This window comes from Amycolatopsis sp. NPDC006125, assembly GCF_040614195.1.
GTDB classification, from domain to species: domain Bacteria; phylum Actinomycetota; class Actinomycetes; order Mycobacteriales; family Pseudonocardiaceae; genus Amycolatopsis_E; species Amycolatopsis_E tucumanensis.
Window position 1 is genome coordinate 1 of sequence record NZ_JBEXTZ010000004.1, and the last position, 54,773, is coordinate 54,773.

57 protein-coding genes (1 of these 57 running past the window's edge) are annotated in these 54,773 nt (G+C 71.7%); 25 read left to right on the forward strand and 32 right to left on the reverse strand.

From position 1 onward, the window contains the following. A partial coding sequence (locus ABZ193_RS03240) for a cation:proton antiporter (protein ID WP_354708699.1) occupies positions 1 to 1,304 on the forward strand: 1,304 nt, incomplete at its 5' end. Between the two features lie 9 nt (positions 1,305 to 1,313). Here ABZ193_RS03240 and ABZ193_RS03245 read toward each other — a convergent pair. The 4 genes from ABZ193_RS03245 to ABZ193_RS03260 are packed head-to-tail and all read right to left on the reverse strand — an operon-like array spanning position 1,314 to position 5,770. Beyond that, positions 1,314 to 3,404 (reverse strand): xanthine dehydrogenase family protein molybdopterin-binding subunit, encoded by a 2,091-nt coding sequence (locus tag ABZ193_RS03245; protein ID WP_354708700.1) that lies wholly within the window; start codon positions 3,402 to 3,404, stop codon positions 1,314 to 1,316. Continuing rightward, entirely contained in the window at positions 3,401 to 4,345 is a 945-nt protein-coding gene (locus ABZ193_RS03250) for an FAD binding domain-containing protein (protein ID WP_237335530.1), read from the reverse strand. The genes ABZ193_RS03245 and ABZ193_RS03250 overlap by 4 nt, the downstream gene beginning before the upstream one ends. Continuing rightward, on the reverse strand, positions 4,342 to 4,818 hold the full coding sequence (locus ABZ193_RS03255) for a (2Fe-2S)-binding protein (protein ID WP_020423312.1): 477 nt from the start codon (positions 4,816 to 4,818) through the stop codon (positions 4,342 to 4,344). Before ABZ193_RS03255 ends, ABZ193_RS03250 begins: the two co-directional genes overlap by 4 nt. A 40-nt stretch (positions 4,819 to 4,858) precedes the next feature. Beyond that, positions 4,859 to 5,770, reverse strand: a complete 912-nt coding sequence (locus tag ABZ193_RS03260) for an LLM class F420-dependent oxidoreductase (RefSeq protein WP_354708702.1) — start codon at positions 5,768 to 5,770, stop codon at positions 4,859 to 4,861. Positions 5,771 to 5,865: 95 nt separating this feature from the next. Between ABZ193_RS03260 and ABZ193_RS03265 the strand changes: the two genes are divergently transcribed. Next, entirely contained in the window at positions 5,866 to 6,360 is a 495-nt protein-coding gene (locus tag ABZ193_RS03265) for an OsmC family protein (protein WP_027936667.1), read from the forward strand. Positions 6,361 to 6,417: 57 nt separating this feature from the next. Here ABZ193_RS03265 and ABZ193_RS03270 read toward each other — a convergent pair whose 3' ends face one another. Then, entirely contained in the window at positions 6,418 to 7,704 is a 1,287-nt protein-coding gene (locus ABZ193_RS03270; RefSeq protein WP_020423309.1) for an adenylosuccinate synthase, read from the reverse strand. Positions 7,705 to 7,878: 174 nt separating this feature from the next. On the opposite strand from ABZ193_RS03270, the gene ABZ193_RS03275 reads away from it, so the two are divergent. Next, positions 7,879 to 8,427 carry a hypothetical protein gene (locus ABZ193_RS03275; RefSeq protein WP_308191137.1) on the forward strand — a complete coding sequence of 183 codons (549 nt, stop codon included), beginning with the start codon at positions 7,879 to 7,881 and terminating at the stop codon, positions 8,425 to 8,427. Between the two features lie 96 nt (positions 8,428 to 8,523). Then, the gene (locus tag ABZ193_RS03280; RefSeq protein ID WP_027936665.1) at positions 8,524 to 9,156 is read left to right on the forward strand and encodes an HNH endonuclease family protein; all 633 of its coding nucleotides are present in this window, start codon (positions 8,524 to 8,526) and stop codon (positions 9,154 to 9,156) included. Positions 9,157 to 10,173: 1,017 nt separating this feature from the next. Here the strand turns inward: ABZ193_RS03280 and ABZ193_RS03285 are convergent. Both ABZ193_RS03285 and ABZ193_RS03290 read right to left on the reverse strand, forming a co-directional pair. After that, entirely contained in the window at positions 10,174 to 12,012 is a 1,839-nt protein-coding gene (locus ABZ193_RS03285) for an FAD/NAD(P)-binding protein (protein ID WP_354708703.1), read from the reverse strand. Between the two features lie 58 nt (positions 12,013 to 12,070). Then, entirely contained in the window at positions 12,071 to 12,652 is a 582-nt protein-coding gene (locus tag ABZ193_RS03290; protein WP_027935932.1) for a TetR/AcrR family transcriptional regulator, read from the reverse strand. Between the two features lie 135 nt (positions 12,653 to 12,787). On the opposite strand from ABZ193_RS03290, the gene ABZ193_RS03295 reads away from it, so the two are divergent. Next, on the forward strand, positions 12,788 to 14,005 hold the full coding sequence (locus tag ABZ193_RS03295; protein WP_237335534.1) for a lipase family protein: 1,218 nt from the start codon (positions 12,788 to 12,790) through the stop codon (positions 14,003 to 14,005). A gap of 11 nt (positions 14,006 to 14,016) precedes the next feature. On the opposite strand, the gene ABZ193_RS03300 is transcribed toward ABZ193_RS03295, so the two are convergent. Beyond that, the gene (locus ABZ193_RS03300; RefSeq protein ID WP_020418429.1) at positions 14,017 to 14,424 is read right to left on the reverse strand and encodes a DUF3151 domain-containing protein; all 408 of its coding nucleotides are present in this window, start codon (positions 14,422 to 14,424) and stop codon (positions 14,017 to 14,019) included. Positions 14,425 to 14,646: 222 nt separating this feature from the next. Between ABZ193_RS03300 and ABZ193_RS03305 the strand changes: the two genes are divergently transcribed. Further along, positions 14,647 to 15,825, forward strand: a complete 1,179-nt coding sequence (locus ABZ193_RS03305; RefSeq protein ID WP_354708705.1) for a hypothetical protein — start codon at positions 14,647 to 14,649, stop codon at positions 15,823 to 15,825. Here the strand turns inward: ABZ193_RS03305 and fbaA are convergent. Then, positions 15,818 to 16,849: a class II fructose-bisphosphate aldolase gene (gene fbaA, locus ABZ193_RS03310; RefSeq protein WP_020418427.1), complete on the reverse strand. Its 1,032-nt coding sequence runs from the start codon at positions 16,847 to 16,849 to the stop codon at positions 15,818 to 15,820. The genes ABZ193_RS03305 and fbaA overlap by 8 nt on opposite strands. A gap of 164 nt (positions 16,850 to 17,013) precedes the next feature. Next, a complete protein-coding gene (locus tag ABZ193_RS03315) occupies positions 17,014 to 17,841 on the reverse strand; it encodes an LLM class F420-dependent oxidoreductase (protein WP_020418426.1) in 828 nt (275 codons plus the stop codon). A 50-nt stretch (positions 17,842 to 17,891) separates the two neighbouring features. On the opposite strand from ABZ193_RS03315, the gene ABZ193_RS03320 reads away from it, so the two are divergent. From ABZ193_RS03320 to ABZ193_RS03330, 3 genes are all read left to right on the forward strand, one after another. After that, positions 17,892 to 18,815, forward strand: coding sequence for an aldo/keto reductase (locus tag ABZ193_RS03320; protein WP_354708708.1), 924 nt, complete (start codon positions 17,892 to 17,894; stop codon positions 18,813 to 18,815). Between the two features lie 1,131 nt (positions 18,816 to 19,946). Beyond that, positions 19,947 to 20,825 carry an SDR family oxidoreductase gene (locus tag ABZ193_RS03325; RefSeq protein ID WP_354708709.1) on the forward strand — a complete coding sequence of 293 codons (879 nt, stop codon included), beginning with the start codon at positions 19,947 to 19,949 and terminating at the stop codon, positions 20,823 to 20,825. 10 nt (positions 20,826 to 20,835) lie between these two features. Continuing rightward, positions 20,836 to 21,288, forward strand: coding sequence for a TIGR03618 family F420-dependent PPOX class oxidoreductase (locus ABZ193_RS03330; RefSeq protein ID WP_020418423.1), 453 nt, complete (start codon positions 20,836 to 20,838; stop codon positions 21,286 to 21,288). Here ABZ193_RS03330 and ABZ193_RS03335 read toward each other — a convergent pair. After that, complete coding sequence (locus ABZ193_RS03335; RefSeq protein ID WP_020418422.1) at positions 21,282 to 21,557, reverse strand: YciI family protein; 276 nt, start codon at positions 21,555 to 21,557, stop codon at positions 21,282 to 21,284. The genes ABZ193_RS03330 and ABZ193_RS03335 overlap by 7 nt on opposite strands. 119 nt (positions 21,558 to 21,676) lie before the next feature. Here ABZ193_RS03335 and ABZ193_RS03340 point away from each other — a divergent pair, with 119 nt between their 5' ends. Together ABZ193_RS03340 and nagA are read left to right on the forward strand one after the other, a co-directional pair. Next, entirely contained in the window at positions 21,677 to 22,243 is a 567-nt protein-coding gene (locus ABZ193_RS03340) for a SigE family RNA polymerase sigma factor (RefSeq protein ID WP_026153625.1), read from the forward strand. Positions 22,244 to 22,283: 40 nt separating this feature from the next. Continuing rightward, positions 22,284 to 23,408 (forward strand): N-acetylglucosamine-6-phosphate deacetylase, encoded by a 1,125-nt coding sequence (nagA, locus tag ABZ193_RS03345; RefSeq protein WP_027935930.1) that lies wholly within the window; start codon positions 22,284 to 22,286, stop codon positions 23,406 to 23,408. Here nagA and ABZ193_RS03350 read toward each other — a convergent pair whose 3' ends face one another. Then, positions 23,409 to 24,086 (reverse strand): SAVMC3_10250 family protein, encoded by a 678-nt coding sequence (locus tag ABZ193_RS03350; RefSeq protein ID WP_354708710.1) that lies wholly within the window; start codon positions 24,084 to 24,086, stop codon positions 23,409 to 23,411. It lies immediately after the preceding gene. Positions 24,087 to 24,124: 38 nt separating this feature from the next. On the opposite strand from ABZ193_RS03350, the gene ABZ193_RS03355 reads away from it, so the two are divergent. Together ABZ193_RS03355 and ABZ193_RS03360 are read left to right on the forward strand one after the other, a co-directional pair. Beyond that, the gene (locus ABZ193_RS03355; protein ID WP_020418418.1) at positions 24,125 to 24,430 is read left to right on the forward strand and encodes a hypothetical protein; all 306 of its coding nucleotides are present in this window, start codon (positions 24,125 to 24,127) and stop codon (positions 24,428 to 24,430) included. A gap of 43 nt (positions 24,431 to 24,473) precedes the next feature. Beyond that, the gene (locus ABZ193_RS03360; RefSeq protein WP_020418417.1) at positions 24,474 to 25,187 is read left to right on the forward strand and encodes a VTT domain-containing protein; all 714 of its coding nucleotides are present in this window, start codon (positions 24,474 to 24,476) and stop codon (positions 25,185 to 25,187) included. 54 nt (positions 25,188 to 25,241) lie between these two features. Here the strand turns inward: ABZ193_RS03360 and ABZ193_RS03365 are convergent, their stop codons facing one another. Then, on the reverse strand, positions 25,242 to 25,544 hold the full coding sequence (locus ABZ193_RS03365; RefSeq protein WP_354708711.1) for a type II toxin-antitoxin system prevent-host-death family antitoxin: 303 nt from the start codon (positions 25,542 to 25,544) through the stop codon (positions 25,242 to 25,244). Between the two features lie 49 nt (positions 25,545 to 25,593). Then, positions 25,594 to 26,985 (reverse strand): FAD-linked oxidase C-terminal domain-containing protein, encoded by a 1,392-nt coding sequence (locus ABZ193_RS03370; protein WP_020418415.1) that lies wholly within the window; start codon positions 26,983 to 26,985, stop codon positions 25,594 to 25,596. 213 nt (positions 26,986 to 27,198) lie between these two features. Here ABZ193_RS03370 and ABZ193_RS03375 point away from each other — a divergent pair, with 213 nt between their 5' ends. The 4 genes from ABZ193_RS03375 to ABZ193_RS03390 all read left to right on the forward strand — a co-directional run bounded on the left by ABZ193_RS03375 (position 27,199) and on the right by ABZ193_RS03390 (position 31,960). Beyond that, positions 27,199 to 27,723, forward strand: coding sequence for a MarR family transcriptional regulator (locus ABZ193_RS03375; RefSeq protein ID WP_020418414.1), 525 nt, complete (start codon positions 27,199 to 27,201; stop codon positions 27,721 to 27,723). Beyond that, positions 27,720 to 30,350: an MFS transporter gene (locus tag ABZ193_RS03380; RefSeq protein WP_354708712.1), complete on the forward strand. Its 2,631-nt coding sequence runs from the start codon at positions 27,720 to 27,722 to the stop codon at positions 30,348 to 30,350. Before ABZ193_RS03375 ends, ABZ193_RS03380 begins: the two co-directional genes overlap by 4 nt. Continuing rightward, positions 30,347 to 31,168, forward strand: coding sequence for a YceI family protein (locus ABZ193_RS03385; RefSeq protein ID WP_020418412.1), 822 nt, complete (start codon positions 30,347 to 30,349; stop codon positions 31,166 to 31,168). The genes ABZ193_RS03380 and ABZ193_RS03385 overlap by 4 nt, the downstream gene beginning before the upstream one ends. 111 nt (positions 31,169 to 31,279) lie before the next feature. Then, a complete protein-coding gene (locus tag ABZ193_RS03390) occupies positions 31,280 to 31,960 on the forward strand; it encodes a DedA family protein (protein WP_020418411.1) in 681 nt (226 codons plus the stop codon). Between the two features lie 6 nt (positions 31,961 to 31,966). Here the strand turns inward: ABZ193_RS03390 and ABZ193_RS03395 are convergent, their stop codons facing one another. Next, positions 31,967 to 32,902 carry a YafY family protein gene (locus tag ABZ193_RS03395; RefSeq protein WP_020418410.1) on the reverse strand — a complete coding sequence of 312 codons (936 nt, stop codon included), beginning with the start codon at positions 32,900 to 32,902 and terminating at the stop codon, positions 31,967 to 31,969. A gap of 81 nt (positions 32,903 to 32,983) precedes the next feature. On the opposite strand from ABZ193_RS03395, the gene ABZ193_RS03400 reads away from it, so the two are divergent. Further along, entirely contained in the window at positions 32,984 to 33,379 is a 396-nt protein-coding gene (locus ABZ193_RS03400) for a VOC family protein (protein WP_020418409.1), read from the forward strand. Continuing rightward, on the forward strand, positions 33,376 to 33,792 hold the full coding sequence (locus ABZ193_RS03405; RefSeq protein WP_237335543.1) for a hypothetical protein: 417 nt from the start codon (positions 33,376 to 33,378) through the stop codon (positions 33,790 to 33,792). The genes ABZ193_RS03400 and ABZ193_RS03405 overlap by 4 nt, the downstream gene beginning before the upstream one ends. Here ABZ193_RS03405 and ABZ193_RS03410 read toward each other — a convergent pair. The 8 genes from ABZ193_RS03410 to ABZ193_RS03445 all read right to left on the reverse strand — a co-directional run bounded on the left by ABZ193_RS03410 (position 33,749) and on the right by ABZ193_RS03445 (position 40,856). Continuing rightward, a complete protein-coding gene (locus ABZ193_RS03410; RefSeq protein ID WP_354708714.1) occupies positions 33,749 to 35,230 on the reverse strand; it encodes an AMP-binding protein in 1,482 nt (493 codons plus the stop codon). The two genes, ABZ193_RS03405 and ABZ193_RS03410, sit on opposite strands and share 44 nt — an antisense overlap. An 88-nt stretch (positions 35,231 to 35,318) precedes the next feature. Beyond that, complete coding sequence (locus tag ABZ193_RS03415; protein WP_020418406.1) at positions 35,319 to 35,732, reverse strand: VOC family protein; 414 nt, start codon at positions 35,730 to 35,732, stop codon at positions 35,319 to 35,321. A gap of 119 nt (positions 35,733 to 35,851) precedes the next feature. Next, complete coding sequence (locus tag ABZ193_RS03420; RefSeq protein ID WP_354708716.1) at positions 35,852 to 36,598, reverse strand: SDR family oxidoreductase; 747 nt, start codon at positions 36,596 to 36,598, stop codon at positions 35,852 to 35,854. Further along, positions 36,595 to 37,236, reverse strand: a complete 642-nt coding sequence (locus ABZ193_RS03425) for a nucleoside/nucleotide kinase family protein (protein WP_020418404.1) — start codon at positions 37,234 to 37,236, stop codon at positions 36,595 to 36,597. The genes ABZ193_RS03420 and ABZ193_RS03425 overlap by 4 nt, the downstream gene beginning before the upstream one ends. Further along, a complete protein-coding gene (locus tag ABZ193_RS03430) occupies positions 37,233 to 38,072 on the reverse strand; it encodes a PfkB family carbohydrate kinase (protein ID WP_354708718.1) in 840 nt (279 codons plus the stop codon). The genes ABZ193_RS03425 and ABZ193_RS03430 overlap by 4 nt, the downstream gene beginning before the upstream one ends. Beyond that, complete coding sequence (locus tag ABZ193_RS03435) at positions 38,069 to 38,875, reverse strand: ATP-binding cassette domain-containing protein (RefSeq protein ID WP_020418402.1); 807 nt, start codon at positions 38,873 to 38,875, stop codon at positions 38,069 to 38,071. The genes ABZ193_RS03430 and ABZ193_RS03435 overlap by 4 nt, the downstream gene beginning before the upstream one ends. Continuing rightward, entirely contained in the window at positions 38,872 to 39,855 is a 984-nt protein-coding gene (locus ABZ193_RS03440) for an ABC transporter permease (protein ID WP_027933393.1), read from the reverse strand. The genes ABZ193_RS03435 and ABZ193_RS03440 overlap by 4 nt, the downstream gene beginning before the upstream one ends. Then, positions 39,852 to 40,856: a substrate-binding domain-containing protein gene (locus ABZ193_RS03445; RefSeq protein ID WP_354708719.1), complete on the reverse strand. Its 1,005-nt coding sequence runs from the start codon at positions 40,854 to 40,856 to the stop codon at positions 39,852 to 39,854. Before ABZ193_RS03445 ends, ABZ193_RS03440 begins: the two co-directional genes overlap by 4 nt. 118 nt (positions 40,857 to 40,974) lie before the next feature. Here ABZ193_RS03445 and ABZ193_RS03450 point away from each other — a divergent pair, with 118 nt between their 5' ends. Next, entirely contained in the window at positions 40,975 to 41,985 is a 1,011-nt protein-coding gene (locus tag ABZ193_RS03450) for a LacI family DNA-binding transcriptional regulator (RefSeq protein ID WP_237335546.1), read from the forward strand. A 96-nt stretch (positions 41,986 to 42,081) separates the two neighbouring features. Here the strand turns inward: ABZ193_RS03450 and ABZ193_RS03455 are convergent, their stop codons facing one another. Next, the gene (locus ABZ193_RS03455) at positions 42,082 to 43,071 is read right to left on the reverse strand and encodes a glycoside hydrolase family 76 protein (RefSeq protein ID WP_020418398.1); all 990 of its coding nucleotides are present in this window, start codon (positions 43,069 to 43,071) and stop codon (positions 42,082 to 42,084) included. Between the two features lie 56 nt (positions 43,072 to 43,127). On the opposite strand from ABZ193_RS03455, the gene ABZ193_RS03460 reads away from it, so the two are divergent. After that, positions 43,128 to 45,308 carry a molybdopterin-dependent oxidoreductase gene (locus ABZ193_RS03460; protein WP_354708720.1) on the forward strand — a complete coding sequence of 727 codons (2,181 nt, stop codon included), beginning with the start codon at positions 43,128 to 43,130 and terminating at the stop codon, positions 45,306 to 45,308. Here ABZ193_RS03460 and ABZ193_RS03465 read toward each other — a convergent pair. The 5 genes from ABZ193_RS03465 to ABZ193_RS03485 form a co-directional block, all read right to left on the reverse strand. Continuing rightward, positions 45,274 to 45,924: a TrmH family RNA methyltransferase gene (locus tag ABZ193_RS03465; protein ID WP_354708722.1), complete on the reverse strand. Its 651-nt coding sequence runs from the start codon at positions 45,922 to 45,924 to the stop codon at positions 45,274 to 45,276. The two genes, ABZ193_RS03460 and ABZ193_RS03465, sit on opposite strands and share 35 nt — an antisense overlap. Continuing rightward, positions 45,921 to 46,286: a hypothetical protein gene (locus ABZ193_RS03470; RefSeq protein WP_237335550.1), complete on the reverse strand. Its 366-nt coding sequence runs from the start codon at positions 46,284 to 46,286 to the stop codon at positions 45,921 to 45,923. The genes ABZ193_RS03465 and ABZ193_RS03470 overlap by 4 nt, the downstream gene beginning before the upstream one ends. Positions 46,287 to 46,301: 15 nt before the next feature. Then, positions 46,302 to 46,685, reverse strand: coding sequence for a DUF2784 domain-containing protein (locus ABZ193_RS03475; protein WP_237335640.1), 384 nt, complete (start codon positions 46,683 to 46,685; stop codon positions 46,302 to 46,304). Between the two features lie 123 nt (positions 46,686 to 46,808). Beyond that, a complete protein-coding gene (gene pyrE / locus ABZ193_RS03480; RefSeq protein ID WP_027935926.1) occupies positions 46,809 to 47,369 on the reverse strand; it encodes an orotate phosphoribosyltransferase in 561 nt (186 codons plus the stop codon). A 122-nt stretch (positions 47,370 to 47,491) separates the two neighbouring features. After that, a complete protein-coding gene (locus ABZ193_RS03485) occupies positions 47,492 to 48,361 on the reverse strand; it encodes a LysR family transcriptional regulator (protein ID WP_354708724.1) in 870 nt (289 codons plus the stop codon). A gap of 126 nt (positions 48,362 to 48,487) precedes the next feature. Between ABZ193_RS03485 and ABZ193_RS03490 the strand changes: the two genes are divergently transcribed. Continuing rightward, entirely contained in the window at positions 48,488 to 49,696 is a 1,209-nt protein-coding gene (locus tag ABZ193_RS03490) for an MFS transporter (RefSeq protein WP_354708726.1), read from the forward strand. Further along, positions 49,693 to 50,928, forward strand: coding sequence for an FAD-dependent oxidoreductase (locus ABZ193_RS03495; protein WP_354708727.1), 1,236 nt, complete (start codon positions 49,693 to 49,695; stop codon positions 50,926 to 50,928). Before ABZ193_RS03490 ends, ABZ193_RS03495 begins: the two co-directional genes overlap by 4 nt. Before the next feature lie 192 nt (positions 50,929 to 51,120). On the opposite strand, the gene ABZ193_RS03500 is transcribed toward ABZ193_RS03495, so the two are convergent. Further along, entirely contained in the window at positions 51,121 to 51,669 is a 549-nt protein-coding gene (locus ABZ193_RS03500) for a TetR/AcrR family transcriptional regulator (protein WP_020418387.1), read from the reverse strand. A gap of 77 nt (positions 51,670 to 51,746) precedes the next feature. Between ABZ193_RS03500 and ABZ193_RS03505 the strand changes: the two genes are divergently transcribed. After that, positions 51,747 to 52,232: a DoxX family protein gene (locus ABZ193_RS03505; protein ID WP_354708729.1), complete on the forward strand. Its 486-nt coding sequence runs from the start codon at positions 51,747 to 51,749 to the stop codon at positions 52,230 to 52,232. On the opposite strand, the gene ABZ193_RS03510 is transcribed toward ABZ193_RS03505, so the two are convergent. Beyond that, a complete protein-coding gene (locus tag ABZ193_RS03510; protein WP_354708730.1) occupies positions 52,193 to 53,146 on the reverse strand; it encodes a YafY family protein in 954 nt (317 codons plus the stop codon). The two genes, ABZ193_RS03505 and ABZ193_RS03510, sit on opposite strands and share 40 nt — an antisense overlap. An 84-nt stretch (positions 53,147 to 53,230) precedes the next feature. On the opposite strand from ABZ193_RS03510, the gene ABZ193_RS03515 reads away from it, so the two are divergent. Continuing rightward, positions 53,231 to 53,752, forward strand: a complete 522-nt coding sequence (locus ABZ193_RS03515) for a DinB family protein (protein ID WP_354708732.1) — start codon at positions 53,231 to 53,233, stop codon at positions 53,750 to 53,752. Here ABZ193_RS03515 and ABZ193_RS03520 read toward each other — a convergent pair. Continuing rightward, positions 53,712 to 54,773, reverse strand: the 3' portion of a protein-coding gene (locus tag ABZ193_RS03520) for an NAD(P)/FAD-dependent oxidoreductase (RefSeq protein WP_354708733.1). Its footprint extends 156 nt past the window's final position; the window shows 1,062 of its 1,218 coding nt (coding positions 157-1,218); the start codon falls outside the window, past its right edge; it ends in the stop codon at positions 53,712 to 53,714. The two genes, ABZ193_RS03515 and ABZ193_RS03520, sit on opposite strands and share 41 nt — an antisense overlap.

A 54,773-nucleotide genomic window follows, 5' to 3' on the forward strand; every position in this document is an offset into this window, starting at 1 on the left:
GCGCGGTCGTCGCGCCGCCGGACGCCGTCACCGCCGCCGCGATCGGCCGCCGCCAGCGCCTCCCGCGCCGCCTGATGACCGTGCTCACCGGGGAGAGCCTGGTCAACGACGCCGCCGCGCTGACCCTGTACAAGATCGGTCTCGCCGCGGTGCTCGGCGCGGCCGGGTCGCTCGGCCACGGATTCCTGGTGTTCCTCGTCGCCGCGGTGCTCGGGATCGGCGTCGGGCTCGCGGCGGCGGTGCTCGTCTCCTACATCCGGCGCAAGCTCGACGACCCGCTGATGGAGTCGGTCTTCGGCATCATCGTGCCGTTCGCCGTGTACGTCGTCGCCGAGCACCTGCACCCGTTCTCCGAGGACTTCAGCGGTTCGGGCGTGCTCGCGGTGGTCGCCGCCGGGTTGTACCTCGGTGACCGGTCGTTGTACGCGGGCTCGGCCACGCGGGTGCAGGACTCGTCGATCTGGGCGTCGCTGGACGTGCTGCTCGAAGCGCTCGTGTTCGCGTTGATGGGCCTGCAACTGCCGTTCGTGCTGGAGAGCGCCAACGAGAACGCGCGCGGCAACTGGCAGCTCTTCGCCGCGGCGATCGCCATCCTCGCGGTCACCATCGCCATCCGGTTCCCGTACGTGTTCCTCAACGCCTACCTGCCGCACGCCCTCCGGCTGTTCGGCCGCGAACGAGAACGGCCGCCGACGCGGAACCTCCTCGTGTTGTCCTGGGCGGGCATGCGCGGCGTGGTGTCGCTCGCCGCGGCGGCCGGTGTGCCGCTGACGACCCACGCCGGGCAGCCGTTCCCGGGCCGGGACGAGATCCAGCTGTTCGCGTTCGTCGTCGCGATCGGGACCGTGCTGATCCAGGGGCTCACCCTGCCCGCGGTGATCCGCAAGCTCGGCGTGCACGACAAGGACGACGCCGAGCAGGACGCGGAGGAGGAGATGGCGGCCCGCGAGGCGGCGATGCACGCGGCCTTGGCCCGGCTCGACGAGCTGGCCCCGGAGCTGTGCCACCGGCTCGACATCCCGCCGGAGAAGGCCGACCGGCTGGTGAACCGGTTGCGGGCCCTTGTCGAGACCCGCTACCGGGGAGCCGTCGCGGCGATCTCGCTCAGCGCCGAGGAACGCGAGTCCAGCCCGCACGCCGCGTTCGTGCAGGCGCGCCGCGAACTGCTGCTCGTGCAGCGCGAGACGATGCTGGAGCAGCGGGCCGAGGGCAAGCTCGACGACGAGGTGCTGCGCAAGGTCCTGCGCGAACTCGACCTCGAAGAGCTCGCCCTGTCGGACACCCTCACCGCGCGGCTGTCGTGACCGCCCTCCTCACAGCAGGTCGGCGATCTTGATCGGCAGGTCGCGCACCCGCCGCCCGGTCGCGTGGAACACCGCGTTCGCGATCGCCGCCGCGACCCCGACCGCGCCCAGCTCGCCGATGCCCTTCGCGCCGACCGGGCTCGCCAGCCGGTCGTCGTCCGGCACGAACGCCACGTCCAGCTCGCGGATGTCGGCGTTCACCGGCACCACGTAACCGGCGAGGTTCTTGCTCAGGAACCGCCCCAGCGCCGGCTCGAACACCGAGTGCTCCAGCACCGCCTGCCCGTAGCCCCAGACCAGCCCGCCGGTCATCTGGCTGTGCGCGGCCAGCGGGTTGAGGATCCGCCCCGCCGCGTACCGGCCGACCGCCCGCGACATGCGCAGCAGGCCGAGGTCCTCGTCCACCCGCACCTCGACGAAGATCGCGCCGTAGGTGTGGATCGAGTGGTCCGCCGACCGGCCCGCCGCCAGCGACGACTCCGGCGCCCACCGGCCCTCCGCGGTCAGTTCGGGCAGCCCGGCCGCGGCCAGCGCGTCGGCGAGCGGGTCGCCCGGGTCCGCGCCCAGCTTGTCCAGCACTTCGCGCGCCGCCGCCTGCACGGCCGAGCCGAGGCCCATCGCGGACATCGACCCCATCGTGCCGCCGTGCCCGGGGAAGTCCGGGTCGCCGTGCCGCACCTGGACCGACTCCGGATCGCAGCCGAGCGTCTCCGCGGCCACGGCCTGCACCATCGCGGGCAGCCCGGTGCCGATCTCCTGCGCCCCGGTCTCCACGGTGACCCGGCCCGCGGCGTCCACCCGGACCCGCGCCGCCGACGGGGCCCGGAACGTGTCCATGGTCGCCGCCGCGACACCCCAGCCGACGAGGTCGTGCCCGTCCCGCATCGACCGCGGTTCCGGATCGCGCTCGGACCAGCCGAACCGGCGGGCGCCCTCACGCAGGCACTCGACCAGCTTCCGCGACGAGAACGGCCTGCCGGTCATCGGGTCGGCCGCCGGTTCGTTGCGGATCCGCAGCTCGACCGGGTCGATGCCCAGCTCGTGCGCCAGCTCGTCCATCGCGGACTCGAGCGGGAAGATCCCCGGGCCCTCGTGCGGCGCGCGCATCGGCGTCGGCTGCGGCCGGTCCACCCGCTGCACCCGCATCGCGGTGTGGATGGCCGGGCTCGCGTACAGCCAGGTGGTGCCGTGGGTGGTGTTCTCGGTGTAGTCGTCCACCCGGGCGGCCGCGTTGCTGCTGAGGTGCCGGATCGCGGTGAGCCGCCCGTCGGCCGTCGCGCCCAGCGTGATCGTCTGCCGGGTGGCCGGCTGGTGCCCGGACAACGTGAACATCTCGGCACGCGTGAGCACCAGCTTGACCGGCCGCCCGGTGACGCGGGCGGCCGCGGCGGCCAGCGGGAGCGCCGGCCACACGTAGCCCTTGCTGCCGAACCCGCCGCCGGTGAACGGGCAGATCACCCGCACCGCGTCCGCCGGGACGCCGAACAGCTCGGCGACCACTGCCTGCGTGAGCGCGGCGGCCTGCACGGACGCGTGCAGCACCAGCTCGTCGTCCACCCACTCGGCGAGCACCGCCCACGGCTCCATCGGGTTGTGGTGCCGGTTGGCGGTGGTGTAGGTGGCCTCGACGATCCGGTCGGCCGCGGCCAGTCCGGCCTGGAGGTCGCCGGTCGACTCGTCGGCCTCGCCCAGCAGGTGGTCGCTGTGCGGCACGACGTCCTCGGCCTGTCCGAACAGCAGCGGCGGCCGGACGTCGTCGTAGGTCACCCGCACCTGCCGCGCGGCTTCGCGGGCCTGCTGCCAGCTGTCCGCGAGGACCACCGCGACCGGCTGGCCTTCGTAGTGCACGAGGTCGTCCTGCAGGGGCAGCACCGAGTGGCCCAACGGCGGCGACGGCATCGGGGTCAGGCGCGGCAGGTCGTGGTGCGTCAGCACCGTCGCGTCCACCACCTGGGAGGTGTCGATGCTCGTGACCCGCCCGGTGGGCACCGTGGCGGGCACGAGCGCGGCGGTCAGGGTGCCGGGTGCGGACGCGTCGGCCGCGTACCGCGCGGCCCCGGTGAGCTTGGCCGGGCCGTCCAGTCTGGTAAGCGCTTTCACGACATCGCCTCCTTGATCGCGCGCACCGCGGCGCGCTCGGCGAGGGTGACCTTGTACTCGTTGCCGGGCAACGGACGCGCGCGGGTGAGCCGCACCACCTCGGCCAGCCTGTCCAACGGCACGCCGACGAGTTCCATCCGATACGGCCCGTGCGCCACCCCGCCGAGCGCGACGCGTGCCCGCGTGATCGTCTGCCCGTCCCACTCGACGACGGCCGCGGCGGAGACCACCGCGAACTCGTAGGAGACCCGTTCCCGGACCTTCAGGTAGTGCGAAAACCGCGTGCCACCACGGGGCACCTCGATCGCGGTGATCAGCTCATCGGACCGGAGTTCGTTGTGCCGCGCCGGTTCGTCGCCCGGCAGCCGGTGAAAACTCGTCGCCGGGATGCGCCGCTCGCCGTCCGGGCCACGCACGACCACGACCGCGTCGAGCGCGGCGAGTGCGACCGCGAGGTCCGACGGGTGGGTCGCGACGCAGTCGTCGGACCAGCCGAGGATCGCGGCGGACGTGGTGTCGCCGTGCCGGGCCGAGCAGCCCGAGCCGGGCACCCGCTTGTTGCACGGCAGCCCGGTGTCCGCGCGGAAGTACGGACAGCGGGTGCGCTGCATCAGGTTGCCGCCGAGCGTGGCCATGTTCCGCAGCTGCGGCGAGGCGGCCCGCAGCAGCGACTGCACCAGGACGGGGAACTCGCGCGCCAGCTCCGGGTGCGCGGCCACGTCGCTCATCCGGCACAAGGCGCCGAGCCGGACGTGGTCGTCGGCGAACTCGATCCGGTCCAGCGGCAGTCGGTTGATGTCGACCAGCCGGGCGGGCGCTTCGATGCCCTCCTTGAGCCAGTTCAGCAGTTCGGTGCCACCGGCGATGGCCTGCGCGCCGGCGGTCAGCGCGTCCAGCGCCGCCTCGACGGAGGTGGCCCTGGTCAGCTCGAACGTCCTCATCGGACCACCTCCGCGGCGGCTTTCCGCACGGCGGAAACGATTTGCGGGTAGGCGCCGCAGCGGCAGATGTTGCCGCTCATCCACTCCCGGATCTCGTCCTCGGAGCCGGCGTGTCCCTCGGCGATGCACGCGGCGGCGGACACGACCTGCCCCGGCGTGCAGAACCCGCACTGGAACGCGTCGTTCTCCAGGAAGGCGCGCTGCACCGGGTGCAGTTCGCCCTCGGGTGCGAGGCCCTCGGCGGTCGTCACCTCCGCGCCGTCGGCGAGCAGGGACAGGGTCAGGCAGGACAACACCCGGCGGCCGTCCACCAGCACGGTGCAGGCGCCGCATTCGCCGCGGTCGCAGCCGCGTTTGGTGCCGGTCAGCCCGAGGTCGTCGCGCAGTGTTTCGGCCAGCATCGACCGTGGATCGACGGTCAGCCGGTGCTGGATCCCGTTGACTGTGATCGTCAGTGCAGAGCGGTCATCCATGCCTGCCGAGGCTAGGCACATGGAGTCCGCTCCAGGCAACTCATTTTCCGGACAGTTCGCCCAGCAGCCGCCAGGTGCGCCGCTGGTCCTCCGCGCTGCCGAGGTCCGTCTGGGTGAAGACCACCTCGGTGGCCCCGGCGTCGAAGTAGCGCCGGATCTCGGCCGCGACGGTCTCCTCGTCGCCGATCACCGCCAGCTCACCGGCACGCGAGGCGCCCGCCAGGCCGATGACCCGCTGGTAGGACGGGATCCGCTCGTAGAACGCGAGCTGCTCGACGGCGTTCGCGCGCACCCGCTCGACGTCGGAGGTGACCACACCGGCGACGAACGCGACGACCCGCGGCGCGGTGGCCGACGCGGCGGTGATGGCCGGGACGATCTCGCCTGCCAGCACCTTCGGCCCGGCCAGGTAGGGCAGCGTGCCGTCGGCGAGTTCCCCGGTCGCCCGCAGGGCCTGCGGCCCCATCGCGGCGACCAGCAGCGGCACCGGGCCCGCGCCGGGGACCGCGGCCGGCAGCGGCGGCACGGCGGTGAGGACCTCGCCGCGGAAGTCGGCGGTGCCGGTGGTGAACAGCTCGCGCAGCACGGTCAGGAACTCGCGCAGCCGGGCCACCGGACGGTCGTAGCTGAGGCCGAACGCGCCTTCCAGCAGGTTCTTCGCGCCCAGCGCCAGCCCGAGCTGGAACCGCCCGTGCGTGGCGGCCTGCGCCGTCTGGGCCTGGCTGGAGACCAGCAGCGGGTGCCGTCCGAAGATCGGGATCGCCGAGGTGCCGACGGACAATTCCGGCACCTCGCGCCCGACGACGGTCGCCAGGGCGGCAGCGTCGTAGTCGAACCGCTGCCCGAACCACACCGACTTCAGCCCGTCGGCGGCCACCTGCTTCGCCTGGGCCACGATCGCGTCGACGTAGTTGGTGTCGTCCGCGGTGGCCAGTGCCGCTCCGATCCTCATGATCACCGGTAACGGCGACCGGGCGGCGTGGATTCCGCGTCCCAGCTTCTGGGAGCCCTCGCGCCGCGCGGGGCGCTCACGTCACCGTGATGACCATGTCGCTCACCGATGTCATCGAGGGAACCCGCCAGGCCGTCTCGGCCGATCCCGCCAACGCCGCCGTCTCGTTCACCGTCGACCACCAGCTGGTCGGCGGCACCGCAACCCAGGTCGACGTGAAGGTGCGGGACCACGCCTTCCGCGTCGACGAGCCCGCGCCGCTGGGCGGCACGGACACCGCCGCCAACCCGGTCGAGTACGCGCTGGCCGCGCTCGGCTCGTGCCAGGTGATCACGTACCAGTTCTGGGCCGCGAAGCTGGGCGTGCCGCTGACCTCGGTGAAGGTCACCGTCGAGGGCGATCTCGACCTGCACGGCTTCTTCGGCTTCAACGAGACCCGCCCCGGCTTCACCGACGTGCGGGTCACGGTCGACCTGGACGGCCCGGCGAGCCGCGAGGCCTACGAGGACCTCAAGCGCCAGGTCGACGAGCACTGCCCGGTGCTGGACCTCTTCCGGAACCCGACGCCGACGAAGACCGCCCTGGCCTAGAGCACCGCGCCGCCTCAGGTTCCGCTACCCGCACCGCCCCGCAAGCCGTGGAACCACTTACAAGAATTCGTGGCGGACGATGGTCTGTTCGCGGCCCGGGCCGACGCCGATGGCGGACACCCGGGCCTGCGACAGCTCCTCGATCCGCTCCACGTACGCCCGCGCGTTCGCCGGCAGCTCCTCGAACGTCCGGCAGTGCGAGATGTCCTCCCACCAGCCGGGCAGCTCCTCGTAGATCGGCACGGCGTGGTGCACGTCCGTCTGCGTCATCGGCATGTCCTCGGTGCGGAAGCCGTCCACCTCGTACCCGACGCAGATCGGCACCCGCTCCAGGCCGGACAGCACGTCGAGCTTGGTGAGGAAGTAGTCGGTGATCCCGTTGACCCGCGTGGCGTACCGGGCGATCACCGCGTCGAACCAGCCGGTGCGGCGCGACCGCCCGGTGGTGACGCCGAACTCGCCGCCCGCCTTGCGCAGGTGCTCGCCCATCGCGTCGTTCAGCTCGGTCGGGAACGGGCCCGACCCGACGCGCGTGGTGTAGGCCTTGAGGATGCCGAGCACGGTGCCGATGCGGCCCGGCCCGATGCCCGACCCGGCGCTCGCGCCGCCCGCGGTCGGGTTCGACGACGTCACGAACGGGTAGGTGCCGTGGTCGACGTCGAGCAGCGTGCCCTGCGACCCCTCCAGCAGCACCGTCTCGCCCTTCTCCAGGGCCTTGTTCAGCTGCAGCCGCGTGTCGGCGATGCGGTGCGCGAACTTCTCGCCCGCGGCCAGCACCTCGTCGGCCACCTGGTCGGCGTCGAGCGCCTTGCGGTTGTAGACCTTGACCAGCACCTGGTTCTTGAACTCCAGGGCCGCCTCGACCTTCTGGCGGAAGATCTTCTCGTCGAGCAGGTCCTGCACGCGGACGCCGACGCGGGCGATCTTGTCCTGGTAGCACGGGCCGATGCCACGGCCGGTGGTGCCGATCTTGCGGCTGCCGAGGTAACGCTCGGTGACCTTATCGATCGCCACGTGGTACGGCATGATCAGGTGCGCGTCGGCGGAGAGCAGCAGGCGGCTGGTGTCCACGCCGCGCTTCTCCAGGCCGTCCAGTTCGTCGAGCAGCACACCCGGGTCGACGACCACGCCGTTGCCGATCACGTTGGTCACGCCCGGCGTGAGGATCCCGGACGGGATGAGGTGCAGGGCGAAGTTCTCCCCGTTGGGGAGCACGACCGTGTGACCGGCGTTGTTGCCGCCCTGGTAGCGGACGACCCACTGGACACGGTCGCCGAGCAGGTCGGTGGCCTTGCCCTTGCCTTCATCGCCCCACTGGGCACCGATGAGCACGATGGCCGGCATGTGACACTCCAGGTATTCGGCAACAGGAAATTCAGCGCAGGCAAATGCCGGTGCATGAGCGTAACGGAGGACCCGGTGGCGCGGGGAACGGTGCTGGCTTGCGGGTCTGGTTCGTCACTCCTTCGCAACGAGCCGGGAGTGCGGGAAGTGCCCGCGCGCCCCGGCAGGAACGACGTGGATCCCCTGCTGGAGGGCACTTCCGGGGAGCCGCTGATCGTCGTCGGCACGGATGCGGACCTGGCCGCGGTCGTGGTGCGGATCATGCGGAAGAACCGGTTGGGGGACACGCCGGTGGGATACGTGCCGACCGATCCGGGCTCGCCGGCGGCGCGGCTGTGGGGGCTGCCGGCCGACCCGTCGGAGGCGCTCGCGCTCGCCCGGAAGGGTGAGCCACGGCCGCGGGTGCTCGTGCGCGACGACAGCGGCGGAGTCCTGCTGGGTGAAGCGGTGGTCGGTCCGGTCACCGGCGAGGCTTACTGTGACGACACGGTCGCTTTCCGTGGCTCAGCGCGGTCGTTCGTGGTCCGGCCGGGTGCGGAGGGCGTCGACGTGCGCGTGACCCGCGGGCTGTTCCGGCGGGTGACCGAGGTGTCCGGGCGGGCTTGCCAGCTGGGCTGCCACCCGGCGGAAGTGGTGCAGAACGGGGTGCGGCATCCGCGGCCGGTGACGCGCTGGACCTGGTACCGGCACACCGAGGACCTGCTGGCGATCACCGATAGTTAACCTACTGTCGTCGGTAAATCACCCACAGGTATTGCTTTCGCCATCTTCATGTTCGACCTTCGGAGGGTCCTCACCGATCACCCGAAGGCGGCACCCATGCGCATCGCCCGAAACTCGCTGATCGTCCTCGGCCTCTCGGCCCTGCTCACCACCGGCATCGCGACCGGCACCGCGGTGGCGGAGCCGCCGAACATCCCGTCCGAGACCACGGCCCGCTCCGAGCTGGCGGCGCTGACCGTCCAGGCGGACGGCACGTCCACCGGCTACTCGCGCGACAAGTTCCCGCACTGGGACGACCAGGGCGGCAGCTGCAACACCCGCGAGGTCGTGCTGAAGCGGGACGGCACCAACGTCGTGACGGATTCCAGTTGCGCCGCCACGTCGGGAACCTGGAAGAGCCCCTACGACGGCGCGACCTGGACCGCCGCTTCCGACGTCGACATCGACCACGTCGTGCCGCTGGCCGCCGCGTGGCGGACCGGCGCGTCGGCCTGGACCACCGCCAAGCGCGAGGCGTTCGCCAACGACCTGACCAACCCGCAGCTGATCGCGGTGACGGACAACGTCAACCAGGCCAAGGGCGACAAGTCGCCCGACGAGTGGAAGCCGCCGCTCACCGGCTACTGGTGCACCTACGCGAAGATGTGGATCGACGTGAAGTACGAGTGGCAGCTGACCATCGACAGCGCGGAGAAGGCGGCGTTGACGGAGATGCTGGACCGCTGCTGAGCCAGGGGATTTCTCGTTGGTCCTGGGCGGGTGGCCTTCGTTGATCTGGGCCGCGTGGCTCCTGTTGATCCAGGCCGAGTGGCTCCCGTTGATCCGGCCCGCGTGGTTCTCGTTGATCCGGCCCGCGTGGCTCTGGTGGCTGCGGGCCGCGTGGCTCTGGTGGATGCGGGCCGCGTGGCCGAAGATCGCGGCCCACCGCGCTGGGGGTGGGGCGGTGCGTCAGTAGCGCGGTGGGCAGCGTCCCGCGCGAGGGCCGGTCTGCCGGTGGTGAATGCTGGATGAGCCGGCCCCGGAACTGCAACCGGGACGTTCACGCCCGGGGCCGGTGGCAGGCCGCCGCCCGCTGGTACCCGAGCGGCGGCCTGCCCCACCCCCCGGCCCGCGAGCGCAGGACCCGAGAACTCAACCCCGCTGCCAGCCATTCCGGCCCGCGCCCGTAGCCGGCCGGCCCGGCACCCCGGCCGGCGCAGCACCCTGGCTGGCCCGGCACCTTGGCTGGCCCGGCACGCTGGCTGGCCCGGCACCCCGGCCGGCGCAGGCCGCCCCGGCTGGTCCGGCACCCTGGCTGGCCCGGCACCCTGGCTGGCCCGGCACCCTGGCCGGCCCGGCACCCCGACAGGCCCGGCACCCTGGCTGGCGCGGCACCCCAGCAGGCCCGGCACCCTGGCTGGCGCGGCACCCCAGCAGGCCCGGCACCCTGGCCGGCGCGGCACCCTGGCTGGCCCGGCACCCCGGTCGGCCCGGCACTCTGGCCGGCGCAGCACCCCGGCCGGCCCAGGCCGCAAGTGCCGCCCACCGCGATGGGCACACGCCGCGGCCCGCGCCGCCGTACTGCGGATGGCACTTGCCTTACCCGGCACCTGCCACGCCAGGCGCCCGCCGCACCCCGCCCCGGCCGCACCCCGCCCCGGCCGCGCCCGGCGCCCGCCGCGCCCCGCCTCGTCGCCTCTGCCGCTGCCGCTGCCTTGCGCATGGCATCCGCCGCGCCCGGCACCCGCCCCCGCTGCGGCCTGTAAATCACCCCACCATTCGCAGGATCTCCCGCGCCGCAGCGTCGTTCTGGCGGAATGACGGGCCGTTCGTGCGTGGGCGGGTGAACGCCGCTGCCGAGCGGGCGCTCGTGTGCGGGCCCAAGGCGAAACGCCGCGACTGGGGCCGGCCTGCCGCGTCCAGCAACCGTCCGTCCGACACCCGCGTCGAGATGCGGCCCGACGGCAGGTCCCGCACGTGCTCCTCCGCCAGCTCGCCCGCGCCCCGCAACTGCGCCAGCAAACCGTCCGACGCCCGTGAGACGCTGGGCGTCGGCAGGCGCGCCTCGATCAGCGTCCGGGCCGTCACCGAACCCGGGAAGCTGCCCGACGACGCCACAAACCCCTCCGCCGAGAGCGAAATCGAAACATCCGCCCCCAGGAAAGACACCACCCCGGCCTGGTGCAACGCCAGCAACTCGTGCAACCGCCGCGGCGGCGGGCCGCTCGCGTAGTACGAGAAGAACCCGTGCCACCAGCCATCCACATCGGACACATCGAGCGCGCCGGACGCGGTCAGCGCCGGCATCTGCTGGTACGCCGACAACAAAGCCATGAACGCGCCCAGATCCGCCGAATACGCCGGATCCGCCCGCCGCGCCAGGTCGGCCTCCACATAGGACCTCAGGTGCTTCCCGAACTCCTCCGCCGTCTCGAACCGCAGCCCCGCCAGCGGCCGGTCCAGCCGCTCGAGGTCGAGCCGGTCCTCCTCGGCAGGCACCGCCCGCCGCACCAGCGCCCGCATCTCCGCGCTGTCCCACGAAAACTCCGCGAAACAACGGGAAAAATCCTCGAATGACATCAGCACCCGCGACGGATGACCGGTGAACAGCTCGCTGTAGTACCCCCACGCCAGCTCCTTCGCGACGTGCGGCCACACGTCCGCGCGGAAGTCGAGGTGCCGGTCCCGCCCCAGCAGTTCCGCAACCCGCTCCGGACCGAAGAACCGCGGCAGGCGCAGCGCCGACCCCTGCAACCGGTAACCGGGCTTCGCGTGGTACGGCACCCCGCGCCGGGATCCGATGTGCAGCACCGGTTCCGCCCCGCTCGGGTGGTAGACCAGGCCGCCCGACCGCTCCTCGAACCGCCCGCCGCGGCCCTCGGTGAGCAACAGCATCAGGTCGACGAACGCCAGCCCGAACCCGCGCACCAGCACCGGCTCACCCGGCGCGACGTGCTGGTAGTCGACGTCCGCCGTGTACCCCGCCGGGTAGTACGCCAGCCCGTGCGCGGCCGCGAACTCCGCCAGTTCCCGCTCACCCGAACCCGGTTCGGCGTCCAGGTGCCCGACCGCCAGCACGATGACGTCCACGTCCAGCGGCTCGTCCACACCGTCCAGCCACACGCGTGTCTCGTCGATCCGCGTCGCGCGCGTGCGGTGCTCCACCACCTCGATGCCCGGCGCCAGTCCGGCCAGCACGTGCCGGTACACCCAGTCCAGGTAGGCGCTCGCCAGCCGCCGCGTCGGGAACGACGTTCCGCGCAACGCCGCGAGCTCGTCTCGCAGGTCCTCGGGCACGTCGTAGCGGATCCGCCCCGCGCGCACCTCCTGCGCCCACTGCCACAGCGACGGCCCGGTCCGCACGGGCCCGTCCATCGTCACCGTGTCGTCGGTGAACATCGTGACGTCCTCGGCCATCGAGTTCATCCGCAGCAGCGGCGACTGCTCGTACCGCCAGATCCGTCCCGCGCCCGGCGGAAAGGGGTCGATCAGGTGCACCACCAGCCCCGCGGGCCCGAGCAACTCAACCGCGTTCGCCGACAGCCGCTCCAGCACGCCGACGCCACGCGGCCCCGCCCCCACGATCGCGAGCTGAGACGGCGCCATGCCTTCGACGCTACGGAAAGACCTCCCGCCGCTGCCCCGGTTCCCGCATCCTGGACACCTACCGGACGCGCGCGATGACCTCCGGCGCCTGGCTGTACAGCCGCAGCACGCCGCCGATCGTGAACTCGGTCAGCAGGTCGATCAACGCGTCCCGGTCCGGCGCGTCGCCGTTCCAGTTGAGCCGGACCAGCGACTCGACCATCGCGAAGTACATCGTGACCAGCGCGGTGTCCGCCCGGCCCGGTTCGACGCCGAACTCCGCCCACCGCTGCCCGCTCGCCTCGGTGTAGACCAGGGCCAGCCGCTTCCGCAGCCGGGACAACGCGGAATTGCCGGTGCGCTCGGCTTCCTGGAACAGCGGCAGCGCGTCCGGGTGCCCGGCGACGAAGTCGAACAGGTTCGCGTAGTTCTTGCGCGCCCAGCTCTTCAGGTCCAGATCGGCGTCGCTCGCGCCGGCCGCGGCGATCGCCGCGTAGGCCTGTTCCTCCGCCTGTTCGACGACGGCCGCGAACAACGCGTTCTTGTCGCCGTAGAGCTCGTAGACCGCCTGCCGGGTCAGGCCGGCGTCACGCGCGATCTGTTCGATGGTGGCGCCCTGCAGGCCGCTCGTGGCGAACACGTGCCCCGCCGCGGCGAGCACGAGCGCGCGCTGTTCGGCGACCGGCAGCTTCCGGGGCCTGCCGGGGCCACGCTTTCGGGGCATTGACATGCCTGCCACCTCACCACAATCCTTTTCCGACATAGCTGTCGGAAAATAGCTCACCGGGGAGCGTTCATGCGCCTTTCGAATCGCCGGCTCGTGGCGATCGTGACCGCGGCGGTCGCCGCGCTGTCGTTGACGACCACGCCCGCCGTCGCCGTGACCTCCTCCGCTGACTTCTACGACCCGCCGGCCACCCTGCCGAGTGACAACGGGGCCATCATCCGTCACGCGCCGAGCGAGTTCTTCCTCGACCCGGTGAAACTGCTCCGCGCTCCCGCCGACGTCGAGCGGATCATGTACCGCAGCACGGACACGCACGGTGACGCCATCGCGGTCACCGGAACCGTGCTGACACCGAAGACGCCGTGGCACGGCGCGGGCGACCGGCCGCTCATCGCCTACGCGCCCGGCACGCAGGGCCTCGGCGACCAGTGCGCGCCGTCGAAGGCACTGGCCGCGGGCGGGGAGTACGAGGGCCCGTTCATCGCCGGCCTGCTCGCGCGCGGCTACGCGGTCGTCGTCACCGACTACGAGGGCCTCGGCACCCCCGGCGTGCACACCTACGTCAACCGCAAGGCCGAGGGCCACGCCGTCCTCGACTCGATCCGCGCGGCGCAGCAGCTGCCGGGCGTGCCCGCCGACGGACCGGTCGCGATCGCCGGCTACTCGCAGGGCGGTGGCGCGTCCGCCGCGGCCGCCGAGCTGCAGCCGTCCTACGCGCCGGAGCTGGACCTCAAGGGCGCCTACGCGGGCGCGGTCCCGGCGGACCTCGCCGCGGTCGGCCGCAGCCTGGACGGCGCCTACGCCGTCGGCTTCCTGATGTTCGCGGTCGCGAGCGTCAACTACGCCTACCCCGAGCTGCGCATCACCGACGTCCTCAACGACCGGGGCAAGGCGCTCGAAGCGCAGGTCGAGAACGAGTGCACCGCCGAGTCGATCGTGAACCACGCGTTCACCCGCACCGCCGACCTGACCGTCGACGGCCGCTCGATCGGCGAGTACCTGGCCGAGGAGCCGTACGCGTCGGTCGTCGAGGAGCAGCGGATCGGGACGCTCGAACCGGAGGTGCCGATGTACGTCGTGCACAGCGCGCTGGACGACATCGTGCCCTACGAGCAGGGCCGCACCATGGCCCGGAACTGGTGCGGCGAGGGCGCCACCGTGCAGTTCGACACGCTCGCGGTGCCGACCCACGTCGGTGGCGCCGTCGCCGGCTACCCGGCCGCCTTCGCCTGGCTGGAAGGCCGGTTCGCGGGGAAGGCGGCACCAACCAACTGTGGAGCGTTCTAGATGGTCCGGATCTACTGGAGGCCGGTCGCCGCGGCGGCCGCCGGGTCGGAGTCGGCGATGAACTTCCGGCACCGCTCGTACTCCTCGGTCTCGCCGAGGCGCTGGGCGGCCTTTGCGAGGGCGGCGAGGGCACGCAGGAAGCCCTGGTTCGGGCGGTGGTCCCAGGGAACCGGGCCGAAGCCCTTCCACCCGGCGCGGCGCAGCTGATCCAGGCCGCGGTGGTAGCCGGTGCGGGCGAAGGCGTAGGCGGGGACGAACTCGCCCGCCTCCAGCGCCCGCTCGGCCAGCGCCGCCCAGGCCTCGCTGAAGTCGGGGTGCTCGGCGGCCACGTCGGACGGGTCGGTGCCTGCGTCCATCGCGGCCTGCGCGTCCACGCGCTCGGGCAGCCGGGTGGGGTCGGGTTCCAGCAGGTTCGTCATGCTGCCCAGTATCGGCGGTTCAGACGAACAGGCTCGCGAGGACCCCGCTGCCGAGCAGGACGAGAGCGGCGATCAGGATCGTGGCGACGAGACGTTTCGGCATCACGGGCGGACACAATGCCCGCCGCCGCCCCCGGACGCAAGCGTGTCACGCCTCAGGGTGAACCCTGAAATTCCGGCATCTCGCTCCGCCCCGCCCGGCCGACCGTGGATGATGTCCGCATGACGAAGGCGCTCGAGGGGGCCGCCGAGGGTGTCGCCGTGCCGCGCGGACCCATCGGCAAGACCAAGCTTTTCTTCGCCACACACTGGGTGCGCGGAGTGCCGGGGCAGCCGACGCCCGAGTGGGTGCTGCGGTTCGCCTACGGCATGTGGCTGGTCGCGTTCACCTTCAAGGTGCTCGGCTCGTCCTGGGACATGTCGTGGCACTTCAAGTTCATCCGCGACGACTTCGCCCCGCCGCACCTGATCAACACGGTCGGCACCGGGATCGTCATCGTCCTCGTCGCGATCCACAGCTACACCGGGCTCGGCTGCGACCGCCGGTCGCTGCGGCTGATGCAGGCCGGGCTGGTGATGTTCCTGATCGCCGCGCCGCTGGACGTCATCAACCACCGGGTCAGCGGCCTCGACCTGACCGCGTGGAGCCCCACGCACATGCTGCTCTACATCGGCACCGGCGTGATGCTCGCCGGCGTCATCGACGGCTGGCTGAAGTCCGCGCCGCCGGGCCGGTTCCGCACGCTGGTGCTGACCGGGTTGTGGGTGTTCTTCCTGGAGAACACGTTCTTCCCGAACGGGCAGCAGGAGTACGGCATCATCAGCCTGCGGGCGTGGGAGCGCGGCGCGCCGGAGGCCGAGCCGTCGCTGCTGAGCTTCGCCGCCGAGCAGATCGGGCACCCGGTCGACCGGGTCGCGGTGCTGCACTTCGCGATGCCGATCGCCGACTGGGTCTACCCGCTGTGGGGCATCGGGGTCTCCGCGCTGGTGCTGGCGCTGGCGCGGCACACGATCGGCCGCGCGTGGGCGGCGACCGCGGTGGCCGCGGCTTATGTGGCCTATCGCGCGATCATCTGGCCGCTGCTGGTCGTGGGCACGTTCCCGGCCTCGGCGATCCCGTTCTACCTGCTCGCCGTCGGGCTCGCGGTGGACGTCGCGTTCCGGGTCGGGCGGGCGCACCGGGTGCTGACGCCGCTGGTCGGCGGGCTGCTGGTGACCGCGTTCGGGTACGGCGCGCTGTGGCTGCAGGCGCAGCTGCGGCCGTGGCTGCTCGGCGACGCGCACACCGAGTCCGCGCCGCCGTTCGCCTACTGGCCTGCCCTGGTGGTGCTGGTCGGCCTGCCGGTCCTCTGGTGGGCCCTCACCCGCGTGAGGACCCACCGGGAGGTCGCGGTCAGCTGAGCTTCTGGCCGGCCGACTTGAGGTGCTCGGCGGCCTCGACGATGCGCTTGGCCATCGCGGCCTCGGCCACCTTGAGGTAGCTGCGCGGGTCGTAGGTCTTCTTGTTGCCGACCTCGCCGTCGATCTTCAGGACGCCGTCGTAGTTCTTGAAGAAGTGGTCGGCGATCGGGCGGGAGAAGGCGTACTGGGTGTCGGTGTCGATGTTCATCTTCACCACGCCGTAGGAGACCGCCTCGTGGATCTCCTCCAGCAGCGAGCCGGAGCCGCCGTGGAAGACGAGCTCGAACGGCTTGCTGCCCTCGGCGAGGCCCAGCTTCTCGGCGGCGACCTGCTGGCCGCGCTTGAGCACCTCCGGGCGCAGCTTGACCGCGCCCGGCTTGTAGGCGCCGTGGACGTTGCCGAAGGTGGCGGCGAGCAGGTAGCGGCCCTTCTCGCCGGTGCCCAGCGCGTCGACGGTCTTCACGAAGTCGCCCTCGGCGGTGTACAGCTTCTCGTTGATGTCGTTCGAGACGCCGTCCTCCTCGCCGCCGACGACGCCGATCTCGACCTCGAGGATGATCTTCGCGGCGGCCGCCTTGGCGAGCAGCTCGGTGGCGATCTCCAGGTTCTCGTCCAGGTCGATGGCCGAGCCGTCCCACATGTGCGACTGGAACAGCGGGTTCTGGCCCTTGTTGACGCGCTCCTGGGACAGGGCGATCAGCGGGCGGACGAAGCCGTCCAGCTTGTCCTTGGGGCAGTGGTCGGTGTGCAGGGCGATGTTGACCGGGTACTTCTCGGCGACGACGTGCGCGAACTCGGCGAGCGCGGTCGCGCCGGTCACCATGTCCTTGACCCGGGTGCCGGAAGCGAACTCGGCGCCACCGGTCGAGATCTGGATGATCCCGTCGCTCTCCGCGTCGGCGAACCCGCGCAGGGCGGCGTTGAGGGTCTCCGACGAGGTCACGTTGATCGCCGGGTACGCGAACTCGCCCGCCTTGGCCCGGTCCAGCATCTCCGCGTAGACCTCGGGGGTGGCGATGGGCATCGTTGGTCCTCCTAGCTGTGGTTCGCCTTCCTTGCCCGAATCGTACGAGGTCGGCGGTGCGAGGACAGTGTGCTGGCTCTCTGCCGCGGAGGTCGGGAACGATCAAGTGAGAAAAGCCGCTCCACCCTGGTGCGGGCGGAGCGGCTTCGGCGGTCTGGAGCGGGTCAGGAGAGCAGGGCTTCGCTGATGGCGCGGTAGCCGGGCAGCGGGTCGTCGCCGAGGACCTGGACGCAGACGTGGTCGGCGCCTGCGTCGAGGTGGGCGGTGATGCCTGCGGCGATCGAGTCGATGTCGCCGTGCAGGGCGAGCGCGTCGATCAGCGCGTCGCTGCCGCCGTTGTCCAGGTCGGCCTCGGACCAGCCGTGGCGGAGCAGGTTGCTGCGGTAGTTGACGAGGTGGAGGTAGGGGTGCTCGATGGTCGGGCGGGCGATGGCGCGGGCCTTCGCCGGGTCGGTCTCCAGGACGACCTTCTGCTCGGGCGCCAGCAGCACGCCGTCACCGAGGACGCGGCGGGCTTCCTTGGTGTGCTCCGGCGTGGTCAGGTACGGGTGCGCGCCCGCGGTGCGCTCGGCGGAGAGCTTGAGCACCTTCGGGCCGAGCGCGGCCAGCGCGCGTGCGGCGACCGGCACGCCTGCCTGGTCCAGGCCGTCGAGGTAGTCGACGATCTTGTCGTAGGGCTTCTGGTACTCCTGATGGGCCTCCGGGTGGCCGATGCCGACGCCGAGGAGGAAGCGGCCGGGGTGCTTGGCCTCGATTCGGTTCCAGGACGCGCCGACCGTGGCCGCGTCGTCCTTCCACATGTTGACGATGCCCGTGGCGACCTTGATGTTCTCCGTCGCGTCCAGCAGCTCGTCGACGATGGTCAGCTGCCCGTCGGGGGAGCCGCCGATCCAGATCGCGCCGAAGCCGAGGCGTTCGGCTTCGCGTGCCAGGTCCGCGTTCAGCTGGTGCCAGCCCCGCCAGATACCGATCTTGCCGAGTTCGATAGCCATGACCGTCTCAACTCCGGCGGGTGGCCGGTGCATTCCTCTACGTTGGCAACATGGCGAAAATCGGTGATCTGGAGGTGTTCCCCCTGAACCTCGGGGGCAACGTGTTCGGCTGGACGGCGGACGAGGAGCAGTCCTTCGCCGTGCTGGACGCGTACGCGGCCGCCGGCGGCAACTTCATCGACACGGCGGACGTGTACATGGCCCGCATCCCGGGCAATTCGGGCGGCGAGTCCGAGACGATCATCGGCAGGTGGCTGAAGCGCCGTGGTCGCCGGGATGACGTGGTGATCGCGACGAAGGTGGGCAGCTGGGCGGCGCGGCCGGGGGTGAGCGCGAAGAACATCCGCGAGGCGGCGGAGGATTCGCTGCGCCGGTTGCAGACTGATTATCTGGACCTGTACTACGCCCACCGCGATGTGGCGGACGTGCCGCTGGAGGAGACGCTGGGCGCGTTCGACGAGCTGGTGCGGGCCGGGAAGGTGCGGCACCTGGGGGCGTCGAACTACAGTGCTTCGCGCCTGGCCGAGGCGCTGTCCATTTCGGACCGCGAGGGGTTCGCCCGGTATGTCGCGGTGCAGCCGCACTACAACCTGGTGGAGCGCGGGTACGAGCAGGAGCTGGCCCCGCTGGTGGCGCGGGAGGGCCTGGCGACGCTGCCCTACTTCGGCCTGGCGCGCGGCTTCCTGACCGGCAAGTACCGCAGCCGCGAGGCGAGCGGCAGCCCACGCGCCGAGAAGGCGGTGGAGTACCTGGACCACCGGGGCGAGCGGGTGCTGGAGGCGCTGGACGAGATATCGGCCGCGCACGGAACCTCCCCGGCCGCGGTGGCGCTGGCATGGCTGGCCGCGCAGCCGACTGTCGTGGCGCCGATTGCCAGTGCCCGGAATGTGGAGCAGTTGGCGGATTTGCTGGCCTCGGTGGAGTTGCGTCTTGATGCGGAGGAGCTGGCTGCTTTGGATGACGCTTCGCGGTAGGTGGGTTGGTGGGCCTGGGGCGCCCGGGCTGGCCGGATTGAGTTGGCCCGGCCCGGCCCCGCCCGGGTTTGGCCTGGCCCGGCCTGGTTTGGCCTGGCTTGGCTCGGCCTGGCTTGGCTCGGCCTGGCTTGGCTCGGCCTGGCCTGGCTCGGCCTGGCCTGGCTTGGCTCGGGCTGGCTTGGCCTGGCTCGGGCTGGCTTGAGCTGGGCCGGGCCGGCTTGAGCTGGGTCGGTCGGGGTCGGCCCGACTGGGCCTGGGGCGGCTGGGTTGCCTGGCGATGGCTGACGCAGTCGGCGCCGGCCCGGCCTGCGCTGGAGGTGGTGGCCGGTCCTGCTGATGCGATCTGACCCTCGGCGGCGCTGGTGGTTCCGCACGCCACGAGTGGGCACCTCGTGCGGGGCGAGCGGCCCATTCGTGCGTTCATGAAGTGCCCACCGGTGCCCGCGTGTGCGAGGTGCCCAGTGGTGCGGCGATGAGATGCCTGCTCGTGTGGCTGTGAGGTACCCACTCGCGCCTCAGGCGCGAGGTGCCCACTCGTGCTGCCACGAGGTGTCCATCCACATGGCGGCGAGGCGTCCCTTGGTGCCTGGGCTGGGCGAGGCGCCCAGCGGTGCGCCGAGGAGGTGTCCAGTCGTGTGGCTATGAGGTGCCCGCTCGTGTGCCTATGAGGTGCCCGCTCGTGTGGCCGCGAGGTGCCCGCTCGCGCGTTCGCGAAGTGTCTACGGTGCTGCCACGAGGTGCCCGTTCGCGCCGTCCGGTTGAGGTGCCCGTTCGTGTGGCTGCGAGGTGTCCGCTCGCGCGTTCGCGAAGTGTCCACCAGTGCCGCCACGACATTCCCACTCGCGGCCCCACGAGCGGTCACGCGATGGCGCACGAAGCGCCCACCGGCGAGCCGCCGAAATGCCCACTCGGTGCCCCCGTGGCCGAGATGCCACTCGCGCCCCCCGTGACCGAGACGCCACTCGCGCCCCCGCGAACGGCCTGCCCACCAACCCGGCAACGAAGCACCACGAGCGCGCCCCCGCGAACCACCCACCCAGCGACGCGGCCCCCGAGAACCGCCACCAACAGAGACCAATCCACCCTACTGAGGAGTAGCTTACTCCCGGTAGGTTGGTATATGGTCCGTCCATGGCGAACGTAAAAGGCAAGGTCGTGCTCATCACCGGAGCTGCGCGCGGCATTGGCGCCGGGCTCGCGGAGCGTCTCGCGGCTCGGGGGGCCAAGGTTGCCCTCGTCGGGCTCGAAGCCGACGAGCAGCGCAAGGTCGCGGAACGCATCGGGGACTCCGCGAAGTCCTGGGAAGCCGACGTGACCGACTGGGACGCCCTCGAAAAAGCCACCGCGGGCGTGGTCGAGCACTTCGGCGGCATCGACATCGTCATCGCCAACGCGGGCATCGCCACCACCGGCTTCGTCCGCTCCGTCGACCCCGCCGCCTTCGAAAAGGTCATCGAGGTCGACCTGCTCGGCGTGTGGCGCACCTTCCGCGTCACGCTGCCCCACGTCATCGAGCGCCGCGGCTACCTGCTGGCCATCTCCTCCCTCGCGGCGATCACCCACGCGCCCGGCATGGCCAACTACGCCGCCGCGAAGGCCGGCGTCGAGGCGTTCTCCAACAGCCTCCGCGCCGAGGTCGCCCACCTGGGCGTCAAGGTCGGCGTCGCCCACCCGACCTGGATCAAGACCGACCTGGTCGACAGCGCCGACGCCCACCCGGTCTTCGGCAAGCTCCGCGCCGGCATGCCCGGCCTGCTCGGCAAGACCTACCCGCTGAACGTCGCCCTCGACCAGATCGAGGCGGGCGTCCTCAAGCGCGCCCGCGTCATCCACGTGCCCAAGTGGGTCGGCGTGCTCAAGGCCTTCCGCTCGTTCCTCCCGCCGATCGTCGAGCTCGGGGCGCGCACCCGCGTCCCCGCCGCGGACAAGGCCGCGCTCGATGACATCAAGGCACGCGGCGCGCGCGAAGCCGCCATCACCGGGCATGGTGGACGGGCAGCGATCCACTGAGGAGGCCCGCATGTCCCGCCGCGACCTGATCAAGATGACCCCCGACGAGGTCCTCGCGTTCCTCGCCGAACAAAAGGTCATCAACGTCGCCACGATCAACCCCAACGGCCGCCCGCACCTCGCGCCGCTCTGGTACGTGCCGCGCGGCGACGGGGTCGCGACCTGGACCTACCGCAAATCGCAGAAGGTCGCGAACCTGCAGCGGCTGCCGCAGGCCACCGTGCTCGTCGAGACCGGCGACACCTACGACAAGCTGCGCGGCGTCCAGTTCGAGGCCGACGTCGAGATCGTCGAGGACACCCCGTCCGTGGCGGAGATCGGCTCGGCCATGGCGGAGCGCTACGGCGGCGGCTCGCTCGCCGCCGAGGTGGTCGCCGCACAGGCGGCCAAGCGCGTCGGGCTGGTGTTCACGCCGACGAAGGTCGTCAGCTGGGACCACACCAAGCTCGGCGGCGTCTACTGAACCCAGGCGCCCAGCGTCGGCTTGAACTCCCGCACCGTGAAGCTCTCCAGGGCGCCCTCGACGACGTACGGATCGGCGTCGAGGACAGCCTGGAGTGAGTCGGCGTCCTCGGCCTGGATCAGGAACACGCCACCCGAGTCGTCGGCGAACGGGCCGGCCACCGCGACCGTGCCCTCGGCCGCGAGCTTCGCGAGGTACTCGCGGTGCCGGGGCCGGACCTCCGCGTACTTCCCCTGGTCGTAAACCGTCTGCACCAGGAACCAGGCCATGCGCACCTCCGTCTGAGTACCTGCTCCGCACGCTACCGGGTGAAGTGAATCAACCGATACGCTGGTTCCCGCGTGTACAGCACGTGGACAACGGTCAGGCCGAGGACAGGCGGGAGTACATGCCGGACGGCAGCGCGGAGCGCAGCGTCGAACGCACGCTCGGGCACTTGCGCACCATGGACGGGGTCGCGCCGGCCCAGCCGGCGGGCCCGCTGACGCTGGAGGATCTCTACAAGATCCACCGGATGCGGCTGGTCCGGCTCGCGATCCTGCTCGTCGACGAACCGGCCACGGCCGAGGACGTCGTGCAGGAGGCGTTCACCGGGCTCTACCGCAACTGGGGCAAGCTGCGCGACGCCGCGTCCGCGGTCGCCTACCTGCGCACAGCGGTCGTCAACGGCTCGCGCAGCGTGCTGCGCCGCCGCAAGACCGCGCGCGAGTACGTGCCGCCGCACGTGGTCAACGCCCGCTCCGCGGAGAGCCTGGCGATGCTGTCCAGCGAACACCAGTCGGTGGTGAACGCGCTGTCAAAGCTGCCGCCGCGGCAACGCGAGGTGCTCGTCCTGCGCTACTACGGCGGGCTCTCCGAAGCGGAGATCTCCGAGGTCGCGGGCATTTCGAAGGGCACCGTGAAGTCCACGGCGAGCCGGGCCCTGGAGGCTCTCCAGAAGGCCATGAGTGCCTAAGCTGGTTTAGACCAATATGCTGGAGCCTGTGACGGGTTTCGTGCTGACGGGTGGCAGGCTCGCCCTCCCCGAAGGACTGGTGGACGACGGCTGGCTCGCGGTCTCTGGCGGGGCGATCGCGGGCATCGGCACCGGGACGCCACCGCCGGGTGACCAGGTGGACGTCGGCGGGTGCTACGTGGTGCCCGGTTTCGTCGACGCGCACTGCCACGGCGGCGGGGGCGGATCGTTCTCCAGCGGCGACGCGAAGGAGATCGTCACCGCGATCAAGGCCCACCGCAGGCACGGCACCACCACGATGCTCGCGAGCCTGGTGTCCGATCCGGTGCGCACGCTGGTGGACCAGATGGCCGTGCTGCGGGAGCTCGTCGAGGACGGCGAGCTGGCCGGCATCCACCTGGAGGGCCCGTTCATCGCGTCCGCCCGCTGCGGCGCCCACGACCCGGCGGTGCTGCGCGAACCCGACGCGGCGACCGTCGACGCCCTGCTGCGGGCCGGTCACGGTGCGGTCCGCATGGTGACGCTGGCACCGGAGCTGAACGGCGGTGTCCGCGCGGTCCGCCAGCTGGCCGAGTCCGGCGTGATCGCCGCGATCGGGCACACCGACGGCACCGAGGAGCAGATCCGCCCGGCCATCGACGCGGGCGCGACCGTCGCGACGCACCTGTTCAACGGCATGCGCCCGCTGCACCACCGCGAGCCCGGCCCGATCGGCGTCCTGCTCGACGACGAGCGCGTCACCGTCGAGCTGATCTGCGACCTCGTCCACGTGCACCCCACCGTGCTGCGGATGGCCGCCCGGTACGCCGGCCGCGGCCGCACGATCCTCATCACGGACGCCATGTCGGCCACCGACGCCGCCGACGGCCGCTACCACCTTGGCCGACTGGAGGTCGACGTCCGGGACGGCGTGGCGACGCTCGCCGACACCGGTTCCCTGGCCGGCAGCACGCTGACCATGGACGCGGCGTTCCGCAACCTGGTCAAGGGCGCCGGCCTGGCCATCCCCGACGCGGTCCGCGCCACCTCGGGACGCCCGGCCGAACTGCTGGGCCTCGCCGACCGGCTCGGGTCGCTGCGCACCGGGCTCGCCGCCGACCTGGTGGTGCTGGACGCCGACCTCCGGCCCAAGCGGGTGCTGCGGCAGGGCGCCTGGATCGCCTGATCAGGCGGGCGGCTCGACGTGCTCCACGTAGAGCGGCGTCGCGGCCAGCACCGTGCCAGACGGCGTGGGGATCCGCGCGGTGACGCGCGCGTAGCCGGCGACCCAGGCGGCGGTGTAGCGCGGCTGGAACTCCTGGTCCAGCCACCGCAGGACCCGCTTCAGCCACCCGTGGAACAGCTGGTTGTCGTCGAGGTCGCTCCGGCCGTTCTCGACGTTCGCTTCGCGCAGCGCATGGGTGAAGTGCAGCCACAGCGAGAACGTCACGTCCCGCCCGGTCCGGTGCTCCGGGTGCCCGGCCCCGAGCAGGTGGGCGCTCGAGCCGTGCAGCAGCAGGCGCAGCTGCCCGCCGGAGGGGTAGCCGTCGACGGGCTCGCCGACGTCCAGGAAGGTCGCCGCGCTGACCACCACGCCGTAGCTCATCGGCGCCTCAAAGTGCACCCACTGCCCGGGCCGCACGTCCGGGTCGGCGAACCACTTCGGGGCCCGCTCCGAGGCCTCCAGCCGCGCGACCGCGCCCGCGAGCCCCGGCTCGGCCTCGCGCGCCGCCTTGCCGACCTTGAATCCGCCGACCGGGGTGGTCACCTCGGCCTCCACGTCCCGCAGGCCGCCGGCGCGCTTCGGCAGGTCGGGAAGCAGCTGCCGGAGCTTCGCCTCCGAGACGTAGACGAGTTCACGCATGTGCCCATCGTGCCGTGCGGTTGATTACGCTGTGCAGGGTGAGCGAGCCGAAGGACCCGGAACGGCTGCTGGCCGAGGCGCTGCAGGCGCAGGCCCGCAGCGCGCCGCACCCCGGCCCGCCCTCGGGCGGGTGGCCGCAGTTCGGCCTGCTGTCCGGCGCGGACGCCAGCTCGCTGGAACGCGAGCGCGCCGCCCTGGAAAACCCGGCCAAGCGGCCCGCCCCGCAGGCGCCGCGCCGGAACGTTCCCCCGGTCCGCCACCTGCCCGCCTACTGGGTCCTCGGCCTCGCCGCGCTCCTCGGTCTCGCGACCGGCGCGGTCATCGGTCTCATCACTCTCCTGTGAGCCCACATACTGCACACAGGGTCACCCTGTACCGTTTTGTGCTGTGATTCTCGCCGAGACCGCGACCACGCTCGCTCTCATGCCGAAGTGGTTCAACCCGGAGTACCTGCTGACTGAGTTCGGCGCGTACGTGATCCTCGGGCTGTGCCTGATCATCTTCATCGAGAGCAGCATCTTCCCCGTGCTCCCCGGTGACTCGCTGCTGTTCACCGCAGGCCTGTTCGTCGCGCAGGGCTCGATCCAGGCGCCGCTGTGGCTGGTCTGCACCCTGGTGACGGTCGCGGCGCTGCTCGGCAACGTCCTCGGTTACGCGATCGGCTGGAAGGCGGGCCCGGCGCTGTTCCGGCGCCCGGACTCGAGGTTCTTCAAGCAGGAGTACGTCGACAAGACGCACGCGTTCCTGGAGAAGCACGGCCCGAAGGCGGTCGTGCTGGCCCGGTTCGTGCCGTTCGTCCGGACGTTCATCACCTGGATCGCCGGCATCGGCCGCATGGACCCCAAGAAGTACTTCACCTACACGGTGATCGGCGGCATCCTGTGGGCCGGTGGCATCACGGCGCTGGGGCACCTGCTCGGCAACATCTCGTTCATCAAGAACAACATCGAGGCCATCTTCATCCTGATCGTGCTGGTCTCGGTGGTGCCGATCGTCATCGAGTGGGCGAAGGCCCGCCGCGAGAAGAAGCTGGCGGCCGCCGCGGGCCCCGCCGAGTCCGACGCCGAGGTCACGCAGCAGATCCCGCGCATCGAGCGCTGACGCAGACACAAGAAGGCCGCCGCACCCGCTCCGGTGCGGCGGCCTTTTCGCGTCTCAGGCGGGCGCGATCGCCGGTAGTCCCATCGACCGGGGTTCGTCGTCCCGGAGACGACGGACCAGGTCGCCCGCTTCGTGGTCGGTCCTGGCCGGCCCGGTGGGCCCGGGTACCGGGCCGGTCAAGGTGGCCGGCCGCAGCTTGCCGGTGGCGAGCAGCGCCGAGAGGGGACCCGGCTGCGCCGGGACCAAGCGGGCGACCACTGCGCCACGTTCGGTGATCTCGACTTCTTCGCCGTTCTTCACGCGAGCCAGGACCCCTGCGGTGTTCTGGTTGAGCTCGCGAACTGACACCCGAGTCATGGGGCTGGTGTACCACGAAGGCGCCGTACACCAGCCCGGATTGGCAGCGTCACGTCATCGAGAACATCGAGCCCGGGTTGAAGAGGTTCTCCGGGTCCAGCGCCTGCTTGATCTGCCGGTGCACGCGCATGCCCACCGGGCCGATCTCGCGCTCCAGCCACTCCTTCTTGATCTTGCCAACGCCGTGCTCGCCGGTCACCGTGCCGCCCAGCTTCAGCCCCACGTCGAGGATCTCGTCGAACGCGCGCCGCGCCCTGGCGAACTCGTCCTCGTCGTCGGGCTGGTACACGATCGTCGGGTGCATGTTGCCGTCGCCGGCGTGCCCGACCACCGCGATGCGCAACCCGACCTCCTCGCTGATCCGCTGGCAGCCCGCGATCAGCTCGGCGATCCGCGTCCGCGGCACGGACACGTCGTCGGTCAGCCACACGCCGTACTGCTCCAGCGCGGTCAGCACCACCCGCCGCGCCTGCATCAGCATCCGGCCCTCTTCGAGGTCGTCCGTCGCGTACGTCATCGTCGCGCCGCAGTCGTTGCAGATCTGCTCCAGCGCGGCCAGCTCGCGCCGCGCCACCTCGCCGCCCGCGTCGGACTGGCACAGCAGCAGCGCCTGGCAGTCGGAACCGGCGCCGAGGTCGGTCTTCAGATACGTCTCGGCCGCCTTGATCGAGCTGGCGTCCATGATCTCCATCAGCGACGGCACCAGGCCCTCGCGCACGGTCCGCGCCACCGCCGTCCCGGCCGCCTCCGTCGTGTCGAACCCGGCGACGAGCGTGCCCGGCGCCTGCGGCAGCGGCTTCAGCGCGACCGTGGCCTGCGTGATCACCCCGAGCGTGCCCTCGCTGCCGACGAACAGCCGCGCCAGGTCGTAGCCCGCCACGCCCTTCACGGTGCGGCGGCCGGTCTTCAGCAGCGACCCGTCGGCGAGCACGACCTCCAGGCCCAGCACCGAGTCGGTGGTCACGCCGTACTTCACGCAGCACAACCCGCCCGCATTGGTGGACAGATTGCCGCCGATCGTGCACCAGTCGTAGCTGGACGGGTCCGGCGGGTAGAACAGCCCGTGCTTCTCCACGGCGTTGCGGAAGTCGAGGTTGACCACGCCCGGCTGGACCACGGCGAGCCGGTTGCCCGCGTCGATCTCGACGATCTGGTCCAGCTTGGTCATCACGAGCACGACGCACCCGTCGATCGCGTTCGCGGCGCCCGACAGCCCGCTGCCCGCGCCGCGCGGCACGATCGGCACCTTCGCCTCGGCGCACGCCCGGACGACCGCCTGCACGCCTTCGACATCCGAGGGCAGCACCACCGCCAACGGCCGGCCCGAGGGGGCCAGCGGCATCATGTCGCGGGAGTAGCTCCCGGTGACGTCCGCATCGGTCAGAACAGCGTCCTTGCCCAGCTCGGCGCGCAGTTTCGTCAGCAAAGCGTCGGTGCTCATGCATCTATGGTAGTGCCCATCACGTCCGCAGTGCGGAAAAAATTTTCCGCAGTGATCGACCACGGAAAATCAGTTGTCTGTGGCAACTAAAGTGTTGTCGACCACAGACGGGTTATTTGAGTGGCGCAACCAACTATCCCGGGTGCATCCTTGACACGAGCAACTAGTTGCTTCGGTCAAATAAGACATCCCGTACGAAGAGAGTGATCGGCCATGCCATCTCCCGTAGAGGAAGCGGCCTTCACGGACACCGAGCTCGACATCGCCGACGAGCTCGGCGTGCAGCTCGTCCGGTTCATGCGGCTCCTCACCAAGGCGAAGTCGCAGGTCGCGAAGCTCGGACCGGACGGGATCGAACGCGCCGCCTACGCGATCCTGTTCCAGCTCGTCCACGACGGGCCGCAGCGCACGAGCAAGCTCGCCGAGGCGCTGCACGCCGAGATCTCGACGATCAGCAGGCAGAGCAGCTCGCTGGTGCAGCACGGCCTGGTCGAGCGCCTCGCCGACCCCGAGGACGGACGGGCCTGCCTGCTCGCGCCGACCAGCGAGGGACTGCGCGTGTTCGAGGAGAACCGCAGGCAACGCAACCGGTGGCTGGCCGAGGTGCTCGCCGAGTGGCCGGAGGAGGAGCGCCGCGTCCTGAACAGGCTCCTCGACCGGCTCAACACGGGGATCGAAGCTCACGCTCCACAACTCGCCGACCAGATCTCGGCGCGCAGCAAGGGGGAAAGCGCATGACACGCTCCACAAGAGAACAACCGGCGCCCGTCGCGGGCGCCGTCGCGGACGAGGGTCCGCGCCTGACGCACAAACAGATCCTGACCATCCTCAGTGGACTCCTGCTGGGGATGTTCCTCGCGGCGCTGGACCAGAACATCGTCAGCGTCGCGATCGTCAAGATCGCCAACGACCTGCACGGCTTCGACGAGCAGGCGTGGGCGACCACGGCGTACCTGATCACCGCGACCATCGCGACCCCGCTGTACGGCAAGCTGTCCGACATCTACGGCCGCAAGCCGTTCTACCTGACCGCGATCGCGTTGTTCGTGATCGGCTCGGCCGCCTGCACGTTCGCGACCTCGATGTACGAGCTGGCCGCGTTCCGGGCGTTCCAGGGCCTCGGCGCCGGTGGCCTGATGTCGCTGGCCATGACGATCATCGGTGACGTGGTGCCGGCCCGCGAGCGGGTCAAGTACCAGGGCTACTTCATGATGGTCTTCGGCAGCGCGACCGTGCTCGGTCCGGTGCTGGGCGGCCTGTTCTCCGGCTTCGACAACCTGGCCGGCCTCGACGGGTGGCGCTGGATCTTCCTGATCAACGTCCCGATCGGCGTCGTGGCGCTGGCGGTCGTCGCCAGGGTGCTGAACGTGCCGCACCAGCGGCAGGACCACCGCATCGACTGGTTCGGCGCCGTCTCGCTGGCCATCGCCGTGGTGCCGCTGCTGCTGGTCGCCGAGCAGGGCCGCACCTGGGGCTGGGGCTCGACCACGTCGGTGATCTGCTACGCCGTCGCGGCGTTCGGCATCGTCCTCTTCCTCTTCGTCGAGTACGTGATGAAGGACGAGGCGCTGATCCCGCTGCGGCTGTTCCGCAACTCGACGTTCAGCGTCGCGATCGGCGGCGGCACGCTCGTCGGCCTCGGCATGTTCGGCGCGCTGAGCATGATCCCGCTGTACTTCCAGGTCGTGCGCGGCTACTCGCCGACCGAGGCGGGTCTGCTGATGCTGCCGCTGGTGCTGGGCATCATGACCGGTTCGCAGATCTCCGGCCGCATCACCGCGAAGACCGGGCGCTACAAGATCCTGCCGGTGGTCGGCACGGTCCTGATCGCCGCGGGCGCGGTGCTGTACGCGCAGGTGCACTACGACAGCCCGCTGTGGCAGCCGCTGGTCGTCGCGCTGCTGATCGGTCTCGGCCTCGGTGGCTGCATGCAGACGCTGATCATCGCCGCGCAGAACGCGGGCCCGCGCCGTGACATGGGCGTGTCGACCGCGTCGGCGACGTTCTTCCGGCAGATGGGCGGCACCCTGGGTGTCGCGGTCTTCCTGACCATCCTGTTCAACCTGCTGCCGGGCAAGATCGCCGATGCCTTCGGTGGCAACCTGCCCGAGGGCTTCGACCAGAACCAGCTGAGCGCGCTGCAGGCGGACACCAGCGGCCTGCACAACCTGCCGGACGCGGTGAAGGTCCCGATCCTGACCGGGTTCACCAACTCGATGCACGGCGTCTTCTACGTCGCCGCCGGGGTCGCCCTGCTCGCCGCGATCGTGCTGGCGTTCATGAAGGAGATCCCGCTGGCCGGTGGCCCGGCCACGCCCGCGCCGCCGGTCGAGGGCGGCGAGGCGCTGCTGCCGGACGACAAGGCGAAGGCGGAAGCGGAAGCGGACACCTGGGCGGACGCGGACGCCGCGTTCGACGAGGACCGCGAACCCGTGCTAGTCGGTGGGAGGCATGCGTTGAGCGACAACGGACACGGCGAGTACCAGCTCGCCGCCCAGACCGCGCCGATCACGAACGCGGTCGCGAGCGCCGGGGCGGACCAGGCCCTCGGCACCGGCGGGCAGCCGGTCACCGGCACCATCCGGCGCCAGGACGGCACCCCTGTCGGCGGTGCCGCGCTGACCCTGATCGACCAGCGGGGCCGCCAGGTCTCGCGGGCGACCGCGGGCGGTGACGGCGGGTACCGCATCGCCGCGCCGGGCGGCGGCACCTACGTGCTGATCGTGTCGGCGACCGGGCACCAGCCGCAGGCGGCCAGCGTGGTCGTCGCGGACGGTCCCGCGCGGCTCGACCTCACCCTCATCGGGTCGGGCGAGCTGAGCGGTGTGGTCCGGGTGGCGGGCAAGGGTTCCCCGCTGGCCGGCGCCACCGTGACGCTGACCGACTCGCGTGGTGAGGTCACCGGGGCCGCGATCAGCGACGCCCAGGGCGGCTACGTCTTCCGCGGCGTCGGCTCCGGCACCTACACGCTGGTCGCGAGCGCCGACCGGATGCGCCCGGTGGCGTCGCTGATCACCGTGCCGGAGAGCGGTGTGCTGCAGCAGGACGTGGAGATCGCGCCCGCCGTGCTGCTGGCCGGGACCGCCCGCACCGACGGCGGCCGCCCGGTGCCGGACGCGCGGATCACGGTGCTGGACGCCGAGGGCAACGTCGCCGCGGTCGCGCGGACCGACGAGAACGGCGAGTACGTCGTCAGCGACCTGCCGGAGGGCGACTACACCGTGGTCGCCAGCGGGTACCCGCCCGCGACGAGCCAGGTCAGCCTGCCCGGCGGCGGCGACATCCAGCACGACGTCCGGCTGGGTTACGAGCAGGTCCTCGACCAGCTCGGCGACCCGGCGAACAACGGGGTGGAGCACTCATGAGCGGATTGCGCGCGCAGATCCGCACGGCCGAGGGCTGGGCGGTGGCGAACGCGGTGCTGACCGTGACGGACATGAGCGGCCAGCAGGTCGCCCGCGCCGTCGCCGACGAGACGGGAGCGGTGGTCACCCCACCGCTGCCCGCGGGCGTCTACACCGCGGTCCTCACCGCCGCCGGGTACGCCCCGGTGGCGCGGACCGCGCAGATCGGATCGGACGGGTCGGGCTCGCTCGGCGACCTGGTGGTGACGCCGGTGGCGGGTGCGGTCGAGCTGCCGCCGGCCGGGCCGTGGACGATCGACCCGGTGCACTCCAGCGCGGTCGCGACCGCGCGGCACCTGGGCATCGCCAGCATCAAGGCGCGGTTCTCCGACATCAGCGGCCGCATCGAGATCGGCCGCCCCGCCGAGCAGTCGCGGGTCGAGGCCGAGATCAAGGCCGCGAGCATCGACACCGGCATCAAGATGCGCGACGACCACCTGCGGTCGCCGGAGTTCCTGGACGTCGAGTCCTACCCGGTGATCGGGTTCGTCAGCACCGGGTTGCGGCAGCGCGGCGCCGACACCTGGACGCTGGCCGGGGAGCTGACGCTGCACGGCGAGCGCAAGCCGATCGAGCTGGACCTGACCTACGGCGGTTACGGGCCGGATCCGTGGGGCGGGGTGCGGGTCGCGTTCCACGCGGAAACGCAACTGCACCGGAACGATTTCGCGATCAATTACAACGCGATGGTGCGTGCCGGCGTCGCCGCAATCGGGTCGAACATCAAGATCGAACTCGACATCGAGGCTGTTCAGGGCGAGTCGCTGCCGCAAATGTGAGCGGATCCGCGGTCGCACACCCTGTTCGGTGTGCGACCGCGTTCCGTAACGATCACCTGTTTTCCGCGGATCCGTCGACCGTTGGTTGCGTGCGGCACGTACGCTTTCCGGGTGACTTTCGACTTCGCCGCGTCCGAAGCCGTCGGCGTCGGCTGGTTGAACACAGCCGGCCCGCTGCTGGTCTGGGTCATCGTGCTCAGCTTCGTGTTCATCGAGTGCGCGCTCATCATCGGGCTGTTCCTGCCCGGGGACTCGCTGCTGTTCGCGGCCGGGGTCGTGCTCGCCTCGCACGGGGCGCACGCGAGCGCCTGGCTGCTGTCCGGGGCCGCGCTCGTCGTCGCGGTGGTCGGCAACCAGGTCGGCTACTACATCGGGCAGCAGACCGGCGTCCGGTTCATCGCCAGACGCGGGGGCAAGGTGCTGAACCGGCACAACCTCGAACGGGCGCGCGAGTTCCTCGACCGCAAGGGCTTCTTCGCGATCGTGGCGGCCAGGTGGATCCCGTGGATCCGCACGCTGGCGCCGCTCATCGCGGGCGCCGCGCGGATGGACCCGCGGCGGTTCATGCTCGCCACCACGATCGGCGGCGTGTTCTGGGTGCCGACGCTGGTGCTGATCGGCTACTACGGCGCCGGCCTGCTGGACGCGATCCCGTGGGTCAAGACCGTGCTGGTGTGGCTGTCGGTCGCGTTCTTCGTGGTCGGCACGGGGTACGGCTTCGTGCGGTACCGGCAGGAGATGCGCCGCCCGGTCGAGGAAGACCCGGAGAACGAGTACCCCGCGGCGGCCTAGCTTCAGCTAGCCGTACCGCGCCGTCAGTTCGGCGCCGATCCGGGCCAGTTCCGCGCGGACCGGCTCGGGGTCCAGCACCTCGATCAGCGCGCCCCAGCCGGCCAGGTGGCGGGCGATGTCCAGCGGCGTCGGCGCGGCAAGGCGGACCCGGCTGCGGCCGTCCTCCTCCGCGACGACCTCGCTGTGGCGCCCGAACTGGTCCCGCAGCACATCCGCGAACCGCGACTCCACGAGCACCGTCGCCCAGGTGCGGGACCGGCGCCGCTCCACCTCGGCGACCACCTCGTCCCACGCCTGCGCCAGCGTGAAGTCGTCCGGCCGCCCGGCCGGTTCGTCCGTCGCCTCGGCGGCCAGAATCCGGTCCACCCGGAAGGTCCGCCTGCCCCGCTCGGTGCCGGCCACCAGGTACCAGACCTCGTCCTTGTCGACCAGGCCCCACGGGTCGACCAGCCGCTCCGACCGCTCCCGCTTCGAGTTCGCGTACGCCAGCCGCACCTTCCGCCGCCCGATCACCGCCGCCTGCAGGCGGTCCACCAGCTCCGGGCGGGTCTTGTCGCGCTCGCCCCAGCGGGCCGGGTCGATCATCGTCGCGCTCGCCGCGGCCTCCGCGTCCGCCCGGAACGGTCCCGGCAACGCCCGCACCAGCTTGCGCAACGCCGCCTTCGCCTCGTCCGACTCCGCCACCGGCCCGGCGAGCAGGAACAACGCCCGCGCCTCGGCCGCCGACAACCCGCTCAGATCCGTCCGCGCGCCCCCGACCAGCGACCACCCGCCGCCGCGGCCCGGTTGTGGATAAACCGGGATCCCGGCTGTGGACAACGCCTCCAGATCACGGCGCGCGGTCGCCACCGACACTTCCAGTTCGGCGGCCAGTTCGGCGGCCGTGACCCGGCCGCGGGCCTGCATCAGCAGCACCGCGGAAATCAACCGGTCGGCTCGCACGAAATCCTCTCCGGAAAGTGCTCAGTTGGTGAGCACTTTAGGCGCGAGCATGGGTCCTGTCACCGGAGAAAGGACCGAAAAATGTTGCGAGGACTCACCACCGTCACCTACTACGCCGACGACGTGGAGGCCGCCGCCCGCTGGTACAGCGAAGTGCTCGGCGCCGAGCCGTACTTCCGCCGCCCGCTGGACGGACCGCCCGCCTACCTCGAATTCCGCATCGGCGACCACCAGCACGAACTCGGCATCAAGGACAGCCGCTACGCGCCGGAGAAGCCGGGCGCGAACGGCGCGATCGTGTACTGGCACGTGGACGACGTCGAGGGCGCCTTCCGGCGGCTGCTCGACCTCGGCGCCACCGAGCACGAGAAGCCCATCGAACGCGGGCCGGGCTTCGTCACGGCGTCGGTGGTCGACCCGTTCGGCAACGTGCTCGGCGTGATGTTCAACCAGCACTACCTGGACATGCTGCGATGACCACGTACAGCGCGCGCACCGCGGCGGAGTGGCGGGACTGGCTGGCCGCGCACAGCGGCACCGAGCGGGAGATCTGGCTGGTCATTCAGCACAAGGACAGCCCGGTGCCGAGCGTCGGCTACGGCGAGGCGATCGAGCAGGCGCTGTGCTTCGGCTGGATCGACAGCCACGCCCGCAAGCACGACGCGACCAGCTTCCGGCTGCGCTTCACCCCGCGGCGGCCGGGCAGCAACTGGAGCCGGGTGAACCAGGAGCGAGCCGCGCGCATGATCGAGCAGGGCCTGATGACCGAGCGCGGCCAGGAGCAGATCGACCTGGCCAAGGCCCGCGGCGCATTCCCGGACCGGCCCGTGAGCCCCGAGGCAGGCGCTAGTCGCGCAGGCGGCTCTTCTGGATCTTCCCCGCGGGGGTGAGCGGCAGGCTGTCCCGCACGACGATCTCCTTCGGCACCTTGTAGTCGGCGATCTTCCCGGCGCAGAACGACTTCAGGTCGTCGGCGGTCGCGGTGGCCCCTGGCGCGAGCACCACGTAGTAGCGGCCGATCTCGCCGAGCACCGGGTCGGGCACCCCGATCCCGGCGGCCAGCACGACGTCGGGATGCGCGGTGAGCACGTTCTCGACCTCCACCGGGTACACGTTGAACCCGCCCTGCACGAACATCTCCTTGGCCCGCCCACGCAGCCGCACCGCGCCGGTGTCCGTCACGGTCGCGAGGTCGCCGGTGCGCAGCCAGCCGTCGGCGAAGGCCTCGGCCGTCTCCCGCGGGCGGCCGTGGTAGCCGGCCATCAGCGAAGGCGACCGCACGAGCAGCTCACCCGTCCCGTCCGCGGCGGCGTCCACCCTGATCTCGACGTCCGGCAGCGGGTGGCCGACCGTGGTCGCGGTCGTGTCGAAGTCGTCGTCCCACGCCGTCATCAACACGGCGCCCGCGGTCTCGCTCAGCCCGTAGAGGTTCATCACCCTGGCGCGCGGGAACCGGGCGTGCAGGCGCTCCAGCAGGGCGGGCTCGGCGTTCGCGCCGCCGGTGACGACCAGCCGCACCGCCGAGGTGTCCACCGCGTCCAGCTCCGGACGGTTGAGCAGCAGCGTGTGCATCGTGGGCACCCCGACCCACAGGGTGAGGCCCGCGGTGGCGAAGAGACCGGCGATCTCGCGGGGGTCGAAGGCGGGCAGCAGGACCGCGCGCGCCCGTGCGACGAGTGCGGCCAGCACGCAGCAGGTGATCCCGCTGACGTGGTTGAGCGGCACGGCGACCGGCAGGACGTCGTGCTCGGTCATGCGCATGTGCCTGGCCTGCGAGCGAGCCGCCGCGAGCTGGCCGCGGTGGGTCAGGACGGCGCCCTTGGGCGTGCCGGTGGTGCCCGAGGTGTAGATGATCATCACCGGGTCGTCCGGGGTGACCGCTGCCCTTGCCTCCGCCGTCGGCCCGTCGACCAGGAGGTCGTCGAAGGTCAGGCCGTCGCCGCCGAAGGTCACCACGGTCTCGACGAGCCCGGCGAGCAGCGCGGGGAAGTCGACACCGTCGTGCGACGGCACGGTGACCACCAGGCGCGCTCCAGAGTCACGCAGCATGTGGGCGAGTTCGTTCTCCCGGTAGCGCACGCTCAGGCCCACCACGACCGCGCCGATCTTGGCCGCGGCGAAGTAGACCACGAGCCATTCCGGCGCGGTGGGGCCGAGGACGGCGATCCGGTCGCCGTGCCGGATCCCGTGCCGCAGCAGGCCGGCCGCGAACCGGTCGGACAGCCGGTCCACCTCGGCGAACCCGATCTCGCGGCCACCGGACAGCCAGCCGATGGCGACCGGGTCCGCGGCAGCGTCGGCGAGTGCGTCGAAGATCCGGTCCGTCATCGGTCCTCCGGGGGCTGGCGCTTCCACCGCGGTCGCGTGGTGGAACCAGGTTCTCGCGGTCGACCGCGCAGATCAACAGCGCCGGGCCTCAGGAGTCGATGCCGGCCCACACCTCCAGCTGGATCCCGTCCGGGTCGCGGAACACGATGACCGCGGAGCCGGGCAGCGTGCGCGACTGCTTGGCGGGGCTGTACTCGACCCCGTAGTCCGCGAGCCGCTGCTCCCACTGCTTGAGCTCGGCGAAGGTCGGCACCGTGAACGCGACGTGGTCCAGCCCGGTCCGGCGCTCGTCGAACGGGCCGCGCTCGGTGTCCGGGTGCTGCAGCAGGACCACCGAGAACGCGTCGCCGGGGGCCTGGAGCAACACCTTGCGCAGGCCGGTCTCCGGATCCTCTCGCCGCCCGGTCTCCCGCAGGTCGAGCACGCGCTCGTACCAGGGCACACTCCGGTCGACGTCGGTCACCGTGAGCGCCAAGTGGTGCACTCCGGTCAGCTTCGACATGCAGTCCCTTCTCACCCGATCGAGCCCCCTCAGGAATGACAACGTCCCGTTCGGGTTCCCGGTTTCCACGGGTGTACCTGTGGACAACTCGAACTTTCATCCACAGGCTGTGGACAGCGTCAGCGGCCGCCGCCGACCGGCAGGATCGCGCCCACCGCGTAGGACGCGGCAGGCGAAAGCATCCACAGGACCGCCTCGGCGATCTCCTCCGGCCGGCCGGGGCGCGCGAGCGGGATCGTCGGCGCCAGCCGCTCCACCCGGTCCGGCAGCCCGGCCGCCGCGTGCAGGCCGGTGTCCACCAGGCCGGGCGCCACGGCGTTGACCCGCACCCCCTCGCCGGCCACCTCCTGCGCCAGTCCCCAGGTCAGCGTCTCGACCGCCGCCTTCGTCGCCGCGTAGTGCGTCCACTCGCCGGGCGAACCGGTGCGCGCGGCTGTGGACGAAATGTTCACCACCGCGCCCCCGACGCCGCCGTAACGGGTGGACATCCGCCGCACTGCCTCCCGGCAGCACAGGAACACCCCGGTCACGTTGACGTCCAGCACTCGCCGCACCGTCGCCACGTCCTGGGAGTCCAGCCGCCCCGGCGTGTTGCCGGTGATCGCCGCGTTGTTCACCACCGCGGTGACCGGCCCCAGCCCGGCCGCCGCGTCGAACAACGCGATCACGTCCTCCTCGGACGCCACGTCGCCGCGGACGGCCAGCGCCTTCCGGTCCGCGGCGCGAACCCGGGCGGCGACCTCCTCGGCCGCCGCCGTGTCGCTCGCGTAGTTGATCACCACGTCGTACCCGCGCGCGGCGCCCAGCGTCGCGACCGCCGCGCCGATGCCCCGGCTGCCCCCGGTGACGACGAGGACCCCGCTCATATCACGAAGTTCTGCAGCGGCAGGTTCTCCAGCACCAGGTCGGCCCGGCTCGCGGTGGTCTCGATCAGGTCCGCGTTGCGCTGGTCGCTGCCCAGCGCCCGGCCCTTCGCCTCGACCAGCGTGCGGCCGTAGCGGCGGTGCCGGTTGACCAGCCGCTCGATCCGCTCCTGCTCGTCGGGCTTGAGGAACCAGATCTCCTCCAGCAGCCCGGGCACGTCGCTCCACGGCTCCTCGTCGACCAGCAGGTAGTTGCCCTCGGTGATGACCAGCGGCACCTCCGGCGGCACGCACACCGCGCCCGCGATCGGCTCCTCGATCTCACGCCGGAACAGCGGCGCGTACACCGTCTCCTTGGTCTCCTTGATGCGGCGCAGCAGGCTCACGTAGCCGAAGGCGTCGAAGGTGTCCGGCGCGCCCTTGCGGTCGGTCCGGCCCAGCCGCTGCAGCTCGACCTGCGCCAGGTGGAACCCGTCCATCCCGACCACGACCGCGCGGTTGCCGAGCGCGTCGGCCAGCCCGCGCGCCAGGGTGGTCTTGCCTGCCGCGGGCGCGCCCACGATCCCGAGGATGGACCGCCTCCCGCGCGTCACCAGGCCCTCCGCCCTGGTCAGCAGCTCGTCGAACGTCGGACTCGTCATCGCACTCCCAACTTCCCTACCTCCGGGACCCACGTCCGTGGCCCCGCGTGCCGCACCTTCTCCGCGGCCACTCCGTTGGCGAACCGGATCAGTTCCGGCAGCCCGAACCTCCCGACGCCGTGGACCAGCGCACCGTGCCAGACGTCCCCCGCGCCCAGTGTGTCCACCGCGGGCACGCGCGGCACCTCGATCTCACCAGCATCGTCGTTCGTTTCCCAGTGCACCGGGCCGGGGCCGTTCGTCACGACCACCGTGGGCACCCCGCGCTCACGCAGGCTCGGCCCCGGCGCGCGGAACCGCGCCGAGCAGGCCGCGATGTCGACCAGCGGCAGCAGGTCGTCCAGCACCGGTTTCCAGCTGCCCGCGTCCAGCACGACCGGAACGCCCCGGTCCCGAGCCCAGCGCGCCACGCCCAGCGCCAGCCGCGGCAGGTGCCCGTCGACCAGCACGGCTCGGACGCCGTCCGGCAGTTCGGACGGCATGGCGCCCGGGTTCGACCCGGCGTTGCGCGAGACGACGGTCCGCTCGCCGTCACGGTCACGCACCGCGACGGCGCTCACCGCGGGGGGTTCGTCCTGCTCGGGGGCGATGTCCACGACCCGCACGCCGTGCGCGGCCAGGTCGGCGCGGGCCAGCCCGGCGAGCGGGTGCCTGCCCAGCGCCGTCACCAGCACGGCCTCCTCGCCGAGGGCCGCGACCGTGACGGCGGCGTTGGTCGCCGGCCCGCCCGCGGCCACCTCGACGCCGAGCGACTGCACCTTCTCGCCGGGGGACGGCAGCTCCGCCACCCGCTGCACGAGATCGACCGTGCACAGCCCCGCGAGCAGGACGGTCACGCCGACAACCCCGTCCGCACCGCCGACTCGACCTCCTCGACCTGGCCGTCCGCCCCGACGCGCAGCGCGCCGGTGATCAGCCCGACGACCTGGTTCATGCTGGTCGTCTTCGGCGAGACCACCCCGACCCGCTTGCCCAGCCGGTGCACGTGGATGCGGTCCGCGATCTCGAACACGTGCGGCATGTTGTGGCTGATCAGCACGACCGGCAGGCCGCGCTGGCGGATCCGGTCGATCAGCTCCAGCACCTTCGCCGACTCGGCGACCCCGAGCGCGGCGGTCGGCTCGTCCATGATCACGGCCTTGGTGCCGAACGCCGCGGCCCGCGCGACCGCGACGCCCTGCCGCTGGCCGCCGGAGAGCGTCTCGACGGGCTGCGTGATCGACTTGATCTTGATGTCCAGCTCGTCGAGCACCCGCTGAGCCTCGGCGCGCATCTTCGCCGTGTCCAGCTTGCGGACCAGACCGAGCGGGCCACGGCGGCGGATCTCCCTGCCCAGGAACATGTTGGTCGCGATGTCCTGCGCCGGCGCCAGCGCCAGGTCCTGGTAGACGGTCTCGATGCCGCAGCGCCGCGCGTCCAGCGGCGTGCGGAAGTGCACCGGTTCGCCGTCGACGAAGATCTCGCCCGCGTCCGGCACCAGCGCCCCGGACAGGGCCTTGATCAGGCTCGACTTGCCCGCGCCGTTGTCACCGACCACGGCGAGCACCTCGCCCGGTTCGAGGTCGAAGTCCGCGCCGTCGATCGCGGTCACCCTGCCGAAGCGCTTGACCAGGCCGCGCGCCGAGAGTGTCGGGGTCATTTCTGCCTCCTGGCCAGCCGGTCCACGGCCACCGCGGCGATCACCAGCGCACCGGTGGCGACGTCCTGGTAGAGCGAGTCGACGCCGAGCTGGGTCAGCCCCGAGCGCAGCACCGTCACGATCAACGCACCCATCATCGTCCCGAACACCGATCCGCGTCCGCCGAACAGGCTGGTGCCGCCCAGCACGACCGCGGTGATCGAGTCGAGGTTGCCGAGCTGGTAGGCGTTCGGGTCGGCGTTGGGCACCCGGCCCAGCGCCTGCCACGCGGCGATGCCGAAGATCAGCCCGGCCACCAGGTAGACCGACACGATCGTCCGGTTGACCTTGATGCCGCTCAGCCGCGCGGCTTCCGGCGCGTTGCCGACGGCGTAGACGTGCTTGCCCCACGCCGTCCTGGTCAGCGCGTACCAGAGCACGAGGTACATGACCAGCGCGAGCGTCATGCCGTAGGTGACCGGGATGCCGCCGAACAGGTAGCGGCGGGTGCCGAGCCAGGCGAGCAGCGAGTCGGGCGCGATCGGCACCGCCTGGCCGTCGGCGACCAGCTTGGCCGCCGCGGTGAGCATGGTGAACAAGCCGAGCGTGACGATGAACGGCGGCAGCTTGACCCGGGTGACCAGCGAACCGGTGACCAGGCCCAGCGCGGCCGTGACCAGCACGCCGAGGATGAGCGCGAGGCCCCCGGGCACCCCGCCGACCAGCAGTTTCGCCATCAGCAGCGTCGCCAGGACCATCGCCGCCGCGTTCGACAGGTCGATTCCCGCGGTGAGGATGATCAGCGTCTGGCCGAGCGCGAGCGTGCCGACCACCAGCGACTGCTCGACCACCAGCGACAGGTTGTCCAGCTCCAGGAACGTGCTGGTGGACAACGAGAACACGACGACAGCGACCACCAGCGCGAGCGCGGGCCCGATCGCCGGGGCGCGCAGGAAGAACTCACCGAGCGACTCGCGCCGCTCCACAGTGGACGCCGTCATTTCGTCCCCCAGCAGTTCTGCAGGCCCCACGTGGTGTCCTGGCTGGGCACGCCGGGCAATGGGCGGTCGGTGATCACGACCGAGCCGGTGTCGATGAACCCGCTCGGCTTCTGGCCGGTCTGCGCGTACCGGACGGCGGCGGCGACGCCTTCTTCGGCCATCTTGCGCGGGAACTGCATGACCGTCGCCGCGTACTGGCCGTCGCGCACGTTCTGCACGCCCTGGCAGCCGCCGTCGATCGAGCCCATCAGGATCCGCAGCCCGCGGGCCTGCAATGCGGCGTACGCGCCACGCGCGGTCGGCTCGTTCATCGTGTAGACGGCGTTGAGGTCCGTGCTGCGCTGGAGCAGGTTCTCCATCTTCTGCTGCGCGATGGACTGGTCGCCGTTGGCGTTGTCCCGCCCGACGATCGCCGGATCGCCGTCCTTCAGGCCGATGCCCTCCAGGAACCCGTTGTGCCGGTAGGTGTCCACCGTGCTGCCCGCGGTGCCGTCGATCATGATCACCTTCGGGGCGGCGCCGGCGAGCGCGGCCTTGACGTAGGCGCCCTGCTGCCGCCCGGCCGCGACGTTGTCCGTCGCGTAGGTGGCGTCGACCGCGTCGGCCGGGTCCGTCGCGGTGTCCAGCGCGATCACCATGACCCCGGCCTGCCGTGCCCGCTCGATCGCGGCGAGCACGCCGGTCGAGGAGTTCGGGGTGATCAGGATGGTGGTGACGCCCTGCTGGACCATGTTCTCGATGGCCCGGACCTGTCCGTCGTTGTCGCCGTCGAACTGCCCGGCCAGCGCCATGAACTCGGCGCCCTGGGCCTGCGCGGCGGCGCTCGCCGCGTTGCGCAGCTCCACGAAGTACGGATTCGTTTCGGTCTTCGTCACCAGGCCGACCTTGGCCTGGCCGCTGCCCGCCGGAGCGGAACTCCCGCCCCAGTGGCGTTCGACGGTGCACCCGCTGACGGCCAGCAAGCCGGCCGTGACCAGGCACAGGAGACTCCGCTGTCTCACGCTGCCCTCCCCATCGAGGCTGATCGTTTGCCGACGGGGACGGTAGGAGGGCTTACACTACTCCGGCAAGCGTTTGCGCAAACGCTTGCGGATCGCCCGTGCTCGATGGAGAACTCTGATGCCGTCCAGGCCCACCCAGAAGGACGTCGCCGATCTGGCCGGCGTCTCGATCACCACCGTCTCACACGTGGTGAACGGGACCCGCGCGGTGGCCCCGGAAACCAAGGCCGCGGTGCTGCGCGCCATCGAGGAGACCGGCTACACCGGCGACGCGATCGCCCGTTCGCTGGTCACCGGCGGCACGCGGCAGATCGGCGTGGCGATCTCGCTGCTCGCCAACCCGTACTTCGCGGCGCTGATGCAGGCGATCGAACGCGAGGCCGCCGCGGCCGGGTACACGGTGCTGCTCGCCGACACCCACGACACCGTGAAGACCGAGCAGGAGACGGTCCGGACGTTGCGGTCCCGGCGGGTCGAGGGGATGCTGCTGACCCCCGCGGCGGGCGATGGTCGCGTGATCAGCGAGCTGGTGTCGCTCGGGCTGCCGACGGTGCTGATCGACCGCTTGACCATGCGGACCGACGTGGACCAGGTCGGGTCGGAGAACATCCAGTCGACGTCGGCGCTGACCGAGCACCTGGCCTCGCTGGGGCACCGGCGGATCGGGTTCGTCAGCGGGATGCCCGGACTGACCACGTCCGAGGAGCGGACGCTGGGCTACCGGCTCGGCCTCGGGCGCGGCGGGTTGTCGTGGAACCCGGAGCTGGTGGTGTCCGGGCACTCCTCGCGCGAGGGCGGCGCCGCGGCGACCGCGAAACTGCTCGCGCTGCCGGACCGGCCGACGGCGCTGGTGGTGGCCAACGATTCGATGATGGTCGGCGTGCTGCACGAGGTCCGCAGGCAGGGGTTGCGGGTCGGCGCGGACCTGGCGCTGGCCGGCTTCGACGACGTCGAGTGGTCGGACCTGGTGGAGCCGCCGCTGACCACGATGGCCCAGCCGATCGAGGAGATCGGCCGCCGCGCGGTGCGGTTGCTGCTGGCCCGGATCAAGGAGCCGGACCGCCCACACGAGACGGTCCGCCTGCCGCCGCGCCTGATGCACCGCGCCTCCTGCGGCTGTCACCTCTAGAGCGCTCGGCGAGTCCCACGTTCCCGCGCGCGAGTCCCACGCTCACGAACGCGAGTTCTGCGTTCTCGGGCGCGAGTTCCACGTTCGCTGCCACCCTTAGAGCGTGGCCGCCGCCTCTAGGAGCATCCAGGCGCCCAGCTGCACCGAGAGGTCCCGCGCCGGGTGGTTCTTCGGCAGGGGCGGGGTGGGCGCCGGCTCGTTCCACTCCGGACTGAACAGCGGGCCGCCGTAGGCGTCGGCCGCTCCGGTCCACGCCGCCTCCGCGGAGGCGAGCACCAGATCGCGCGCCGCGTCCGCCTCCGGGCCTGGCGGCAACCGGTGCACGGCCAGCGCCAGGTACCGCGCCAGGATCCCCGCGAACAACCCGCCGTCGCCGCCGCCCTGGCCGCGCAGCACCCCGCCCGGCGCGCAATTCGCGGCCACCGCCCGGATCGTGCGCGCTGCCTGGTCCAATTCGGACATCTCCAGGCACGCGCCGAGGAAAACCCCTTGGCAGTAGGTGTAGATCTCCTGCACGAGGTCGCCGCTGTCCACCCGCAGTCCGTCCCACACCACACCCGTGTCCGGGTCGACGAGCGTCTTCTCCATCCAGTCCAGCAGTTCCCGCGCCCGCTCCACGTCACCGGCCCTGGCGAACAGGATCGCCGCCGGCCCGTTCGACGGCGCGTTCTTGAACCGGTCGCCGCGCCGCCACCAGATGCCGCCGCCGCCCTCCGTCGTCCAGCCGGACCGCAGCTCGCCGAGGAAGAAGCCCACGTCCCGGCCGGTGCGCTGCAACGCGAGGCCCAGCCACGCCAGGTCGTCGTAGTAGTCGTTGCGCCAGCTGCCCCGGTTCCGCAGCCGCATCGACGACACGAACCGCTCGATCGCGGCCTCGCGCGCCGGCGTCGGGTCCCGCAGTTGCGCGTCGGTCAGGCAGTCCAGGAGGTGCGCCTGCCACCAGTAGTTCCAGTGCACGTGCAGCCGCTGATCGGGGGTCGCCGGCCAGCCGCTCCGGGCGAGCAGCGTGCCCGGCAGTCCCCAGAGCCGGCGCAGGTGCCGGGTGACGATCGCCCGTTCCGCGGCGGCGGCCCAGTCGCTGTGCATGAACCCATCATGGATTGGCCCTCGACATGTCGCTGGGTTCCGTCGACGATCAGGGGATGGCAACGGCGCATGTCACCTGTCCGCTCTGCGAGGCCACCTGCGGCCTGACGGTCACCTTCGACGGCAGCCAGGTCACCGAGGTGCGCGGGGACGCCGGGGACGTCTTCTCCCGCGGCTTCATCTGCCCCAAGGGCGCGTCGCTGGCCGCGCTGCACCACGACCCTGACCGCCTGCGCACCCCGCTCGTCAAGCGCGACGGCAAGCACGTCCCGGTCTCCTGGGACGAGGCGTTCGCCGAGATCAACGCGCGCCTGCTGCCGATCATGGAGGCGCACGGCCGCGACGCCGTCGCCGTGTACGCGGGCAACCCGAGCGTCCACAACCTGTCGACCGCGCTCTACGGCCGCGTCTTCTTCAAGGCCCTGGGCACCAAGAACTTCTACACCGCGGGCAGCGTCGACCAGCTGCCCAAGCACTACTCCAGCGGCTACCTGTTCGGCGACGGCATGACGATCCCGGTGCCGGACGTCGACCGCACCCAGCACCTGCTGGTGCTCGGCGCCAACCCGCTGGTCTCCAACGGCAGCCTGATGACCGCGCCGGACATGCGCGGGCGGCTCAAGGCGATCCGCGAGCGCGGCGGCAAGGTGGTCGTGGTCGACCCGCGCCGGACCCGCACCGCGCAGGTCGCCGACGAGCACCACACGATCCGCCCGGGCACCGACGCGCTCCTGTTGTTCGCGCTGGTCAACGTGCTGTTCGCGGACGGGAGCGTGAGCCTTGGGCACCTCGCCGAGCACGTGACGGGCGTCGAGGACGTCGGCGAACTGGCCCGCGACTTCACCCCCGAGGCGGTCGCGCCGGTCACCGGCATCCCGGCAGGCGAAATCCGCCGGATGGCCCGCGAGCTCGCCGCCGCCGAGTCCGCCGCGGTCTACGGTCGGATCGGCACCACCACGCAGGCGTTCGGCACCCTCGCCAGCTGGCTGGTCGACGTGCTCAACGTCCTCACCGGCAACCTGGACCGCCCCGGCGGTGTGATGTTCCCGCTCGCCGCCGCCGGGCAGGCGAACAGCGCGCCCGGCAAGCGCCGCCCGTTCCGGCACGGCCGCTGGCGCACCCGCGTGCGCGGGCTGCCGGAGGTGCTCGGCGAGGTGCCGGTCGCGACGCTGGCCGACGAGATCCTCACGCCCGGCGACGGCCAGGTCCGCGCGCTGATCACCGTCAGCGGCAACCCGTGCCTGAGCACCCCGAACGCCGGTCGGCTCGCGGAAGCCCTGGCGCGACTGGACTTCATGGTGTCGCTGGACATCTACCGCAACGAGACGACCCGGCACGCCGACGTCATCCTGCCCGGCCCCACCCCGCTCGAACGGGAGCACTACGACGTCGCGCTGTACCAGCTGGCCGTGCGCAACGTGGCGAACTGGACCCCGGCCGCGCTGACCAGCGAGCTGCCGCCGGAGTGGGCGACCATGCTGCGGCTCACCAGCATCGTCACCGGGCAGGGCCCGGATCCGGACATCGAGGCGCTGGACACGTTCGTCGCGGGCCAGATCGCGCAGCGCGCCGGGCTCGACCCGGCCGTCGCGGGGGACCGGCGCGGGCCGGCGCGGCTGATCGACCTGATGCTGCGCGCCGGGCCGTACGACCTGACCCTCGCGGACCTCGAAGCCGCCCCGCACGGCGTGGACCTCGGGCCGCTTCGCCCGCGCCTGCCGGAGATCCTGTCGACGGCGAGCGGGAAGGTCGAGCTGGCGCCGGAGGCCATCACCGCCGACGTGCCACGCCTGGCCGCGGAACTCGCGCACGTGCCGGACGGCGAGCTGGTCCTCATCGGGCGGCGGCAGCTGTCGTCGAACAACTCGTGGATGCACAACCTGGAACCGTTGGTGCGCGGCAAGAACCGGTGCACCGTGCAGGTCCACCCGGACGACGCGGAGCGGCTCGGGTTGGCCGACGGGGAGCCGGCGCTGGTCAGCTCGAAGGCGGGCAAGATCGAGGTGCCGGTCGAGGTGACCGAGGAGATCCGGCCGGGTGTGGTCAGCATCCCGCACGGCTGGGGGCACGGCGGGCCGGGCACGCAGACCGCGGTCGCGGCGGCGCACGCGGGCGTGAACAGCAACCTGGTGGCCGACGAGACCCTGCTGGACGCGCTGTCCGGAACCGCTGTGCTGAACGGGATCCCGGTCGAGGTGACGCCTACCAGGCCGCCGACAGGTCCGCGTGCTGCCTGATCCAGGCGTGCATCACGATGCCGGCGGCGACCCCGGCGTTGATCGAGCGCGTGGAGCCGAACTGCGCGATCGACACGACCACCGCCGCCGCGTCGTGCGCCTCGGCGGACAGGCCGGGGCCTTCCTGGCCGAACAGCAGCACGCACTCCCGTGGCAGCTCAGCGGTTTCCACGCGCTGCGAGCCGGGGGTGTTGTCCACGGCGACGATCGCCAGGCCGCGGTCGCGCGCGTAGGTCAGCAGTGACGGCACGTCCGGGTGGTGTTCGAGGTGCTGGTACCGATCGGTGACCATCGCGCCGCGCCGGTTCCAGCGCCGCCGCCCGACGACGTGCACGGCGGCCGCGGCGAAGGCGTTCGCGGTGCGCACCACGGTGCCGATGTTGTGGTCGTGCTGGAAGTTCTCGATGGCGACGTGGAAGGGGTGCCGTCGCCGGTCGATGTCGGCGACGATCGCTTCGCGCCGCCAGTACCGGTAGGCGTCCACGACGTTGCGGCGGTCGCCTTCGGCCAGCAGCTCGGGGTCGTAGTGCGCACCGGTGGGCCACTCGCCCTCCCACGGGCCGACGCCGACCGGTTCCCGGGCGGTCCACTCGGTCGGGCCGGTCTCCTCGCTCATCGGCGGGCCCCGGACAGGTCCGCGAGCAGGTCCGCGGTCGCGGTGGTGAGGTCCTGCTGGGTCAGCTCACCGGGGAACACCGCGGCGATGTGCTCGGTGGTGAAGAACACGGTCTGGGTGGTGATCCGCTGCGCCACCTCCGCCGGGAGGTGGTTGCTCGACCCGAGGACGTCGTCGATCGTCACGAACGTCGACTGCAGCGGCGGCAGCGGTGCGTGGCCGGGCCGCCACCCGGTGCGTGCGGCAAGCGCTTGCACCCCGTCGGCGAAGGCGTCCTGCGCGGCCCGCGCGCGGGGGCGCATGACCAGCCCGGCGACCACGCCGCAGAGCAGGATGCCGAGCAGGATCAGGAGGATGACCACACGGAGGATTGTGTCCTAGGCCTGCGGCATGGCGTGCGTCGACGGGTGCTCGCGGTGCTTCCAGCGCAGGTACGCGCCCGCGTAGGAGAAGACCACCAGCGCCAGCGCGACCACGGCGACCACCGGCAGCATCGAGCGCGGGAACACCGTGTCGTAGAGGTAGTAGGCGTTGAAGCCGCCCGGCAGCGGGCCCAGGCCCTGCAGGCCGCGGAAGTAGTCCTCCAGCGCCGTCAGCGGGCAGGGGATCGGGAAGACGTTGACCACCACACCCCAGATGGCGAAGAACACGTGCACGAAAATGCTGCGCGGCCACCGCCAGGCGAGAAACCCGCCGAGGCCGATGTAAAGCAGGGCCAGAATGTGTAATCCGACCGTTATGTCGGCCAGAACTCCCGCGATCGTCACGCCGCCCCCTTCCCGCGATTCCCCTGGTATCGAGGTTACTCCTGATCAAGGCAGGAATGTCGACTCGAATTCCGGAGATCACTTCGGGGTTTCCCCCTAGGGGGCGGCGTGAATCGGCTACAGACCCAAGTCGTCGAGGTCCAGCAGATACCGGTAGGTGAGGCCTTCCTTCTCGATGGCCTCACGCGCGCCGGTGCCGCGGTCGACGACCGTCGCCACGCCGACCACGGTCGCGCCCGCCTCGGTGAGCGCCTCGACGGCGGTCAGCACACTGCTGCCGGTGGTCGAGGTGTCCTCCACGGCGAGCACCCGCTGCCCCGCGACCTCGATGCCCTCGATGCGGCGCTGCATGCCGTGCGACTTCGTGGCCTTGCGCACCACGAACGCGTCGAGGACCTTCCCGTCCGCCGACGCCGAGTGCAGCATCGCGGTCGCGACCGGGTCCGCGCCGAGGGTGAGCCCGCCCACCGCCACGTAGTCCCAGTCCGCCGTGAGCTGCCGCATGAGCCGGCCGATGAGGGGGGCCGCCGCGTGGTGCAGCGTGGCCCGCCGCAGGTCGATGTAGTAGTCGGCCTCCTTGCCGGAGGCCAGCGTCACCTTGCCGTGCACCACCGACAGCTCGGTGATGAGACGTGCCAGTTCGAACTTCGCTGCCTGATCCAACCCGGGGTTCGCCACGCCCGGAAGTCTTACACACGACCACGACAGGCTTGCGCTCTCGACGGTCAACGTGCGGGCCATGGAGATCAACGAGCTGCTCGACCTGGTGGCGGGCTCCCGCCCCCCGCGCCTCCCGCGCGTCACCGGTCGCTGATCGTCCGCGCCACCTCGTCCACCACGGTGCGCGTCGAGGGGGGCCACACCAGCCACGTCACCAGTTCCAGCGCCGGGTCCACCACCGGCCGCCACGGCCAGCCCGGCAGCAGCCGCGTCGCGGAGTGTTCGGTCAGCAGCACGGCGTCCGACTTCGTCGCCTCGGCGCATGCCCGCGCGTGCTCGGAGAACTGCGCGAACTGCCACAGCGGCACCACCCCCGCGTCGTGCGCCGCGACGACCAGGCGGTCGTGCGCGACCGGCACCTGCTGCCTCCCGTGGGCGAGGATCCGCACCCCGTCCAGGTCCCGCAGCCGGCACGCCGGGCCGTCGGCCAGCGGGTGCCCTGGCCGGACGGCGACCCCGAAGGGCTGGTCGAACAACCGCGCGCCCCGCAGGCTGCCGGCCGGCTGCTCGTGCACCAGGCCCAGGTCGAGCCTGCCCTCGCGGACCATCCGGAGCTGCTCGGTGCTGCTCGCCTCGGTGAGGGCGACCGCCGCGTGCGGGACCGCCGCGTCGAGCGCGGCCAGCGTGTCCAGCAGCCACTCCGCGGACAGCCCGGGCGGGATGCCGATCCCCACCACCTCACGGGACCGGCCCGCGGCCGCGTGCGCCGTCTCCCTGGTGGCGTCCGCCAGGCGCAGCAGGAGCACCGCGTGCGAGTGCAGCGCGGCGCCGGCCGGCGTGAGCGTCGTGCCCGTCGCCCCGCGCTCCAGCAGCGGCGCGCCGATGTCCCGTTCGAGCTGCCGGATCTGACGGCTCAGCGACGGCTGGGTGAGGTGCAGCCGTTCCGCCGCACGGGTGAGCGAGCCCTCGGTCGCGACGGCGACGAAGTACCGCAGGTGACGCAGCTCCACGCGCTTCTCCCCTGCCTGTGAGGCATGACCGGGCTGATTAACCGGCATTGGACAGGCACGTGTCAAGGCACGTGTACTACTCCCTGCCTCTCAGGCAGGACATCAATGGAGAAGGGACGCTCAACGATGAGTCGAACTCCCGGCCGGGACCCGTACCGCTGGGTGGTGCTGGTGCTGTCCTGGGCCGCGTTCACGATGACGTCGGTGGACCGGTCGACGTGGGGACCGGCGTCGGTCGCGGTGGGCGAGCACCTGGGGGTCTCGCTCACCGGTCTGGGCGTCTTCGCCACCGGCTACTACGTCGGCTACGTCATCTCGAACGCGGCCGGCGGCGTCCTCACCGACTGGCTCGGCGCGCGGGTCGTGATGGGCGCGTCGCTGTTCCTCGCAGGCGGGTTCATGATCCTGTTCGGCGAGACCGACTCCGTGCCGGTCGGCATCGCCTTCCAGGCCGCGGTCGGGATCTTCGCCGGCTGCGACTACTCGGCCGGTGTGAAGCTGATCGCGCAGTGGTTCACGCCGAAGGACCGCGGGTTCGCGATGGGCGTGTTCATGACCGCGACCTCGCTCGGCACGGTGATCGCCAACGCGGTCGTGCCGCGGCTCCTCGAATCCGCCGGGTGGCAGACGTCGTACCACGTGTTCGGCGGCGCCTCGATGGTCATCGCGGTGCTGTGCCTGCTCCTGGTGCGCACCCGGGCGGAAGACGCGGCCGAACGCGCGGTGCCGGACCTGCGCCCGCTGGCCCGCTCGCGTGACCTGTGGCTGCTCGGGCTGGCCGGGTTCGGCGGCCTGTGGGGCACCTACGGGTTCATCACGTGGTCCAACGCGCTGATGGTCAAGGGCAACGGGCTGACCGGGGTGCAGGCGGGCGGGGTGGTCGCGATCTTCGGGATCGCCGCCATCGCGGCCAAGCCGTGCATCGGGTTCGTGTCCGACCTGCTCGGCGGCAGGCGGAAGGCGCTGACCGTCGTCGTGCTCGGCGCGTTCGTGGTGGCGCTGCTGGTGTTCGGCACGCGGGACAACCTGACGGGCTTCCTGTGGGTGGCGCCGTTCCTCGGCGTCGCGGCCTACGTCTACAGCCCGCTGATGGTCGCGATGATCCCGCGCATCGCCGGGGTCGGCCTGGCCGGTTCGGCGGCCGGTGCGACGAACGCGTTCTGGCAGCTCGGCAGCACGGTCGTGCCGGTGGTGCTGGGCGCGGTGTTCCAGGCGACCCATTCGTTCTTCGCGGCGTTCGCCACGCTGGCCGCAGGCCCGCTCGTGGGAGCGCTGCTCATGCTCGGCGTCCGCGAACAGCAGCCGGCGCCGGATCGCGAGAAGGAGGCTGTGTGAACTACGACGTGATCGTCGCCGGTGGCGGTTCGGCCGGGATCGCCGCGGCGGTCGGCGCGCGGCGGGCCGGGGCCAGGACGCTGCTGATCGAGCGTGGACCGTGCCTGGGCGGGGCGGCGACGTTGCGGAACGTGGTGACGTACTGCGGGTTGTTCACGCGGGAGGACCGCGAGCAGGTGGTGTTCGGCGTGGCGGGCGAGGTGCTCGACGGGCTGCGCGAGCTGGGCGCGGTGAGCGAGCCGACGCGCTTCACCGCGGTGGCGGTGGTGTTCGATCCGGAAGCGGTGAAGCGGGTCGCCGACGACCTGTGCGACGCCGCCGGGGTGGACGTGCTGCTGCACTCGCACCTGCTGGACGCGTCCAGAGTGGACGATCGCGTTCGGACGGTGCGGGTGGCCGATCACGCCGGGGTGCACGAGTACTCCGCGAACGTGTTCGTGGACGCCACCGGTGAAGCCGACCTGGCGCAGCACGCGGGCGCGGAGGTGCGGTACGGCAACGACGGCTGGGTGCAGAACGGCACGCTGGGTGTGCGGTTCGGTGGGATCGCGGCGAACGCCGAGGTCTCGCGGGATGCGGTGCGGGAGGCGGTCCGGGCGGCGAAGGCTCGTGGTCTGCCCGGCCTGACGGCGGAATCCGGGTTGATCGCGCGGATGCCGGTGTCCGGCGACCTGATCACGTACCTGGCGGACGAGGGCTACGACGCGCGCGACGCCGCGGACACGAGCCGAGCCGAACGCAGCGCACGACGGCAGGCCGCGGCATACCTGCGGGTGATCCGGACGTTGCCGGGGTGCGCGGACGCCTACATCGTCAGCACGGGCCCGGAACTGGGCACGCGCGAGTCGCGGCACCTGGTCGGACGGGTCCAGTTGACCGAGAAGGACGTGCTGTCGCCGGCCCCCACGGACGACGCGGTGGCGATCGGCGCGTGGCCGATCGAGTACCACCCGGGGGTGGGCGTGCCGTCGGAGTGGCGGTTCATCGGCGAGCCGGGTTACTACGGCATCCCGCTCGGCGTGTTGTGGAGCCGGAACACGCCGAACCTGTTCTGCGCGGGCCGGACCGTGGACGGCGACCGCGGTGCGGGCGCTTCACTGCGCGCCATGGGAACCGCTTTCGCGACCGGCCACGCGGCCGGGGTGGCCGCGGCGCTGAGCGCCCGGGGTGCGGTGAGCGCGGCCGCCGTGCGGGAGGAACTGCAGCGCCAGGGCGCGCGGCTACCGGATTGAGCCCCCGCCTGCCACAGCGTGGCCTGCGCTGCTTCCCGCTGAGCGCCCGCGCTGCGGCACCCCGCGCCTCGGCTCCCGCCGGCGTGGCGGGGTGCCGGGCCTGCCGACCCGGGCCGCCCGGCGCGAGGGATTCCGCGACGCCCGGTCGGATTTCCCGCCTGACTGCCCGGCGCGAGCGCTCCGGGACTCCGGCTACCGGCCCGCGCCGCCCGGTGCCAGCATCTCCGCCACCGCCCGGGCGGACGCCTCCAAATCCCCGGTCACCTCGGGCGGCATCGCGCCGCTGAGCCACAGCGTCGCGAAACCGTGCACGATCGACCAGGCCGCGACTTGCGCCAGCTTCCCCTCCGACACCGCGTCCGCCATCACCGCCCACGCCCGCTGCCGCGCCGCCAGCAGGTCCGCGTCCTCGGCGTGGTGCAGGTCCGGCCGGAACATCACGTCGAAGTGCGCGCGGTGCCCCACCGCGAACCGCACGTACGCGACGCCGATCTCCACCAGGCCCTGGTCCCGGGCAGCGGTGAGGGCGTCGGCCAGCAGGTCGTACCCCTCGGTCGCCAGCGCGGTCACCACGCCGGCCTTGTCGCGGAAGTGGTGCACCGGCGCCGCGTGTGACACGCCGGCCCGTCGCGCCACCTCGCGCAGGCTCAGGGCCGCGACACCGTGCTCGCCGATCGTCTCTGCGGCGGCTTCGAGGATCGCGCGCCGCAGGTCGCCGTGGTGGTAGGAGCGCTCAGCCATGCCCCCAGCATATCTTTCCATTGACAAGATACGGGCGCAAGAGGAATCTTGTCACTGACAAGATGTGGAGGAGAACCATGGCACCGCTGATCATCCTGATCGTCGTCACGCTGGTCCTCGCGCTCGCCGGCGCGGCCGGGGTCCGGTGGCTCAGACCGTGGCCGATGGCCGTGCGCGGCGGCGTCGCTGCGATGTTCACCGCGACCGGCATCTCGCACTTCGTGGGCATGCGGGAGCAGCTCATCGACATGGTCCCGCCGGCGCTGCCCGCGCCTGTCCTGCTGGTGACCGTCACCGGAGTCCTGGAGCTCGCCGGCGCCGTCGGTGTGCTGTGGCCGCGCACCGCCCCGTGGGCCGCGGCCGGGCTGACCGCCATGCTCGTGCTGATGTTCCCGGCGAACGTCTACGCGGTGCAGAGCGGCGTGCTCACCGCGTGGGACGACCAGATCGTCCCACGCACGCTCATGCAGGTCGTGTTCCTGGCCGCCACGCTGACGGTCTTCGTGCACGCCCGCCGCGGCGATCAGGCCCGGCTGAACCGGCCTGCCCACTCCCGCAGCTGATCACGCAGCTCGGGCGGCCCGACCACGCGGAACTCGGCGCACAGCGAACCCAGCGCCAGCGCGGGCCAGTCCAGGGAGGCGGTCGTCATCCGCACCCGGCACCGGCCTTCGTCGACCTCCTCGACCGTGCCCCACCGGCCGATCCGCTCGCGCGCCACGGCCGCCGGGACGTCGACGACGACTTCGACCTCGTACGGCTGCGGCAGCGCGCCGAGCGAGCTGCGGACGAACTCGGCGGCGTCGGCGGTGGGCAGTTCGCGTGGCCGGAACCGGGCGCCGGTGCCGCGTGGACCGCTGATCCGGTCGATGCGGAAGTTGCGCCACGCGTGCCGGGTGAGGTCGTAGGCCACCAGGTACCACTGCCGCCCGAGCGGAACCAGCCGCAACGGCTCGACCTCCCGCTCGGACTCGCGGCCCCCGGCATCGGTGTAGCCGAAGCGGATGCGTTCGCTGTCCCTGCAGGCCAGCGCGATCGTGGTGAGCAGGCCGGGGTCGATCCGGGGCGCGGACGCGCCGGGCCAGGTCGCCGGCACGGTCATCGCCCGCAGCGCGTCGACCCGGCGGCGCAGCCGGGCCGGCATCACCTGCACGACCTTCGCCAGCACCCGCACCGACGACTCGGCGATGCCGTCGACCGAACTCTGCGCTGCCGTCTGGAGCCCGACGGTCAGCGCCACCGCCTCTTCGTCGTCCACCACGAGCGGCGGCAGCGACGCGCCCGCGGCGAGCTGGTAGCCGCCGTCGACACCGCGCTGCGCCTCCACCGGGTAGCCCAGCTCGCGCAGCCGGTCGATGTCCCGGCGCAGGGTGCGCGGCGAGACCCCCAGCCGCTCGGCCAGTTCACTGCCCGGCCAGTACCGGTGGGTCTGCAGCAGGGACAGCAACCGCAGCGTCCGCGAGCTCGTGTTCGCCATGTTCCCGATTCTCCCGCAATTGCGGTCAAAAAGTGGCCGCAAGGGGTTCTACCTTGGTCTCAACGACGACGAAGGGACTCCGAAATGACCTCCACCGAGACCGTCACCGGCGAGCGCGCGGACCTGCTGGCCATGCTGGCGAAGCACCGGTTCTTCCTGACCTTCACCACGCGCGGCCTGACCGACGACCAGGCCCGGCAGCGCACCACGGCGAGCGAGCTGTGCCTCGGCGGGCTGATCAAGCACGTGACCTCGGTCGAGCGCGGGTGGGCGAACTTCCTCGTCGAGGGCGCTCCCGCGATGCCGAACTTCGAGGAGATGACGGAGGAGGACTTCAAGCAGCGGGAGAACGAGTTCAAGCTGCTGCCGGACGAGACGCTGGCCGGCGTGATCGCCGAGTACGAAGCGGTCGCGCGCCGCACCGACGAGCTGGTCGCCACCGTCGACCTGAACGCGAGCCACGAACTGCCGAAGGCGCCGTGGTTCACCGACACGGAGTGGTCGAACCGGCGCGTGCTGATGCACATCATCGCCGAGACCGCGCAGCACGCCGGCCACGCCGACATCATCCGCGAGTCCCTGGACGGCCAGAAGAGCATGGGCTGACCGGCGAGTCCCAGTCGATGCGGTGTCCGTACAGCCAGTCCATTGCTTCCGGTCCCGGCCGGTACAGCTTGAACAGCAGCGGGAGTAGATGCCGCATCACCGGACCGAGTGTCTTGCCGTCGCCATTGCGCTTGCCCTGCGCCACCACGCGTTCCACCCGGTGGCGGCGCAGGGATTCGTACGTGGTGAACGCGTCGTGCACGTCGCCGGCGTCGCGCAGGCACTTCGCGAGCACGACCGCGTCTTCGATGGCCATCGACGCGCCCTGGCCCGAAGCCGGTGAGGTGGCGTGCGCCGCGTCGCCGACGATGATCATGCGGTTCCGGTGCCAGACCGGCACCTTCGGGAAGTCGTAGGTGTTCCAGCCCGCGAAGATCTCTTCGGTGGCGGTCACGAGATCGCGGGCGGGACCGCCGTCCTCGGCGAAGAGGTCGAGGAGCCGGGCGCGCCACTCGTCCGCGGTGACGGCGGCTAGTTCTTCGCGTGTCTGCTCCCGAGGCTGGCGCGGGTTCGCGAACCACCACACGTCGCCGTCGGGGTGGACGACGTAGGAGTAGAAGCAGCCGCGTCCGAACACCATGTGCATCTCGCCGGGCTCGATGTCGAGCCGCAGCCCCCTGGCGTAGCCCCCGGTGTTGAGCAATGGCACGTACCGTGGCGACGGCGCCCCGGGATCGATGATCGTGCGTACGGTCGAGCGCAGGCCGTCGGCGCCGATCAGCAGGTCGGCGTGCGCGGTGCTGCCGTCGGCGAAGGTGGCCGTCACGCCGCCGGCCTCCGGGGCGGCGGCGACCAGCCGCTTGCCGTACTCGGTCGGCACGCCGCGCCGCACCGCCTCGTCGCGCAGCGAGTCGTAGAGATCGGCCCGCCTGATGGTGTGCGTGCCGGTCCCGTCGGGCAACGCGGCGCCGAAGCCGAACTCGGCCATGGGTTTCTTCCCGCCCATGCCGATGGACATCTTCGTGGTCGCGAACCCCTTGTCGCGCACCACCGCCTGCAGGTCGAGGGCGCCGAGCGCCGC

Coding starts and splice junctions, on each gene's coding strand:
- ABZ193_RS03340 (WP_026153625.1), top strand. CDS start 21,677: ATGCCGGACGGCAGCGCGGAGCGCAGCGTCGAACGCACGCTCGGGCAC.
- ABZ193_RS03455 (WP_020418398.1), bottom strand. CDS start 43,071: ATGCACAGCGACTGGGCCGCCGCCGCGGAACGGGCGATCGTCACCCGG.
- ABZ193_RS03440 (WP_027933393.1), bottom strand. CDS start 39,855: ATGACGGCGTCCACTGTGGAGCGGCGCGAGTCGCTCGGTGAGTTCTTC.
- fbaA (WP_020418427.1), bottom strand. CDS start 16,849: ATGCCCATCGCCACCCCCGAGGTCTACGCGGAGATGCTGGACCGGGCC.
- ABZ193_RS03255 (WP_020423312.1), bottom strand. CDS start 4,818: ATGGATGACCGCTCTGCACTGACGATCACAGTCAACGGGATCCAGCAC.
- ABZ193_RS03510 (WP_354708730.1), bottom strand. CDS start 53,146: ATGGCGAACACGAGCTCGCGGACGCTGCGGTTGCTGTCCCTGCTGCAG.
- ABZ193_RS03330 (WP_020418423.1), top strand. CDS start 20,836: ATGTCCCGCCGCGACCTGATCAAGATGACCCCCGACGAGGTCCTCGCG.
- ABZ193_RS03260 (WP_354708702.1), bottom strand. CDS start 5,770: ATGAGGATCGGAGCGGCACTGGCCACCGCGGACGACACCAACTACGTC.
- ABZ193_RS03420 (WP_354708716.1), bottom strand. CDS start 36,598: ATGAGCGGGGTCCTCGTCGTCACCGGGGGCAGCCGGGGCATCGGCGCG.
- ABZ193_RS03305 (WP_354708705.1), top strand. CDS start 14,647: ATGACGAAGGCGCTCGAGGGGGCCGCCGAGGGTGTCGCCGTGCCGCGC.
- ABZ193_RS03405 (WP_237335543.1), top strand. CDS start 33,376: ATGACCACGTACAGCGCGCGCACCGCGGCGGAGTGGCGGGACTGGCTG.
- ABZ193_RS03400 (WP_020418409.1), top strand. CDS start 32,984: ATGTTGCGAGGACTCACCACCGTCACCTACTACGCCGACGACGTGGAG.
- ABZ193_RS03425 (WP_020418404.1), bottom strand. CDS start 37,236: ATGACGAGTCCGACGTTCGACGAGCTGCTGACCAGGGCGGAGGGCCTG.
- ABZ193_RS03465 (WP_354708722.1), bottom strand. CDS start 45,924: ATGAGCGAGGAGACCGGCCCGACCGAGTGGACCGCCCGGGAACCGGTC.
- ABZ193_RS03365 (WP_354708711.1), bottom strand. CDS start 25,544: ATGACTCGGGTGTCAGTTCGCGAGCTCAACCAGAACACCGCAGGGGTC.
- ABZ193_RS03250 (WP_237335530.1), bottom strand. CDS start 4,345: ATGAGGACGTTCGAGCTGACCAGGGCCACCTCCGTCGAGGCGGCGCTG.
- ABZ193_RS03300 (WP_020418429.1), bottom strand. CDS start 14,424: ATGACGAACCTGCTGGAACCCGACCCCACCCGGCTGCCCGAGCGCGTG.
- ABZ193_RS03490 (WP_354708726.1), top strand. CDS start 48,488: ATGAGTCGAACTCCCGGCCGGGACCCGTACCGCTGGGTGGTGCTGGTG.
- ABZ193_RS03285 (WP_354708703.1), bottom strand. CDS start 12,012: ATGGCGCCGTCTCAGCTCGCGATCGTGGGGGCGGGGCCGCGTGGCGTC.
- ABZ193_RS03350 (WP_354708710.1), bottom strand. CDS start 24,086: ATGCGTGAACTCGTCTACGTCTCGGAGGCGAAGCTCCGGCAGCTGCTT.
- ABZ193_RS03385 (WP_020418412.1), top strand. CDS start 30,347: ATGAGCGGATTGCGCGCGCAGATCCGCACGGCCGAGGGCTGGGCGGTG.
- ABZ193_RS03435 (WP_020418402.1), bottom strand. CDS start 38,875: ATGACCCCGACACTCTCGGCGCGCGGCCTGGTCAAGCGCTTCGGCAGG.
- ABZ193_RS03325 (WP_354708709.1), top strand. CDS start 19,947: ATGGCGAACGTAAAAGGCAAGGTCGTGCTCATCACCGGAGCTGCGCGC.
- ABZ193_RS03270 (WP_020423309.1), bottom strand. CDS start 7,704: ATGCCGGCCATCGTGCTCATCGGTGCCCAGTGGGGCGATGAAGGCAAG.
- ABZ193_RS03515 (WP_354708732.1), top strand. CDS start 53,231: ATGACCTCCACCGAGACCGTCACCGGCGAGCGCGCGGACCTGCTGGCC.
- ABZ193_RS03450 (WP_237335546.1), top strand. CDS start 40,975: ATGCCGTCCAGGCCCACCCAGAAGGACGTCGCCGATCTGGCCGGCGTC.
- ABZ193_RS03265 (WP_027936667.1), top strand. CDS start 5,866: ATGTCGCTCACCGATGTCATCGAGGGAACCCGCCAGGCCGTCTCGGCC.
- ABZ193_RS03415 (WP_020418406.1), bottom strand. CDS start 35,732: ATGTCGAAGCTGACCGGAGTGCACCACTTGGCGCTCACGGTGACCGAC.
- ABZ193_RS03320 (WP_354708708.1), top strand. CDS start 17,892: ATGGCGAAAATCGGTGATCTGGAGGTGTTCCCCCTGAACCTCGGGGGC.
- ABZ193_RS03460 (WP_354708720.1), top strand. CDS start 43,128: ATGGCAACGGCGCATGTCACCTGTCCGCTCTGCGAGGCCACCTGCGGC.
- ABZ193_RS03295 (WP_237335534.1), top strand. CDS start 12,788: ATGCGCCTTTCGAATCGCCGGCTCGTGGCGATCGTGACCGCGGCGGTC.
- ABZ193_RS03500 (WP_020418387.1), bottom strand. CDS start 51,669: ATGGCTGAGCGCTCCTACCACCACGGCGACCTGCGGCGCGCGATCCTC.
- ABZ193_RS03375 (WP_020418414.1), top strand. CDS start 27,199: ATGCCATCTCCCGTAGAGGAAGCGGCCTTCACGGACACCGAGCTCGAC.
- ABZ193_RS03315 (WP_020418426.1), bottom strand. CDS start 17,841: ATGGCTATCGAACTCGGCAAGATCGGTATCTGGCGGGGCTGGCACCAG.
- ABZ193_RS03505 (WP_354708729.1), top strand. CDS start 51,747: ATGGCACCGCTGATCATCCTGATCGTCGTCACGCTGGTCCTCGCGCTC.
- ABZ193_RS03370 (WP_020418415.1), bottom strand. CDS start 26,985: ATGAGCACCGACGCTTTGCTGACGAAACTGCGCGCCGAGCTGGGCAAG.
- ABZ193_RS03280 (WP_027936665.1), top strand. CDS start 8,524: ATGCGCATCGCCCGAAACTCGCTGATCGTCCTCGGCCTCTCGGCCCTG.
- ABZ193_RS03380 (WP_354708712.1), top strand. CDS start 27,720: ATGACACGCTCCACAAGAGAACAACCGGCGCCCGTCGCGGGCGCCGTC.
- ABZ193_RS03410 (WP_354708714.1), bottom strand. CDS start 35,230: ATGACGGACCGGATCTTCGACGCACTCGCCGACGCTGCCGCGGACCCG.
- ABZ193_RS03335 (WP_020418422.1), bottom strand. CDS start 21,557: ATGGCCTGGTTCCTGGTGCAGACGGTTTACGACCAGGGGAAGTACGCG.